This window comes from Micromonospora sp. CA-259024, assembly GCF_050936255.1.
Classification (GTDB): domain Bacteria; phylum Actinomycetota; class Actinomycetes; order Mycobacteriales; family Micromonosporaceae; genus Micromonospora.
On record NZ_JBNJND010000001.1, the window covers coordinates 1,263,039 to 1,320,709 of the forward strand.

Here is a 57,671-nt window from a genome sequence, read left to right on the forward strand (position 1 = left end):
TGAAGCCGTCGATGGTGCGCAGCGTCGGCACGGCGACCCGGCTGTTGAGGTACATGCCGAGCGTGCCGCGCAGGAACCGCGCCTCGCTCGACTCGCTCTGCTCCTCGGCGTCCGGGGGTACGACGTGGTGCTTCACCTGCAGGTCGAGGAACCAGTCGACGGCCTCGCGGCTGGCCGGGTCGCCGGTGAGGGTCAGGGTGGTCGGCTTGTCCGGGTGGTCGACCAGTTCGCCCCGGTTGGACCAGACGAACGGGGCGAGCCGCGGGATGGACGGCTCCACGCCCACGCCGTACCGCCCGTCGCGGGTCAGGGCCTGCGCGGCGGCCAGGAAGTCGTCCCAGGTCCAGCCGGCCTTCGGTAGCGGCACACCGGCGGCGGCGAAGAGGTCGGCGTTGTAGTAGACGACCAGGGAGGACATGTTCTGCGGCAAGCAGGTCAACGTCTCGCCGTCGAAGCGGAAGGCGTCCAGCGCGCGGGGGGAGAAGTCGCTCTCGTCGAGCGCGGCGCTGCGGTCGAGGTACGACTGGGCCGGCTCGATCGCCTGCTGCGCGGCGAACTGGCCGTAGCGGCGGTAGTTGAGCAGGAACACGTCCGGCGGCTGCCCACCGGCGAACGAGGTGGTCAGCCGGGCCATCAGGTCGTCCTGGGTGGCGACGGGGGAGAGGTTGACGGGCACGTCGGGGTGGGCCTGCTCGAAGGCGGCGACCAGGCTGCGGTAACCGGCGATCTCCTCGGCGTCGCCGAAGAGCACGACCGTGATCCCTGGCCGGTCGGCCGCGCGGTCGCCGGCGCCGCAGCCGGCCGCGTAGCCGAGCAGCAGCACGGCGGTGATCAGGGCAACCCATCGTCGAGCGCGGAACGTGCTCACCTACGACCTCCAGATCTCAGTGCCGCCAGCGGATCGTCGTTGAGCAGGATTCGCTGAGCGAGCAGGAACACCACCACGCACGGCGCTGTCGCGACAACGCAGGCGGCCATCAGCAGCGGCCAGTCCGTCGGGTTCAGCAGCCGCAGGAACTGCAGGCCGAGCGGGTATGTGTAGCGGTCACCGCTCTGCAGGTAGAGCAGCGGGTCGATCAGGTTGGACCAGTGCAGCGTGAAGGCGAGCACGCCGACGGCCAGCGTCGCCGGGCGCACCTGCGGCAGCGCCACCCGGCGCCAGATCGTCAACCAACCGGCGCCCTCCAGCCGGGCCGCCCCGAGCTGGGTGTCCGGCACGCCGCCGAAGCTCCACGCGTAGAGCAGCACCAGGAAGGGGCTGCCGGCGAGCATCGCCGGGGCCAACAGCGGGACGTACGTGTCGACCACGCCGGCCAGCCGGAACAGCTCGAACCGGGTGGCCCACACCGCGGTGACCGGCACCAGGAGCACCGCCAGCAGGCCCAGGACCGCGCGGCGGCGGGCCACCGGCGTCAACAGCCGCAACCCGAAGCCGGTCAGTGAGGCGACGGTGACGGTCAGCGGCACGGCGACCGCGACGACCAGCGCCGAGTTGGCCAGGTACCGGAACAGCGGGATCAGCTCAGGCAGCCGGGCGTACGCGGCCACGGTCGGTTCGGGTGGGAGCACCTCGAAGGTGCGGGGCGGGGGCAGGCCGGGGGGTCGCAGTGAGCCGACCACCATGAACCACAGCGGTGCGGCGAAGAGTGCCGCGAACGCCGCCGGCACCAGGAACCGCCCAACGAACCGCGGGATCACGGCTGGGCCTGAGAACCGCACATCCCGCCCTTCCCGTCGCCCGGTAACCGGTTGGCGTGCTCGTCTCCGATGCCGCCGAGGGCTCCGCCGGTGACCCTGGGTGACGGTTGGATCGGCCGGCGGAGGTGGTGCGGCGAACCTATGGCCGGGCGGCCGGCGCGTCATCGGGCACCTGTTGGAATCACCCGCCGTCCGGTCCTACGCCTGTCGAGATGCGACAGACGTAGCACCGGTCGACGATCACCTCCCGCACCTGTCCGATGACTATCCGCGAATCGGTTTCTAGGGTGCGAGGCAACTGCCGCACCGCCGGCCCACCGTCCTCGCCCGGGACGACCTGGTCCACGGCCGGTGCCGGAGATGGGGAGGAGCACGATGCGAACCACAAGGAGCTGGTGGCGAGCGTCGGTGGTGGTCGTTGCGGCCATCGCCGTCGGCCTACCGGCGGCAACCGCGACGGCGAACCCGACGGCGGGCCACGTCAGGCCGGTCATTCAGCAGGGGGTCACTCAGCCGGTGTTCGGGTATGCCGACGCGATCCGCGAGCGGGTGTTCGTCACCTCCGACGTCGACACCGATGGCGACGGCGTCCGCGACGTCGTGGCGATGGATATCATCCGGCCCAAGGCCAGCCAGGCGGGCCTGCGGGTGCCGGTGATCATGGATGCCAGCCCCTACTACTCCACCGTGTGTCGGGGCAACGAGAGTGAGTGCAAGGCTGACGTCGACGGCGACGGTCTCAACGACAAGTGGCCACTCTTCTACGACAACTACTTCGTCCCGCGCGGCTACGCGGTGGTCCTGCTCGACATGATCGGCACCAACAACTCGACCGGCTGTCCGGTCACCGGTGGTCGCGCCGACAACATCAGCGCACCGACCGCGATCGACTGGCTCAACGGTCGTCGGGCCGGCACCGACGCGGCCGGCGAGCGGGTCGTCGCCGACTGGCACAACGGCAAGACCGGCATGATCGGCAAGTCGTACGACGGGACGCTGGCCAACGCGGCCGCCGCCAGCGGCGTGCGGGGACTCACCACCATCGTGCCGATCTCGGCGATCTCCAGCTGGTACGACTACTCGCGCAGCAACGGCCTGGTCACCCGGGCGAACAACTACTCCGGCAGCCTCTCCAACACGGTCACCAACCCGGAGCGGCGGGAGCACTGTGCGGCGGTGCGGACCCAGCTCGGTGTCGACGGCGACGACGTCACCGGCGACTACAACGCCTTCTGGGCCGAGCGAGACTACGTCCCGCACGCGGACCGGGTGCGGGCGAGTGTGTTCGTGGTCCACGGCATCAACGACAACAACGTCCGAGCGGACCACTTCAGCAAGTGGTGGGACGCGCTGGCCGAGGAGAACGTGCCGCGCAAGCTCTGGCTGACCGGCACGGGTCACATCGACCCGTTCGACTTCCGGCGGGGCGAGTGGGTGGACACCCTGCACCGGTGGTTCGACTTCTGGCTGCACGGGGTGAAGAACGGCATCATGGCCGAGCCGATGGCCGACATCGAGCGGGCTCCGGACGTCTGGGAGACCTACCGCAGCTGGCCGGTCCCGGCCGTCCGGAGCACCCAGGTGTTCCTGCGCCCCGGCGACGAGGGGGCGGCCGGCGGGCTGTCGGTCCGCCCGCAGCCGGGTAAGGCGTCCCAGACGTTCCAGGACACCCCGTCGATGAGCCAGACCGTCGCGATCCGGCACCCGTCGGACCCGGCGGCGAACACGGAGAACCGGTTGGTCTTCCTCTCCCAGCCGCTGCGCCAGCCGCTGCACATCTCGGGCACCCCGATCGTCAAGATCAACGCATCGGTGAACGGCGAGGACACCAGCTTCGCCGGCCTGCTGGTGGACTACGGCACCCGGCCGCGGTTCAGCACCTCCGGCGACGGCATCCGGACGCTGACCACCGAGGACTGCTGGGGCGACTCGGCCACCTGGGGCGGACACGTCGAGGACGCCTGCTACCGACAGACCGAGAAGACCGTCCTCACCGATCCACAGGAGCTGGTGACCAAGGGCATCCTGGACGGCCTCAACCTGAAGTCGCCGTCCGTGACGACGCCGCTGGTGCCGGGCGAGAAGAACCCCGTCGACGTGCCGCTGCTCCCCGAGGACTACGTCTTCGCGGCCGGCAACCAGGTCGGCGTGGTGCTCCTCGGCTCGTACTCCGGCTACAGCAGCCGGGCGAAGCAGAACCAGGCCGACATCACCGTCCACTTCGACCGCAGCCGGATCGAGCTACCGATCGTCGGTGGCCGGTCGGCGGCCGTGGCCGCCGGCTTGTAACCGGGGACCCGGTGGGCGGGGCTACCGCCCCGCCTACCGGCGTCACTCCTGCGGCCGGTAGGCGCCGGTCAACCGGCCCAGCTTCAGCGCCAGGTGCAGACAGAGCCGCTCGTCCCCGTTCTTCAGGTCGGTGTCGGCCAGCTCCTCGATCCGCTGTAACCGGTAATAGAGCGTGGTGCGGTGCAGGCGTAGCTGCTCGGCCGTGGCGTGCGCGTTGCCGGCCAGATCCAGATAGCGCTCCAGCGTCTGCAACAGCACAGGGTTCGGCTGCCCCCGCAGCAACCGCTCCAGCCCGGGATGCACGTCGGCGATGTCCAGATGCCGACCCTCCAGCCGCGACAGCACCCGGTAGATGCCCAGCCCCGCCCACGACACCACCGGGCCGAGCGCCGGCAACCGCGCGCCCACCCGGGCCGACTGCAGCGCCTCCCCGTACGACCCGACCGCCTCGGTCAGCCGCGGCCGCGGCTGGCCGATCCCGACCACGACGCGCTCCACCGAGCCGAGCCCACGGGTCGCCTGCCGCAGGTTGTCCTCGAGCACCTTCGCGACGACGTCGGGGGCGGGGCGCCCGGCAGCCCGCCCACCGCGGAGCAGCAACACCCCGTGGTCGTCGCGGACCAGGTGCAGCGCCTCCCGGGTGCCGATCCACCGCCGGGTGGTGACCAGCGCCTGCTCCAGCGCCAGCCGGGCCACCTCGTCGGGCAGTTCGCCGTGCGGCGGCACCATCTGCGCGACAAGCGCGGTGGCCGGCCCCTCCCCGGCGATCAGGCCGGTCTCGCGCAGGGTCCGCACCGACTGGTCGCGGCTGGCCTCACTGTCGGAGAGCAGTGCCCGCGCCGCCTCGGTCTCCCGTTGGGAGGCCAGCTCACCGAGGAGGTTCTCCCGGTACAGCGCCAGCGACAGCTCGCTCATCAGGCCGGTGGCGGTGATGTCCGCGTCGGCCATCGTGCCGTCCGGGTCGATGAACCAGACGAACCCCAGCAGAAGGTCCTGGTGACGGATCGGCACGCAGACCCGCGGCAGCAGGTCGAGCTCTCGCGACGCCTGCGTACGCACGGCGGTACGAGCGTCCATGATGCCGACGTCCCGGAACCACGCCATCACCTCAGGGGTGGTCTGCCGGCGCAGGATGGACGCCTTGCGCACGTCATCCATCAACCCGGTGTGCTCGCTGTAGACCACGACCCGCTGACGGCGGTCCTCGATCAGCGCCGGGCGGCCCGCGTACGCGGCGAGAGCGTCGACAAGGCGTTGCAGCTCCCCTTGCATGAGATCCTCCCGTCGCCTCCTCACTGGGTCGTCACGACAGCAGTACCCCGAAGGGACTGCCCGAGTCTCCCGGCGACCCGGTGCCCACCGCGCCACAGAACGATCATGCTGGGCGACGCGGACGTTCACAACCGTCTACCGGGCCGTAGCCGGCGTTTTCGGCCGTGGACACCACCCGGCCAACCGCCCGCCACCCGCCGGGGTCGGCCGTTTCCCGGACACACCGACGCGGTATCCACCACAGTGGGCCGTGGCCGAGGAGGCGGCGCGACCGGACGACAGGCGGACCTGCACGAGCTGCGGATGGCGGCCGGCTACCTGCGGCGCGGCATGACCGAATGCGGCGACGGCCGGCGAGATCACCGGTACGCTACCAACCGGTGGCGCTGTGTGCATGCCCCGATTGGTGGCCCGGTTTCCTAGCGTCTGGTCGCGTTGTGCCCGAATTCGAACCGGGTGGCGATCCGTTCCAGGAGGATTGTGCTCGTGACGAGTGACAATCCGCACCGGGGGTGGTCCACCCGGACCGCCTGGGAGGGCCGGTTCAACGCTCCGCTGCGGGCGTTTCTGCGTACCGAAACCGGCGGCGCACGGGTGGTGCTGGTCGCCGCGGTGGTGGCGCTGGTGTGGGCCAACCTGCACGTTTCGTCGTACGAGTCGATCTGGAGTACCTCCCTCTCGGTCCGGCTCGGCGACTGGCCCGTGTCACACGATCTGCGGACCTGGGTCAACAGCGGGCTGATGACGTTCTTCTTCCTGGTGGCCGGGCTGGAGCTGCGTCGCGAATTCGACATCGGCGAGCTGCGGGAGCGGCGGCGGCTGACGCTGCCGATGCTGGCCGGGTTCGGCGGCATGATCGTGCCGATCGGGGTCTATCTGGCGATCAACGCCGGGCAGCCCACCGCTGCGGGCTGGGGCGCGGTGATGGCCACGGACACGGCGCTCGCGCTCGGCGCGCTGGCCGTCTTCGGGCCGCGCTTCTCGGATCGGCTGCGGGGTTTCCTGCTGACGGTCGCGGTCGTCGACGACCTGGTGGCGATCGCGGTGCTGGCGATCGCCTACCCGGCACATTTCGCACCGACGGCGCTGCTCGTCGCTGCGGGAATCTTCGGCGTCGTCCTGCTCGTCCGGGCGTGGGGGGTGCGGGCCGGGCCGATCTACGCGTTGCTGGGTGTGGCGGCCTGGGTCGCGGTGTCGGAGTCCGGCGTCGACCCGGTCGTGGTGGGCCTGGTGATGGGGCTGCTGGCCTACGCCTACGACCCCGGCCGCAACGAGCTGCAGTGGGCGAGCGACCAGTTCCGCCTCTTCCGGGAACAGCCCACCCCGCAGCTCGCCCGTATGGCCCAGGCCGGGCTCACCTCGGCGTTGTCGCCGAACGAACGGCTGCAGTCCCTCTACCACCCGTGGGCGAGCTATGTGATCGTGCCGCTCTTCGCGCTGGCGAACGTCGGAGTCGTGATCGACGGTGAGCTTCTGGCCAGGGCCATGACCTCCCCGGTCACGCTCGGCGTCGTGGCGGCGTACGTTGTCGGCAAGCCGGCCGGGATCATGGCCACCTCGTGGCTGGTGGCCCGGCTGAGCGGCAACCGGTTCCGGCCACCGGTCGGCTGGGTCGCCGTCGCGGGCGTCGGCACGGTCTCCGGCATCGGGTTCACCGTCGCCCTCCTGATCGCCACCCATGCGCTGCACGGCCCGGCGCTGGATGAGGCGAAGTTCGGCATCCTCGTCGCGACGGTCGGTGCGTCCGTCATCACCTGGCTGGTGTTCCGCTCTGCCGCCCGACTCTCGCCGACGCGGCGGGCGCGCGCGTTGCTCGGCGTCGCCGAGGGGATCGTCGACCTGAGGCTTCCGGTCGACCCGGAGCGCGACCACATGCGCGGGTCGCTCGACGCGCCGGTGACGGTCGTGGAGTACGGCGACTTCGAGTGTCCCTACTGCGGGCAGGCCGAGCCGGTCGTCCGGGAACTGCTGGCCGACTTCGCCAACGTCCGGTACGTCTGGCGGCACCTGCCGCTCACCGACGTCCACCCGCATGCCCAGCTCGCCGCCGAGGCCGCGGAGGCGGCGGGGGAGCAGGGCGCGTTCTGGGAGATGCACGACCTGCTCCTCGCGAACCAGGACGCACTCAACCCCGCCGACGTGCTGGGCTATGCCGAACGGCTCGGCCTGGAACTCGACCCGTTCCGGGAGCACATGGTCAAGCGAATGGGCGTCGACCGGATCGCCGAGGACGTCGAGTCCGCCGACCTCAGCGGCGTCACCGGGACGCCCACCTTCTTCATCAACGGCAGGCGCCACCACGGGGCGTACGACATCACCGCACTCTCGGCCGCGGTGAAGGCGGCGTTCGCGAGTGTGAAGCTTCAACCCGAGTACCACCGTCGGGATCCCGGCCCCCGCCTCGAGGGCGGACCGGAAAGCTGAACGGCGAGCACCAGGCCATTGCCGTGCGGCATGGGCGCGGGGGTCGGGCGAGCGCTGGACGAGACAACTAGATCTTGGCGCAGGGTTCACCTGGGGTGCCGGCCGACGTTTCACCGAGGCCCGACCTTGGCCATACGGTCGGGTGCGGATGATCCGAACACCCGATGGAGCGTGACCTTCGTGTCTAAAGTGTTCGCCGGCGTCGCCGCCGGCCTCGCCATGGTGCTCGCCGTGGGTTCCCCGACCCTCGCCTCAGGGCCCAGCGGCCCCACAGTAGAGCTGGTCAAGGACCCCGCGAGCTACGTCGACCCGTTCATCGGCACCGCCCGGGACGGCAACACCTGGCCCGGGGCGGTCCGGCCGTTCGGCATGATCTCCTGGAGCCCGACGAGCACCCGTGGCGACCAGACCAGCACCGGCGCCGCCAACGGGTACCAGTACGACACGACCAGGGTGCGTGGCTTCAGCCTCACCCATGTCAACGGCGCGGGCTGTAATCCCGGCGCGGCCGGCGACGTGCCGATCATGCCGTACGTCGGCGCGGTGGACTCCTCCCCGACGGCCGACACCACGGACGCCAAGTACGCCAGCAACTTCTCGCACACCAGCGAGTCGGCGAAGCCGGGCCGGTACACGGTGACCCTGGACTCGGGTGTGAAGAGCGACCTGGCGGTCAGCACCCGGGCCGGCGTCGGCGAGTTCACCTTCCCCGCCGGGCAGCCGGCCAACCTGCTCTTCCGCACCTCGAACTCGCTCAACGGCAGCGAGGACGCGGAGATCACCATCGACGCCGCGCACCGGAAGGTGACCGGCTCGGTCCTGACCGGCGCGTTCTGTGGCCGCCGGGCCAACGGTGGCGTGAACAACCGGAAGACCTACTACCGGCTCTACTTCAGCGCCACCTTCGACCGGGCCTTCTCCGGCACGGGCGTGTGGACCGACGGAACGCTCACCCCGGGTGGCACGCACGCCACCGGCGGGGAGGGGTACGCCACCGGCGCCGACCGGGCCGGCCGGGGCTCCGGCGGGTACGTCAGCTTCGACACCAGCGCCGACGCCGACGTGCGGATGCGGGTCGGCATCTCGTACGTCAGCCTGGCTGGCGCCGAGCGCAACCGCGACGAGGAGCTTCGCCCGCGGGCCACCGTGCCGGACGTCGCCGAGCAGGCCTACCGGGAGTGGAACCAGGAGCTGCGCAACGTCCGCATCGGCGGCGGATCGGAGGCTCAGCGCACCACGTTCTACACGGCGCTCTACCACGCCATGCTCCAGCCGAACATCTTCAACGACGTGGACGGGCAGTACCTCGGCACGGACATGAAGATCCACCGGCTGGCGAAGGGTCAGCGGGCGCAGTACGGCACCTTCTCCGGCTGGGATCAGTACCGCGCGCACATCCAGCTCCTCGCGCTGCTCAAGCCGCAGGTCGCCGGTGACTTCGCGCAGTCGCTCTACCAGTTCGCGCAGCAGAACAACGGCATCTGGGACCGGTGGATCCACAACAACGGCGCCACCCACGTGATGACCGGCGACCCGGCGGCACCCACCCTGGCCACGTTCGCCGCCATGGGGGTACGCAACTTCGACACGGCCGGGGCGTACGCGTCGCTGCTGCGTCAGGCCACCGTGCAGAACCCGGCGGCGGAGGACGACGGCGGCTGCCCCGGGCAGTGCACCGGCCAGCGGCCGGCGCTCGACACGTACCTGGCGACCCGGTACGCGCCGCAGGACAAGTGCCACTGCTGGGGTGGTGCCGCCGAGACCCTGGAGAACTCGCTCGCCGACTTCTCCCTGGCGATGTGGGCCGAGCGGCTCGGCAAGAAGAGCGACCAGGCGGTGCTCGCCGACCGGGCCAACTGGTGGCGCAACACCTACAACTCGGCGGCCACCGCGACCGATGGCTACCAGCAGGCCCGCTTCGCCGACGGCAGCTGGGCGGGTGGCTTCAACCCGGGCACCGACGTCGGCTTCGCGCAGGGGTCCAGCGCCACCTACACCTGGATGGTGCCGCAGAACGTCTCCGGCCTCGCCGACGCGATGGGGGGTCAGGCGAACGCGGTACGCCGGTTGGACGGGTTCTTCCACGACGAGGCCGGCAACTGGGCCGTGCGGGGCGGCAGCGCCCTGCGCTACGACCCCACCAACGAGCCGGGTCTGCACACGCCGTGGCTATACAACGGGCTGGGTCAGCCGTGGAAGACCCAGGCGACGGTACGCGAGATCGTCGACACCGCGTACGGCACCGGGCCCAGCGGCCTTCCCGGCAACGACGACCTCGGCACCATGTCCGCCTGGTACGTGTTCGCCGCGATGGGTGTCTTTCCGCAGACGCCGGGTCGGGCGGAGCTGCTGCTGGGCAGCCCGCTGTTCCCGAAGGTGCAGCTGAAGCGGGAGAACGGCGTCGAGCTGACCATCGAGGCACCCGACACCTCGGACGCCAACCAGTACGTGCAGGGGGTACGCCTCGATGGCCGGACGTACGGACGGTCCTGGCTGCCGGAGTCGTACCTGCGCGACGGCGGCCGGGTGACGGTTGCCCTCGGCGACACGCCGAACCAGCAGTGGGGGACGGGCACGGACGCTCTTCCCCGCGACCGGGTGCCGGTTCCGGGTGCCTGCCGCCCGGGTGAGCTCGTCCCGGCGACGCCCGGCACGCCGGGGCTCGCGGGCGTCGGCCACTGGTCGCTGGACGAGAACGAGGGCACGATCGCCCGGGACACCGTGGACGGCCACGACGGCACGCTGGTCAACGGCCCGACGTGGACCGCCGGACACAGTGGCGCGGCCGTGCAGCTCAACGGCGCCAACCAGTACGTCGACACCGGCGCGACGATCCTGGACACCACGGGCAACTACAGCACCGCCGCCTGGGTGCGGCTGGACGCGGCCAGCGGTTTCCAGACCGCGGTCAGCCAGGACGGTGCGAGCACGAGCGCGTTCTTCCTGCAGTACTCGGGGGAGAACCGCAGCTTCGCGATGAGCTTCGCCGGCTTGCGCGCCGTCGCCCCGATGACCCCGGTGCCGGGTCAGTGGTATCACCTGGTCGGCGTCCGTGACGCGTCCGCCGGGCAGTTGCGGCTCTACGTTGACGGGCAGCTCGCCCGGCAGGTCGACGCCTGCTCCGGCACCGAGTCCACCGGCCCGTTGGTGATCGGCCGTGGCCGCTTCGGCGGCAACCCGGTGGACTACTGGCGCGGTGCCCTCGACGAGGTGCACGTCTATGACCGCGCGCTGGGTGCGGCCGAGGTCGACGCGCTGTACACCTCGGGTCGGTAGCGGCCGGGCCTGACGGACGGGGCTGTCGCGGTGCACACGCACCACGACAGCCCCGTCCCGTCGGGCCTGGTGGACCGCCGCCACTCACGCGCCCTACGATCCGGGCATGCGGACCGATCCCTTCGTCGTGGCCTCCGACCTCGACGTGGAAACGCTCCCACTCACGCCGGACGCCGCGGACGTCTACCGCGATCTCCTGCGAGTGGCGCCCGTGGCGCAGCCGGAGTTCCTGGCCACCGCGTCACCGCAGGCCGCGCGGGCGCTCGCGGGGCTGCTGAGCAGCGGGGCGGTGCACCGCGACACCGCCGGCGTGCTGCACGTCCGCCCGCCGCGTACCGCCCTGGAGAACTGGGCCGCGCAGCGGGAGATGGAGGCCGCCCGTGCGCGTGCCGCGGCGGAGACGCTGTCCGGGCTCTACAGCGCGGTGCACGGCACCGGGGCCGCATTCGTCGAGGTCATCGAGGGCAAGCGGGCCGTCCGCGAGCTGTTTCGCCAGCTGCAGGCCGGTGCCCGCACCGAGGTGCGGGGCCTGGAACGCGGGCCGTACCTGCGCGACACCACCCGGGTCCCGGAGGAGGTGCAGTACGACGCGCTGCGACGCGGCCTGCGCTACCGCTGCGTCTACGAGGGCGAGCTGTTGCACGACGAGGCCATGCTGGCGGCGGTGCGCGCCGCGGTCGCCGCGGGTGAGCAGGCGCGGGTCTTCCCGGAACTCCCCCTGAAGATGATGCTGACCGACGCCGACCATGGCCTCGTCATCCTGCCGCGTGCCAGCGGCGACGACGCCGACGCGATGCTGGTGCACCGCTCCCGCCTGCTGGACGGGTTGTCCGAGCTGTTCGAGGTGTTCTGGCGGCTCGGTGCGCCGATCCACGCCACCGCCGACACCGCCCAACCGGACGCCGAGCCGACGGCCGCCACGCAGCGACTGCTCGCGCTGCTCACCGCGGGCCTGACCGACGAGGCGATCGCCCGTGACCTCGGCATCAGCAACCGTACGGTGCACCGCCGGGTCAGCCGCCTCCAAGAGCTGCTCGGCGCGCGCAGCCGGTTCCAGCTCGGCGTGCAGGCCACCCGCCGTGGCTGGCTGTGACTGGCCGGATCCTGCCATGGCCGGTCTTCGTCATCTCGGGACCGTGGCGGCGAAACACTCCTGAGCCAGGGTGAAGGCCATTCGATCATCGCTCCATGAGAGGACGGGACGATGCCCCATCCCACGACCGGGTCACGCCGCGTGCGTCGGCCGGCCGCCCTGCTCGCCGTGACCCTGGTCGCGGCGGCCCTGACCAGCGGTGCGGCCGTGACCCCGGCCGCCGCGGCCAAGGCCGCCGAGCCGGACACCGCCGCCCTGGCCGCGTCACTCGCCACCCAGCGGCCCTCCTGGGAGCCGTGCGGGCTGGCCGACGTCAGCCCCGAGGACGAGGCGCGGCTGCGGCTGACCTGCGCGACGGTCACCGTGCCGCGCGACTGGCACAACCCGGGCGACGGCAAGACGATCCAGGTCCGGATCAGCCGCACCGCCGCCTCCGGCAGCGACCGCAAGGGCATCCTGCTGGTCAACCCGGGCGGCCCCGGTGGCAGTGGCCTGTCGCTGGCGCCGTACGTGGCGCGGTCCGCGCCCGCCCTCGCCGAGCACTACGACGTGATCGGCTTCGACCCGCGTGGTGTCGGGCAGAGCACTCCGCTGCTCTGCACGGTCACCTACCGCGACACCGACAACACCAACGACCTGATCACCCAGGCGAATGTGGCCGGCTGCCGCAGCACCGAGCTGACGAAGTTCATCACCACCGAGCAGACCACCTACGACATGGACTTCATCCGGGTGCTGCTGGGGGAGCAGAAGCTCAACTACCTCGGCTACTCGTACGGCACCTGGCTGGGCACCTGGTACGCCGCGACGTTCCCGAGCCGGACCAACCGGATGGTGCTCGACTCGGTGGCCGCGGTCGGCTCACCCACCCTGCAGGAGACCTGGGACCTGCAACCGTTCACCCGCGACCGGGCGTTCCAGGAGCAGTTGCTGCCGTACATGGCCCGCCACGACGACCTGTACGGCCGGGGCACCGACCCGATGAAGATCCGCGAGATGTTCGAGCGGGCCGGCGGCACCCGCATCGGCATGGGGCCGTTCATGTTCGGCTGGTTCATCCTCGGCGCTCTCTACGACACCCAGAACTACCCGACCGCCGCGGCGGCGGTGAACACGGTGATCCAGTACTACGAGGAGTGGAACGGCTGGACGCCCGAGCAGATCCTCAGCGCCGCGACGGCGAAGATGCTCGCCGCACCGGGAGTCACCGCCGACGACCGGGCGTACATCGAACAGTCGCGGGTCAGCGCCGAGGCGGCGCTGAAGACCCAGCGTGACCGGGCCCTGCTGCCCCAGGGCACGGACGAGTACACGTACGACATCGACTACGTCTTCGAGGTGATCCGCTGCCAGGACGGGCAGTGGAACGACAGCATCGCGCACTGGAACGCGTTCAGCCGGCGCCTGACCCGCGACGCCCCGTTGGTCGCCCCGTACCTGCAGAACCCGCCGGCCTGCGCCTACTGGCCGACGAGCAACCGGATGCCGACGTTCGACCGGAAGACGTTCCCCAAGGTGCTGATGCTGCAGGACGAACTCGACGTGGCGACGGCGTACGAGGGTGCGCTGACGGCGTCGAAGAAGCTTCCCGGCGCGTCGATGATCAGCGTCGACAACGAGGGTAGCCACGGTGTCTTCCCGTACTACACGTCGTGCGTGGACGACCCGGTGTACGCCTACCTGCTGGACGGCCGTCTTCCCTCCGAGACGTACACCGGATGCCAGGCGGTGCCGCTGCCGGGCGAGACCGCGGTGTTCGAGGTGGGTGGCAAGCTGACCGGCAAGGGGACGGTGCGGACCCACCTGATCAGCGACGACATGCGGGCGGCGAACCGCATGCTCAAGCGGATGCTGCGTACCGAGCCGGGGCCGTCGTACCCGGAGTGATGGCCGTCGGGTGCGGGCGGCGACCTGCCGCCCGCACCCTTGTTAGTTGATGGGCTGCGTGCCCGTCCGGACTGATCCGCGTCGGCGTCGCGTCGGTGGGGATGTGCTGGTCGATGCCTGTGGAGCTGAACCGTTTACGACATCACCGACCGGGCCGACCGGGCCGTGCGCCGCAGGCGCCGGCGTGGGAGGCGCCAGCCAGCCGGTCTGATTCGTTGACGGCATCAGCTCCAAAGGCAGCGAGCCAACCCCTGCCGCCCGGCCGCAGATTCGCACCTGCGCAGACACGTTTGCTCAGAAAGTGATCGCGATGGCTCGCCGGCCGCCGCGATGGCACTGTCCCTTCAGTTGGCCGGGAGACCGGCGAGCCGGTTGGCGCGGCGGCCTGCGACGGCTACGACGACGGCCAGGGCAAGCGCGATCAGGAAGAAGACGTCGGCGCCGGTGAAGGCGGCGTGGAAACCGGCGGTCGGGTCGGTCGCGGAGCTGGCGCGGGTGTACGCGATGGTCAGGATCGCGATGCCGAGTGAACCGCCGAGTTGGTGGGCGACGTTGACGAGGCCCGACGCGGCGCCTGCGTCCTGCGGCTCGACCCCGGCGACGCCGCCCTGGGTCATCAGGATGATCGCGATGCCCTGGCCGATTCCGATCACCAGCAGCGGCAGCAGAACATCCGGGAAGTAGCTGGAGCCGGTCGAGATCCGGGACAACCACGCCATGCCGACCAGCGCGGTGGCGAGGGACGCCACCAGCAGTACGGGGGACGGCCGAGCCGGTTCTGCAGGGGCCGGATGGCGTACACCATGGCGAAGAACATGCCGGTGATGGGAACGTACGCGAAGCCGGTCTGCAGGGCGCTGAGGTGCAGCACCTCCTGGAGGTACTGGCTGAGGAAGTAGAAGGTGGAGAAGGTCGCGCCGACGATGAGGATCCGGCCGGCGTACGCCGCGGAGCGTTCCGCGCTGCCGAAGAGGCGCAGTGGGGTGATCGGCTGGGGTGCCCGGTGTTCGATCAGCACGAAGGCCACCAGCAGGACGGCGCCGAGGCCCAGCGAGACCACGGTGGCCGGTGCGCTCCAGCCGGCTGCGGCGGCCTGGATGAAGCCGTACACCAGGGCGGTCATGCCGGTGATGGAGGTCAGCGCGCCGCCGAGGTCGAAGGCGCCGGAGCGGCGTTCGGTCTCGACCAGGAACCGGGGTGCGAGCAGCGCGATGGCGATGCCGATCGGGACGTTGACGAGCATTCCCCAGCGCCAAGACAGCAGGTCGGTGAAGACGCCGCCCACCACGATCCCGACGCTGCCGCCAGCGCCGATGACCGCGCTGTAGAGGGCGATCACCCTGGCCCGGGCGCCCGGCTGGGGGTGGTCGGCCACCAGCAGCGCGAGCGTGGACGGCACCGCGAGCGCGGCGGCGAGCCCCTGCACGACGCGGGCGCTGATCAGCCAACCGCCGCTCTGCGCGAGGCCGGCGGCGAGCGACGCCGCGGTGAACAGGGTGATCCCGGCGAGGAACACCCGGCGGCGGCCGAGGAGGTCGCCGGCGCGGGCGCCGAGCAGGAGCAGGCCGCCGAAGGCCAGGACATAGGCGTTCTGTACCCAGGAGAGCCCGGACTGGGAGAAACCGAACTGCCGCTGCACGTGCGGCAGCGCGGTCGTGATGATCGAGGTGTCCAGGGTCATCATCAGCTGCGAGCCGAGGATGAGCGCCAGGGCGATCCCGCGGCGGGAAGCGGGAGTCGGGGACATGGTCCGCCTTCTTTCGGGCTAGACTGATAGGGAACCTCCAGATAAATGGAGGGCTTCTATCACTATAGTGATAGTCGGCCTCCACTTGCCAACGCTGGGAGATGTCGGCACCGTGACGGCCCTCACCCACCTGCGCGTGGCCCGTCCGCACCGGGCGGACGCGGCCCGCAACTACGACGCGATCCTGGCTGCGGCCCGCGTCGCCTTCGCCGAGCAGGGCGCGGAAGCTCCGCTCGAGGAGATCGCCCGACGCGCCGGCGTGGGCATCGCGACGCTCTACCGCAACTTTCCGACCAGGGAGGTGCTGATCGAGAACGTCTACATCACCGAGGTCGAGGCGGTGTGCGAGGCGGCCGAGAGCGTCGAGGGTCTCGCCCCACGCGACGGCCTGTACGCGTGGCTGCGGCGCTTCGTCGAGTACATCGGGGCGAAGCAGCCCCTGGCCGCAGGCCTGAACCGGGAATCCACCGCCTACCTGGAGTGTCGGCGGGCGCTCTACGCGGCCGGCGGGCCGCTGTTGGAGCGGGCCCAGCGGGCGCAAGAGGTGCGTCCCGACGTGACGATCGACGACGTCATGCGGCTCGCCAGTGCCATCGCGTCCGGGCACTTCCCCCGTACTGAGCAGCGCGATCACGTGCTGACGGTCGCCCTGGACGGGTTCCGCACCCAGCCCGAGTCGCCTCAGTCGCCCGCCTGAGAGTCGATGTCCGAAGTAGACCAATTGCGGACCGTAACCGTGGGATCACGATGGACTCGGGCCCTTGACTCTCGTGAAACATAAGGCCACCATCTGACAACGTTGTCATCGACCACCATCTGACAACGTTGTCATGTCTGGAGGCACAATGTCCGAGCCATCGCCCATTTCGCGGCGTACCTTCCTCTCCGCCGGAGCCACACTGCTGGCGTCGGTCGGGGTGACCGCTGCCCTACCGGACGCCGTCGCGGCCGCCGCTCCGGCGACAACGGCTACCCCGCCGCCGGCCACCGACCTCGCCCGGTACCGCCCGGTGGCGGCCTCCTCGACCGACTACGCGCCGACGCCCGCCACCTTCGCCGTGGACGGTCTGCCGCAGGTCGGCGTCCGGGGGAGTGGTTGGCGGGCCGCCAACGGCGATCCACAGTGGATCTCGGTGGACCTGCAGGCCCCGTGCCGCGTCGAGGCCGTCACCCTGGTCTTCGAGGCCACCCTCACCGATGGGCCCTTCGACGGCAACTACACCGACACCGACGGCGACGAGATCCTCTCCAGCGCCGCGACGGCGTACCGGATCGAGGTCTCCACCGACGGCCGCGACTGGCGGTCGGTGTACGAGACCGCCGAGGGCCAGGGCGGCGTGCAGGTCATCAAGCTTCCGCAGCCGGTCACCGCCCGGTGGATCCGCATGACGGCCACGAAGCGCTCGAACAGCAACCCGGTGGGCCTCAACGGCTTCCAGGTCTACGGCGTCCCCCTGACCGACCGGCCGAAGGCCGAGGGCTGGACCAGCTGGGAGGGCGGCAACACCGGCCCGGCGCCCGAGCTCACGGTGGCCGCCGACGGTACGGTCCCACTGGAGTCGGGCTGGTCGCTGACGATCGACGACTTCGCCGGCACCGCCGACGGCGCCGAACTCTCCCGTGCCGGCGTCGACGTCCGCTCCTGGTTGCCGGCGACGGTGCCCGGCACCGTGCTGGGCACCCTGGTCGAGCAGGGCCACCTGCCCGACCCCGTGGCCGGCTTCAACAACATGCGCATCCCGGAGGCGCTGTCCCGGCACACCTGGTGGTACCGGCGTGCGCTGCGGCTGCCGCGCGACCTCGACACCTCGGCCGGTCGCCGGATCTGGCTCGAGTTCGACGGCATTAACCACGAGGCCACCGCCTGGGTCAACGGCGTGCAGGTCGGCAGCGTCAAGCACCCGTTCGCACGGGCGGCCTTCGACATCACCGACGCCCTGGCCGGTCACCGCGGCGAGCACGTCCTCGCCGTCCGGGTCACCCCGATGCCGCACCCGGGCACGCCCGGCGACAAGGGCCCCGACGGTCGCACCTTCCTCCAGTCGGCCCACCACTACCTCGACGCGCCGACCTACCTGGCGGTGTCCGGGTGGGACTGGATGCCCGCCGTCCGCGACCGGGTCACCGGCCTCTGGGACCACGTCCGCCTGCGCAGCACCGGTTCCGTGGTCATCGGCGATCCGCACGTCCAGACCACCCTGCCCGACCTGCCCTCCACCGACACCGCCGAGGTCACCATCCGGGTGCCGGTGCGCAACGCGGCGGCCAGCGCCACCACGGTCACCGTCCGCGCGGAGTTCGACAAGGTACGCGTCGAGTCCACCGTGACCGTCCCCGCCGGCGGGAGCACCACCGTCACCTTCACGCCGGAGCGCTTCCGCGCGCTGCGCCTGCGCAACCCCCGGCTCTGGTGGCCCAACGGCTACGGCGACCCCCACCTGTACGACCTCACGCTCACCGCCACCGTCAAGCGCTCCGTCAGCGACCGGCGTGCGCTCCGCTTCGGTGTCCGGGAGTTCGCCTACGACTGGCACCAGCCGATCGTGATCACGCCGCCCGGCAAGCCCGCGCTGGAGTTCGTCGACGGCGCCGCGACCCAGACCGTCGCGTTCGACCGGCAGCACGCCCGGCACGTGCGCATCCAGGCCGGTCAGCGCGCCACCGGGTGGGGCATCTCGATGTTCTCGCTGTCGGTGGCCGATGGCACCGGCCCGGATCTCGCCCTGCACAAGGACGCGTCCGCGTCGTCGTCGGAGAACGACAGCAACGTGGCCGGCAAGGCCGTCGACGGCGACTCCGCGACCCGCTGGGCCTCGAAGGCCGAGGACAACCAGTGGATCCAGGTCGACCTGGGTGCCCCGGTCGACTTCGATCGGGTCACCATCGTCTGGGAGCAGGCGTACGCCCTCGACTACCGCGTCCAGGTCTCCGCTGACGGGGATGCCTGGACCGACGTGAAGGCGGTCAGCAACGACACCCCGCTCGGTAGCCGCGCCACCCAGGTCGAGACGTTCGCGAGCCAGACCGCCCAGCACCTGCGCATCCAGACCGGCGCGCGGGTGACCTCGTGGGGTGTGTCCATGTGGGCGCTCTCCGTGCAGCGGCAGGCCGAGCCGGACGTCGACCTGGCCCTGGGCCGCACCGCCACGGCGTCGTCGTTCGACAGCGACTCCAACAGCCCGGACCGGGCCGTCGACGGCAACCCGCGTACCCGGTGGTCCTCGAAGTTCGAGGACAACCAGTGGATCCAGGTCGACCTCGGTGCTCCGGTCAGCTTCGACCAGGTCACGATCGTCTGGGAGCAGGCGTACGCCCGCGACTTCGTCATACAGGTCTCCGACGACGGGCAGCGGTGGACGGACGTCAAGTCGGTCAGCAACGCCGTCACCCAGCTCAAGATCAGCGTCAATGGTGTGCCGGTGTTCGCCCGAGGCGGCAACTGGGGCTGGGACGAACTGCTGCGCCGGGTGCTGCCCGACCGGTTGGCCGACACGGTCGAGATGCACCGCGACATGAACTTCACGATGATCCGCAACTGGCTCGGCAGCAGCAACCGCGAGGAGCTGTACCAGGCCTGCGACGAGCAGGGCATCCTCGTCTGGAACGACTTCTGGCAGGCCGGCCAGTTCCTGCCCAACCCGCCCGGCTACGTGGACATCGCCGCGGACACCATCCGGCGGTTCCGCCACCACCCGAGCATCGTGGTGTGGTGCGGCGCCAACGAGGGTGACCCACCGCCGATCGTGGACGCCGGGCTCAAGCAGGCCGCGGCCACCGAGCACCCGGAGATCCTCTACATCCCCAACTCGGCCGGCGGCATCGTCAGCGGCCACGGCCCGTACCACTGGGTGGAGCCGGCGACGTACAACAACAGGAACACGTACGACACGGGTGCGTTCGGCTTCCACACCGAGATCGGCATGCCGGTGATCCCGGTCGTCGAGAGCATGCGCAACCTCGTCGGCGACGCACCGGAGTGGCCGGCGAGCGAGGTGTGGAACTACCACGACTGGTCGACCATCGGTAACCAGCGCGTCGGCACCTACCAGGCCGCGATCGACGCGCGGCTCGGCGAGTCCGACTCCCTCGACGAGTTCGCCACCCGGGCGCAGTTCGTCAACTACGAGAGCCACCGCGCCATGTTCGAGGCGTGGAACGCCAACCTGTGGCAGGACGCCACCGGTCTGCTGCTGTGGATGTCGCACCCGGCGTGGCACAGCACGGTCTGGCAGACCTACGACTACGACCTCGACGTGAACGGCGCCTACTACGGCGCCCGCAAGGGTTGCGAGCCGCTGCACGTCCAGGCCGACCCGGGCACCTGGCAGGTGCGGGTGGTCAACCACACCGCCGAGGCGCTGGGCGGGCTCACGGTCACCGCCCGCCGCTACGACCTGAGCGGCCGGTCGCTGGGTGCGCCCCAGCGTCAGCGGGTGGACGTCGCCCGTTCGGCCACGACGCCGGTCTTCCCGCTCGCCGCGCCGGACGGTGGCGGGTTGCACCTGGTCCGGCTGGAGCTGCGCGACAGTCGCGACCGGCTGCTCACGGAGAACACCTACTGGCGGTACGACAAGGCCGAGCAGATGCGGGCGCTCAACGACCTGCCGAGCACCCGACTGTCGACGTCGTCGAGCACCGTACGCGTCGTGGACGGCCGCAACACCGTCACCACGACGGTCCGCAACCAGGGTCGTACGGTCGCCGCACTGGTGCGACTCGCCGTGCGCGACCAGCGTGGTGACCGGGTTCTTCCCGCTCGCTACGACGACAACTACTTCTGGCTGCTGCCGGGAGAGACCCGTCAGGTGCAGATCTCCTGGCCCGCGCGGTCCGGCGTCGCCCGCCAGGTCACGGTGACGGCGCAGGCGTACAACTCGGCCAGCAGCTAGGAGTGCGTGGTGGGAAGCGGCGCCCCGATTGCCGCTTCCCACCACGACCCGGCCGGCTCTACCGTCGTCAGTGGATTGCCCGGGGCCTGTTCATGGGGTGTTCCGGCGGTCGTCACGTCGGGCAGTTGGGATCAAGGAAGCAAAGGCCACACCATCTGCTTCCCGGAAGGTATCCCATCCATGTCGCAGTCCCCTCTGATGCTGCCGCGTCGTCACTTCCTCGCCCTGGGAGGTGTCGCCGCCGGCGCGGCGCTGGTCGGCGCCGCACCCGCCTCGGCGAACTCCGACGTCTCGGACGACCGGATGACCCTGCCGGGCTACGCGTTCACGCTCGGTGTCGCTTCCGGCGACCCGTTACCGGACGGGGTCGTTCTCTGGACCCGCCTGGCACCGGACCCGCTCGCACTCGATGGGCTCGGCGGCATGCCCGACCGCGCCGTCAACGTGCGGTGGGAGGTGGCGGAGGACGAGACGTTCCGCCGGGTGGTGCGTCGTGGCGTGGAGCGTGCCACGGCGGCGTGGGCGCACTCGGTGCACGTGGAGGTGCACGGGCTGCGGCCGGACCGCGTGTACTGGTACCGGTTCCGCGTCGCGGGCCAGGTCAGCCCGGTGGGCCGCACCCGTACGGCACCGCGGCCGGGGGCGGCCCTCCGGTCGCTGACCTTCGCGTTCGCGAGCTGCCAGGCCTACACCGACGGTTACTTCACCGCGTACGAGCACATGGCCCGTGAGGACCTGGACCTCGTGGTCCACCTCGGCGACTACATCTACGAGGGCGGCGGCGCCGGATCGATCGGCCGCCCACACCTCCCGGCAGTGGAGACGTTCTCCCTGACCGACTACCGGATCCGGTACTCCCAGTACAAGCTCGACCCGGCGCTGCAGGCCGCGCACCGGACCGCGCCGTGGGTGGTCGCCCCGGACGACCACGACGTGGAGAACAACTGGGCCGGTGACCACTCCCAGCCGGACACCGAGCCGGACCAGGACCCGGCCGTGTTCCGGCTGCGGCGTGCCGCCGCCTACCAGGCGTACTACGAGAACCTGCCGCTGCGCAGGTCGTCGATGCCCCGGGGCCCGGAGATGCAGGTCTACCGGCGCCTGACGTTCGGCGACCTGCTTCAGCTCGACGTTCTCGACACCCGGCGGTTCCGCGACCAGCAGCTCACCGACCAGTCGCTGCGCTGGGACCCCAACCGGCAGATGCTCGGCGCCGAGCAGGAGGCCTGGCTGTTGGCAGGCCTCGGTGCGTCCACCGCCCGGTGGAACGTGCTCGGCAACCAGGTCTTCGCGATGGAGGCCGATCACACCGGCGGCGCTGCGGAGACGTTCGGCATGGACACCTGGGACGGGTACGCGGCGGCGCGTCAGCGGCTCTTCGACGGTCTGGCGCACCGTAACGTCGACAACTTCCTCGTCATCACCGGTGACGCGCACCGGAGTGTCGCCGCGGATCTCAAGCTGGACTTCTCCGACCCGGCATCGCGCACGGTCGGCACCGAGTTCCTCGGGACCGCGATCAGCTCGGGCGGCAACGGGCAGGACATGGACGCGCTCGGGGTGACCTGGCTGGCCGAGAATCCGCACATGAAGTTCCACAACTCCCAGCGTGGTTATCAGGTCTGTCACCTCGGCCACGGCGAGATGCGGACCGACTACCGGGTGGTGCCGTTCGTGAACGCGCCGGGCGCCCCGGTCACGACCCGGGCCAGCGTCTACGTGCAGAGCGGACGGCCCGGGGTGGCCCACGTGTCGGCGTAGCTGAACGTGGGCGTGGCGGTTGGTCACCGAATCGGGATTCTCCGGTGTCGGTGACCAACCACCCGGCCAGGGACACGGCGTGCGCTGTCCGCGGGCCCGCTTTGTCCATCGTGCTCACGCACGCGTCGGCTGCGGGAGAGCCATTCATGGAGGTCTTGCGGCGGTTTGGTATACAACATACGCTCCCCGAATCGCCCAATCGAGGAGCTCTCCATGACGAACCTCTCCGTCAGCGAAACGCACCTACCCCGCCGCCGTGTGCTCCGGGCCGCGGTGGCGGCGGCCGCCGTCGTCTGCACGGTCGTTGCCTGTTCACCGGTGTCGAACAGCGACGGCGACCAGTCCGGAGGCGACCAGGCAGGCCAGGAGTCCTTCGGTACGCCGGCAGACCCCGCCGCTGTGAAGCAGGGCGGCAAGTTGGTCATCGCCCTCTCCGCGGAGCCGGACGCGTTGGACCCGACGCTGTCGAGAAGCCTCTACTCCCGCTACGTCTTCCAGGCGATGTGCCAGAAGCTCTACGACGTCAACGAGCAGGCGCAGGTCGTACCGCAGCTCGCGACGGCCCTGCCCACCACGAGCGGTGACGGCCGGACGGTGACCATTCCGCTGCGTCCGGGCGTGCGCTTCGCGGACGGGACGGCGTTCGACTCCGCCGCGGTGAAGGCCACCCTGCAGCGCCACCTCACCAACACCCGGTCGGCGCGCAAGAGCGAACTCGGCCCCATCGACGGCGTCGACACCCCGGACGCGCAGACCGTCGTCCTCCGGTTGAGGCAGCCGTTCGCGCCCCTGCTCGGTGCCCTCGCCGACCGGGCCGGCATGATCATGAGCGGCCAGGCGTTGCAGAGCCTCGGCGACGACTTCGCCTCGGCGCCGGTCTGCGTCGGCCCCTTCAAGTTCGCCAAACGGGTGCCGCAGAACTCCATCGACGTGGTGAAGGACCCGAACTACTACGACGCGAGCAAGGTCCACCTCGACGCCATCTCGTGGCGGATCCTCAGCGACGCGAGTATCCGCGCCGCCAACCTGCGCTCCGGCGACGCACAGGTCGCCGACAGCGTCTCCACCCAGGACGTCGCCTCCCTGCGACAGGACACCACGGTCTCCGTCCTGCAGTCGCAGTCTCTCGGGTACCAGGGCCTCACGATCAACATCGGCAACGTCGACGGCGTCGGAACCCCGCCGAAACTCATCAACCGCCCCCTCGCCCAGAACGCCAAGGTGCGGCAGGCCTTCGAGCACGCCATCGACCGCAAGGCCCTGGTCGAGGCGGTCTTCAACGGCCTGCACACCGCCGCCTGCTCACCGATCTCGCCCGCGAGCCCGTTCTCGTCCCCGGAGGCGCAGACCTGCCCGGCGCACGACCCCGCCAAGGCCAAGCAGTTGCTCGCCGAGGCGGGTGTGCGGACGCCGTACGCGGTGACGATGCTCGCCTCGAACACACCCGACGCGCTGCGCCTCGCGCAGGCGTTGCAGTCGATGGTCAAGGACGGCGGATTCGACCTCAAGATCAACCCGGTGGAATACTCGTCGCTCCTCGACGAGCAGGACCGCGGCAACTTCGAGCTGTTGCAACTGGGCTGGAGCGGACGGATCGACCCCGACGCCAACATCACGAACTTCGTCGGCACCGGCGCCAGCCAGAACGTCGCCGGCTACAGCAATCCGCAGCTCGACACCTTGCTGACCCAGGCCCGCCAGTCCGGCGACGTCGAGGAGCGCAAGAAGCTGTACGGGCAGGCGGTCACCCTGCTCCAGCAGGACGACGCCCTGATCTACCTCTACCGGCAGCGGAACCTGACCGCCGTCAGCAAGCAGATCCAGGGCCTGCAGGTCTTCCCGGACGGCGTGCTCCGGGCAGCCTTCGCCGGCTTCACCAAGTAGGTCGCCGTGGCCCGGTATCTGCTCACCCGCGCCTGGCAGTCGGCGTTGACCCTGCTGCTGTCGGCGATCGTGGTCTTCGTCGGCGTGCGGGCGCTGCCCGGTGACCCGGCCCTCGCACTGGCCGGAGAGGACCGGTCGCCGGAGGCCCTGGAGGCCATCCGTCGGCACTACGGGCTGGACCAACCGCTGCCGGTCCAGTTCGCGCAGTACGTCGAGCGCATGGCGCAGGGCGACTTCGGAGTGTCGATCCGCACCGGTACGCCGGTCTCGTCGATGCTCACGACCGCCCTGCCGGTGACCGCCGAGCTGTCCGTCCTGGCGATCCTCATCGCCGCGGCGCTCGGGGTCGGCGCCGGGGTGCTCGCGGCGGTCCGCCGCGGGCGCCCGGCGGAGTGGCTCGCCAACGGCCTGGCCCTGGTCGGGCTGTCGGTGCCGCACTTCTGGCTCGGCCTGCTCGCGATCCTCTACCTCTCCGTGGCGACCGGGCTGTTCCCCGCATCCGGCTTCGTGCCGTTCCTGGAGGATCCGGTGGACAACCTGCACCACATCGTCCTGCCCGCAGTGATCCTCGGGACCGGCCTCGCCGCCATCATCATGCGGCAGACCCGGTCGGCGATGCTGGACTCGCTCTCGTCCGACTACGTGCGGACGGCGAAGGCGAAGGGCCTGCGACCGCGCGCCGTCATCACCCGGCACGCCCTGCGCAACAGCCTCATCGTGGTGGTGACCGTGGTGGGTCTCCAACTCGGCGGCCTGATCTCGGGCGCGGTCGTCACCGAGCAGATCTTCGGGCTGCCGGGCTTCGGCAAGATGACCATCGACGCGGTGTTCCAACGGGACTACCCGGTGATCCAGGCCGTCGTCCTGCTCACCGCGACGGCCTACATCGTGATCAACTTCCTCGTGGACCTGCTCTACTCGGTCATCGACCCACGGATCCGGGTGACGGGAGATCCCGCATGACCGTCCTCACCGTACCGATGGCGGAGACCGGCGCCGCCGGCATCACCCGGCGCACACGCGTGCTGCGGCGGTTGCGCCGCAACCCCCTCGCTGTCGTGAGCTTCGTCGTGCTCGCGCTCGCCGCCGTCATCGCGCTGCTCTCACCGTGGATCGCGCCCTACTCGGTCGACCAGACCGACTTCGCCCGTACGTTCGCACCTCCCGGCACCCCCGGGCACGTGCTCGGCACCGACGACCTCGGTCGCGACGTCCTCTCCCGCATCATGCTCGGGGCGCGGGCGTCGCTGCAGGTGGGCCTCCTGGCGGTGGCCACCTCCCTGGTCATCGGAGTGCCACTCGGGCTCGCCGCCGGCTACTTCCGGGCCTGGGACGCCGTCATCTCGCGCCTCACCGACCTGCTGCTCGCGTTCCCGTTCCTGATCATGGCGGTGGGGCTGGCGGCCATCCGGGGGGCCAGCCTCGGCAACGCGGCCGTCGCCATCGGCATCGCCCAGATCCCCGGGGTGATCCGGGTCGTCCGCTCGGACACGCTGCGCCTCAAGTCGCTGGACTTCGTCGCGGCAGCCGTCGTCGACGGGGCGAGCGACCTGTGGGTGCTGGCCCGGCACATCCTGCCGAACGCGACGTCAGTGATCCTGGTGCAGGCCACGGTCGCGATCCCGGCCGCGATCCTCGGCGAGGCCGTGCTGTCGTTCCTCGGCCTCGGCATCCAGCCCCCGGCCCCCAGCCTGGGCACCATGCTCGCCACCGCCCAGCAGTTCGCCGCCCAGGCACCGTGGGCCGCCGTCCTCCCCGGCGTCGTGATCATGGGGTTGGCGCTGGCGTTCAACGTCTTCGGCGACGCCCTGCGCGACGCCCTCGACCCGAAGGGAGACCGGCGATGACCACGGCCTCCCCGCCCGTCCTGGAGATACGCGACCTCTCGGTGTCGTTTCCGACCGAGACCGGCACCGTCTCGGCGGTCGACGGTGTCAGTCTGGATCTCGCCCCCGGGGAGATCGTCGGAATGGTGGGCGAGTCGGGGTGCGGAAAGAGCGTCACCGCGATGAGCATCGCCGGCCTGCTGCCCGGCAGCGCCCGGATCACCGGGTCCGTACGCCTCAACGGCACCGAACTGGTCGGCGCCCGCGAGTCGGCGCTCCGTCGGGTACGCGGCCAGGAGATCGCCTACATCTTCCAGGAGCCGATGACATCCCTGAACCCGGTGCTCACCGTCGGGCGTCAGATCGGGGAGGTGCTTCAGGTCCACGAGCGGATGTCCCGACGGGCGGCGCGGGCCCGCGCCGTCGAACTGCTGACGCTGGTCGGGATCCCGTCCGCCGCCGTTCGGGTCGACACCTACCCGCACCAGCTCTCCGGCGGTATGCGCCAGCGCGTGATGATCGCGATGGCGGTGGCCTGCGGCCCGAAGGTGCTGGTGGCCGACGAGCCGACCACGGCGCTGGACGTCACGGTCCAGGCCGGCATCCTCCAGGTGCTGCGGGACCTGCGGGACCGGCTCGGCACCAGCATCCTCATCATCACGCACGACCTCGGCGTGATCGCCGACATCGCGGACCGCGTCGTCGTCATGTACGCGGGACGGGTGGTGGAGCGGGCGCCGGTCATCGACCTGTTCGCCCACCCACGGCACCGGTACACCGCCGGGCTCCTGTCGGCGTCCCCGCAACCGGGCCGGCACGCCGGCACCGACCGGTTGACGGAGATCCCCGGGCTGGTGCCCGTCCTGTCGACGCAGCCCGACGCGTGCACGTTCGCGGACCGCTGCCCGGCCGCCGACGCACGGTGCCGCGACGCCGCCCCACCCCTGGAGGGGGTCGGTGGCACCGGCCACCTCGCGGCCTGTTGGCACCCCTGCTCCGTGGCAGCCCAGGAGGCGACCCGATGACGCCACAGCCGAACGCCCTGGAGATCGAGGACCTGGTGATGCACTTCGGCCCGGTACGCGCCGTGGACGGGGTGTCTCTCACGATCCCGCGAGGCCGGGTCACGGCCCTGGTCGGGGAGAGCGGTTCCGGGAAGTCGACAGTGGGTCGATGCGTGGTGCGGCTCGTCGAGCCGACCGCGGGGACGGTCCGGATCGCCGGAACCGACGTCACCCACCTGTCCCGGCGGCGGCTGCGTCCACACCGCGGCGCGGTGTCGATCGTCTTCCAGGACCCGGCCGCGTCACTGGACCCGCGCATGCTCGTGGGCGAGATCGTGGCCGAGCCGCTGCGGCTGGCCGGCAAGCGGATCTCACGTCGCGACCGGGACGCCCGCGTCGCTCCGCAACTCGAGCGGGTGGGCCTGCGCGCCGAGGTGGCGCGTCGCTACCCCCACGAGCTGTCCGGTGGGCAACGCCAACGGGTCAGCATCGCCCGGGCGCTGATCTCCGAGCCGATGCTGCTCATCGCGGACGAACCCACCAGCGCACTCGACGTGTCCGTCCAGGCGTCGGTGCTCAACCTCCTCGCCGACCTGCAACGCGACATCGGGTTCGCGTGCCTCTTCATCACCCACGACCTGTCCGCCGTCGAGTACCTGGCCGACGACATCGCCGTCATGTACCTGGGTCAACTCGTCGAGAAGGGCACCCGCGAGCGGATCTTCGCCCGGCCCGCCCACCCGTACACGCAGGCCCTGCTGTCCGCCGCGCCGGTGGCCGACCCGGTGCGCCAACGACAGCGTCAGCCGGTGCTGCTCGGCGACGACCTGCCGTCCGCGCTCGACCCGCCGTCCGGGTGCCGGTTCCGTACCCGGTGCCCGCTCGCGTTCGACAGGTGCGCGACGGAGGTGCCGGCGCAGACGGCGATCGGCGACGGCATGGCGGCGTGCCACCTGGTCCAGCCGGACGGCACCGGTCCCGACGTTCGCACCGCAGATCCGAGTGAGGTGTTGTCATGACGTTCACCACCAGACCCACACTGCAGGGCACCTTCGGCATGGTGTCCTCGACGCACTGGCTGGCCAGCCAGGCGGCGATGGGCATCCTCGAACGTGGCGGCAACGCCTTCGACGCCGCGGTCACCGCCGGGTTCGTCCTGCACGTGGTCGAACCGCACCTGAACGGGCCGGGCGGCGAGGTGCCGGCCATCGTGGCCACCGCCGAGGACCCCAGGCCGAAGGTGCTGTGCGGGCAGGGGCCGGCGCCGGCCGGTGCCACCATCGCGCACTTCCGGTCCCTCGGGATGGACCTCGTCCCGGGGGCCGGGCCGCTCGCGGCGGCCGTACCCGGCGCGGTGGACGCCTGGCTTCTGCTGCTGCGCGAGCACGGCACGCGCACCCTCGCCGAGGTGCTGGAGCCGGCGATCGGCTACGCCGGTGCCGGCCACCCGCTGGTGGGCCGGGTCGGTGACACCGTGGCGGCGGTGCGGTCGTTGTTCGAGGAACACTGGCCCACCTCCGCCGCGCTCTGGCTGCGCGGCGGCCGGCCACCCGTCCCGGGGGAGATGTTCGCCAACCCGGCGTACGCGGGCACCCTGCGCAGGCTGGTCGAGGCGGGGGAGGCGGCCGGCGCCGACCGGGAGGCGCAGATCGAGGCCGCGCGCCGGGCCTGGAGTACGGGTTTCGTCGCCGAGGCGATCGAGGCGTTCAGCCGGCAGCCGTTCCAGGACTCCAGTGGGCGCCCGCACGCCGGGCTCGTCACCGGCGACGACCTGGCCGCGTACTCGGCGACCTGGGAGGAGCCCGCCACCCTCGACTGGCACGGCTACACGGTGGCGAAGACCGGGTTCTGGGGTCAGGGTCCGGTGCTGCTGGAGGCACTGGCCACCCTCGACGCACTCGACGACCCCGGCGCGTACGACGCGGGCACGGCGGCGGGCGTCCACGCTCAGGCCGAGGCGCTCAAGCTCGCCTTCGCCGACCGGGAGGCCTGGTACGGCGACGGCGACGTGCCCGCCAAGGCGCTGCTCTCCCGGGAGTACGCGCGGGAGCGGGCGGCCCTGATCGGCGATCGCGCGTCGACCGAGTTGCGGCCGGGGCGCCCCGACGGTGCACAGCCACGCCTGCCGGCCCACGTCCGACCCGGTGCCGGGCGTCGCACCGACCCGACGGACCCCACGACCGGGGAGCCGACGGTGCAGTCGGACGGGGTGACCCGTGGCGACACCTGCCACGTGGACGTGGTCGACCGCTGGGGCAACATGATCTCCGCTACGCCCAGTGGTGGCTGGTTGCAGAGTTCGCCGACCATCCCGGAACTCGGCTTCCCGCTGGGCAGCAGGTTGCAGATGTTCTGGCTGGAGGAGGGTCTCGCCTCGTCGTTGGCTCCGGGCCGCCGACCGCGTACGACGCTGAGCCCGACGATGGTGCACCGCGACGGGGAGCCGGTGCTGGCGTGCGGCACCCCCGGCGGTGACCAGCAGGACCAGTGGCAGCTGCCGTTCCTGCTGCGGCATCTCGTCGGTGGACAACCCCTGCAGGAGGCCATCGATGCGCCGACGTGGCACACGGTCAGCCTTCCGGGGTCGTTCTATCCCCGTGACATGGAGCCCGGCGTCCTGGTGGTGGAGGACCGGTTCGACGAGGGTGCGCTGGCGGCCCTGCGGGCGTACGGGCACGAGGTGCGGGTCGCCGACGGGTGGAGCCTGGGTCGGCTCTGTGCCGTGACCCGCGACCCGGCGACGGGCGTGCTCGCCGCGGGTGCGAACCCCCGGGGGATGCAGGGTTACGCGTGCGGGCGTTGACGGGTGGCGTGCCGGTGTCGGTGGGGCCAACGCGGGATGGCGGAGACCCGCCATGTCCGTGCCCCGCCAGCGCTCACGCGGTTCAACCGGTGGCCCGGCGCCTGAGAATCGGCGACGGCGGTGCCGTCCTTCCCCGGGCGACCGCCCGAGGGAGGGACGTTCTTCATGCTCAGACCCAGACAGCGGACACGTCGAGCCATGGGCGCCGTCGGTGCGGCGCTGGCCATCGTGCTCGCACTGCCGACCGGCGCCGCCGTGGCCGCGCCCGCGCTCAGCAACGGCGCTGCCGACCCACTGCGCAAGGTGGACCCGCGCGTGCTCGGTTCGGCCCGTGCCGGCACCAACGCCAGCTTCTTCGTCGAGCTGACCGACGAGGCTACGCTCGACAAGCGCGACCTGGACCGGGTCGAGCGGGCCGCCGGTGGCCGAGCCGGGCGGGTGGCCCGCACCACGCGGGTCTACGAGACCAAACTGGCGCACGCCGAGAACACCCAGCGTGGGCTCCGCTCCCTGCTGCGCAACCGGCACGCCGACTTCACCCCGTACTGGATCGCGAACGTCATCGAGGTCACCGGTGACCTGAAGCTGGTGACCGAGCTGGCCGGCCGCGCCGACGTCGCGCGGATCACCGCGATCGGTGGGACCAGGCTCGCGGAGCCCGTCCGCACCGCCGGCGCTTCCGCCGATGACCCCCAGCTGCCGTGGAACCTCACGTCCGTCGGCGCCGACAAGGTCTGGCGCGAGTACGGCACCCGCGGCGAGGGCATCGTCGTCGGCAGCATCGACTCCGGTGTGCAGTACGACCACCCGGCGCTGGTCCGCCAGTACCGCGGCAACACCGGCAACGGCACCTTCACCCACGACTACAACTGGTACGACCCGACCGGGATCTGCCTGCCCTCGACGCCCTGCGACAACTACGGGCACGGCACCCACACGGTCGGCTCGATGCTCGGTGACGACGGCGACGGGCGGATCACCGGCGTGGCTCCCGGTGCCACCTGGATCGCGGCCAAGGGGTGCGAGGCCAACTACTGCAGCAACAGCGCGCTGCTCGCCGCCGGCCAGTGGATGCTCGCGCCGACCGACCACAACGGCGAGAACCCGCGTCCGGACCTCGCGCCGGACATCATCAACAACTCCTGGGGCGGCCACGACGGCGACCCCACCTTCTACGACACCATCATCGACTCCTGGGTCGCCGCCGGCATCTTCCCCGTCTTCGCGGTCGGCAACGAGGCGGACCAGATGCCCGAGCCGTGCGGCACGGCGGGCCACCCGGCCATCAACCCGCTGGCGTACGCCGTCGGCGCGACCGACGCCAACGGTGTGATCGCCAGCTTCTCCAGCCGTGGGCCGGGCCCGGACGGCACGCTGCGGCCGGACATCACCGCGCCCGGGGTGGGCATCCTCTCCTCCGTGCCGGGCAGCGACTGGGGCATGAGCGACGGCAGTTCGATGGCCGCACCGCACGTCGCCGGGGCGGTCGCCCTGGCCTGGTCGGCGGTGCCGAACCTGCGCCGCGACCTGGCGACCACCCGGGAGCTGCTGGACCGTACCGCGCGCGATGTCAACGACCTGCAGTGTGGTGGCACCCCGGCTGACAACAACGTCTACGGCGAGGGTCGGCTCGACGCGTACGACCTGGTCACCCAGGCCTCCACGGAGCAGCTCGGCGGCGTCGTGGTGCACGCGAACCTGAACGGGCTCGCGCTGTCCGGTGCGAAGATCACCCTGACCTCCGCCCTGGTCACCCGCACCTCCCGCACCGACGCGCGCGGCACGGTCCAACTGGGCCGGGTCCCGGCCGGGGAGTACACGCTGACCGCGTCGTTCTTCGCGCGGCGGACCGTACGGCAGACGATCACCGTGCCGACCAGCGGCACGACCAACCTGACGCTGGACCTGTCCGAGCCCGCGCCGTGGCAGGCGATCCAGGGCCGGGTCACCGACCCGGCGGGCAAACCGGTCGTGGGCGCCCGGTTGGCGCTCGCCGGGGAGACGTTCCCGGCTTTCGTCACCGATCCCGACGGCCACTACACCGGGATGCTGCCCGAGGCCGACTACGACCTGCTGGTCGACTACGGCCGCTGGCTGGCACCGAAGACGGTGGCGCTGACCGTGGACGGGCCGGAGACGGTGGACGTGGCGCTCGCCGCGAAGGCCGACCGGCACGGCTACCAGGCCGGGACGGCCACCGCCGCGTGGGTCGACGGCGGCAGCGTGCTGCCGCTCACCGGCGACACCGCGAGCCGGGGCGTCGACCTGCCGTTCCCGGTGACGTTCTACGGCAGCACCTATCGCCGGCTCACCGTGCACACCGATGGTTACCTGACGTTCGGCGCTGACGCGACCACCTCGGTCGGCGACAACGGGCCGCTGCCCACCCCGGCGATCTCCGCACCGGCCGTCTACGCGTTCTGGGACGACCTGGTCCTGGACCACGGCTCGACGGTGCGCACCAGGGTGTCCGGCACCGGCACGGCCCGACAGTTCGTGGCCACCTGGAACCGGGCCGCGCTGAAGAGCGCGCCGAAGACCCGGGTCGACGTCCAGGTGCGCCTCGGCGAGAACGGCACCGTCACCATCCAGTACCGCAAGCTCGCCGCCACGGCGGCGGGGACCGGCGGTTCGGCGACCGTCGGCATCGAGGACGCCACCGGCCGCGACGCGCTGACGTACTCGCGGGACGAGCGGGTGCTCGACGCGGCCGACGCGGTCACCTTCCGGGTGGCCGGTCGTGGTCTGCTGCGGGGCACGGTGAGCGACGCGAACGACCGCCAGCCACTGGCCGGCGCGACGGTACGGGTCGAGTCGCCGGACGCCCCGCAGCCGATCACCGCGACCACCGACGCCGACGGCTTCTACCAGCTGGAGGCGCCGGCCGGGCCGGTCACGGTGACCGCTCTGCAACCGGGCTACGACCTGCCGGGGAGCACCGTCGACCTGGTCGAGTCGACGGTCGTCAGGCACGACCTGGCGCCGCGTACGCCGCTGCTGCTCGCCAACCGGAACGCGGTCTCGCTGACCGCGCGGGCCGGGGCGACCCGGACCGCGACGGTGACCCTGACCAACCGGGGTGACCTGCCGGCCACCTGGCTGGCCCGGGAGATCAACTCGCCCACACCGCCGAGCGGCATCCCCGGCCGGCAGCTCAGCTCGTTCCCGGTCAAGGAGCTCTACAACGCCTACGGCGTCGGCTACCGCAACGGCGAGTTGATCGTCTCCAACTCGTACCTGTTCGGGCAGTTGCAGCGCTTCAGCACGGACGGCCGGTCACTGGGCAAGGGTGTGCTGCCCATCGGCGGCTGGCCCTCGGACATGGCGTACGTGCCGAACCGGGACCTGATGTGCGCGCCGAAGATGTCGTTCGTCGGGGACCTGCCGATCGTGTGCTTCGACCCGGACACCCTGGAGGTGAAGGAGACCATCACCGGGCCGTGGGCCGACAAGCTCTACTACGGGCTCGCCTACCGCGCCTCGGACGACACCTTCTACCTCAGCGGTGACGGGCGTATCCGGCACCTCGCCGGACTGTCCCACCCGCAGCCCGGTTCGGTGCTGGCGGAGTGCACCCCGCCCATCCCGTGGATGACCGGCCTGGCCCTCAACGAGGAACACAACGTGTTGTGGGGCATCAACCAGGACTCCAAGGAGTCGATCTGGGCGCTCGACCCGGCCACCTGCCAGCCGCTCGCCTCGGTGCCCGACCCCGACCCGAACCCGCTCAGCGGCGCCGGGCTGGATTTGGACGAGCAGGGCAACCTGTGGGTGCTCGGTAACGCGACCGGCCGGCCGTACGGCAGCAAGGTCTACCACGTCGACGGGTCGCTGCCGGCGTACAGCGACGTGCCGTGGCTGTCCGCCGAGACCTCCGGCGAGGTGCCGCCGGGGGCGAAGGACGCCCTGACCATCACCGCGGACACCACCGGTCTGGCGCCCGGCACGTACGTCGCCACGCTGCTGGTCACCAACAACGGTGCGAAGGGCGCGTCCACCCCGATCACCGTGTCGGTGACGGTCACGAGGTGAGGACCGGGGCCTGCCGACCCCGCCGGGTCGGCAGGCCCCCACTCCCGGTTCAGAGCCAGTCGTTGCGGGCGATGAACCAGCCGAGCTGCATCCGGGTGGCGCTGCCGGTCGTGTCCATCAACTGCCGCAACCGCCGCTGCACAGTCCGCAGCGAGATGCCCAGCTGGGAGGCGACCGCCTTGTCCGGCAACCCGGTCATCAGCAGCGACAGGATCTGCCGGTCGACGGGGGTGGGCGTGCTCTGCCGCTCGACGTCGTCGATCACGGCGGTGGCCGGGGCGAGTCGCAGCGGCGTGGCCCGGTCCCACACCTCGCCGAACAGCGCCACGAGCACCTCCACCCAGGTGGTGCCACGGACCACGAGCGCCCAGGGTTCGATGCTCTCGGAGCGGGCGGGGAAGGAGATCAGGGCCACCCGGCGGTCGGCGACGGCCAGCTTACCGGGCACGTTCGCGGCTACCCGTGCCTGTTCCCCGGCGGCGACGAACCGGCCGATGTGGGCCGCCGCACCCGGCCGTTCCAGCCCTCGCCGGTCATACACGACGCGGAAGGCGACGCCCCGGCCGAGCATCTCGACCTCGGTCGGGTTGTCCTGCAGCACGGCCGCGTACGGCGGGCGGTCGAAGCCGAGCACCTCCTCCTGCGCCCCGCGCAGGAACTGGTCGAACGCCTGCATGATCGCGGGCACGCCGACGACCAACTGGACGTCCTGGTCCATCGGGTCCGCCGGGCGTTGCTGCCGCAGCCAGTCCCACAGGCCGACCCGCGCCTCCTGAAGCTCGCGCATCCGCTGGTTGAGCAGCGACTCGATGGCGAGGTCGGGCGGGGCGGCACCGGCGCGGCCGGCGATCAGGCGAACCAGCCCGACCCGGGCGAGGGCGTCGAGCGCGTGCTCAGCCTCGTCCACACTGGTGGCGACCCGCTCGGACAGCTCGCTCGCGCTGCCCGGCCGGCCGCGCACCAGCTCCAGGTAGATCGTCTCCTCAAGCTCGGTCAGACCGAATGCGCCCAGCAACTGTCCACCACACCCGACTAGGGCGGCCCGCCGTGCGCGCGGCTCCGCTCCAGCTGATCTTGAAGCGCTCCCACCGGGACGTCAAGAGGCAGGACGCCGCACCGGTCAGCCGGGGCCAGCTGCGGCCCGGCTTGCCGGGGGTGGCGCGGTGGTCCCGTCGAGGGTGTGCGTACAGGGCAGCAGGATCTGCCGTTCGTGCTCACCGGCGGGGTCGGTCAGCTGGGCGGTCAGCAGTCGGACCGCCCGGCGGCCCATCGCGTTGCGGGGGGTGTGCAGCGACGCCCAGGACCGGCCGCCGACGTCACCGCCGGGATCGTCGACCAGCAGGACGACCGAGAGGTCGTGCGGGACGGTCAGACCCCGCAGCGCGATCATCGCGGCGAGGACCCGCAGCAGGCTGACCGACTCGACCAGCACGGCGGTGGTGCCGGCGGCGAGCGCCTCGTCGAGCCACTGAGCGGTCAACTCCTCCGGCCGGTCGAAGGCGGGAGGGGGAACCGGCAGCCCGAACCGTTCCAGCGCGGCGGCGAAGCCCTCCCAGCGGTCCACCTGCGGTTCGTACCGGACGACCTCGCCCAGGTACCCGAAACGACGATGACCCATGGCGACGAGGTCGTCGACCATTCGGCCGGTCGCGGCGCGGTAGTCGCCACCCACGTAACAGATCTCCGCACCGGGCACCTCGCGGTGACCGATGTAGACGAACGGATGCCCGTCGGTGGCGAGCCGGGCCAGGTCGTCGCGGTGCGCGTGGTGACCGAGGAGCAGGCTGCCGGCGGCCTGGCGCAGCCCGTTCACGCCACCCCGGTAGATCCGGCGTACACCGGCCTCGTCCTGGGCGGCGGTGAACAGCACCAGGTTGCATCCGTCGACCGCCGCCTGCTCCTCAATACCCTGGAGGAACTCGAAGTAGTAGTCGCGGGCGCTGGTCGGGAAGATCGGCTCGAAGGTGTGCACCCCGAGCAGCAGTGGGGTCTGTCTGCTGCCCGGGGCGGGCCGCGGCGGGCCGCTGGGGGTGTAACGCAGGCGGCGGGCCGCGCTGAGCACCCGGCGCTGGGTTTCAGCGGAGATCCTGCCGAGGTCGCCGGCACCGTTGAGCACCATCGAGACCGTGGACTGGGACACCCCGGCCTCGCGGGCGATGTCCGCCTGGCGTGAGCCGCGGCTGCGTTGCTTCGTCACGCGTCATCCTCCTTAGACGGACGGTGGCCAGGTCAGGATCGCACCTGCGCGGAGCAGATCCTTGCGGAGCGACTCGTACTCGACCTCCTGCACCCCGACCTTGTCCGCCGTCGCCTGGGCGGCGGCCGCGCCGACCGCCTCGCCCACCATCATCAGGACCGGTTCCATGCGGACCGAGGCGAACGCGACGTGCGAGGCCGAGATGGCCGAGGCGACCAGGAGGTTCGCGCACTCCGCCGCGCGGGGGACCACCGACCGGTACGGGATGCCCAACGGCACGGTGAGCGGATGCTGCACGTTTCCCTCGTTGCGGACGACCCCGTCGAGCAGCACCCGCTTGGTGTTGTGCGAGTCCATCACGTACGACGCCAGGGCGATCGGGTCGTCCGCCCTCGCCCGCCCGCTGCCGTCGTGCTGGGTGATGACGTAGTCGGAGACCATCCGGCGGGCCTCGCGGATGTAGAGCTGGTGCGGCCAGTGCGCGGTGTCGGTGAACTCGGCCGGGGCGAGACCGTACTCGCGGGTGGCGTCCCGCACGGCGGCCGGCAGCCGGGGATCGTTGGCCAGGAAGTGCAGCAGCCCGGCCTGGTAGCGCACGTGGTCCTGGAAGATCTCCTCACGGCGCGCGTGGTCCGCCTCCGGCCACTCGTAGTTGGCACCGATGTGGTCCGAGGAGAAGGCGCCGTGGTTGTTCATGTCGAACACGTCGCCGCGCACCCGGGTGGTACGCCCGTACAGCTCGAAGACGCCGGCCTCGATGTAGCGGCGCAGCAGCTCGTAGCGGCTGGGGTCGTAGCCGTCGGGGCGGGGGAACGGTATCCGGCGGGGCGACGTCGTCACGTGCAGCCGGAAGTTGTACGCCTGCACCCGCCGGTCACCGTCACCGACGGCGCCGTACGGGTCCGGTGCGATGCCGGGTAGCAGGCCACTGTCCGGTTGACCGGGAACGACGTACGGGTCGACGGGCCGCTCGAACTGATGGTTCACGCTGTGCTGCACTCCCGCCAACGGCTCGCCGTAGTGGCTGGCGGCCTCACGCCCGACGGTGTAGCTGACACCCGCCGCGGCCATCAGGTCACCCTCGTAGGACGCGTCGACGTAGACGGCCGCCCGGTAGCGGTTTCCGTCGTCGGTGCCCAGCTCGACGATCCGGCCGGATTCGCACCGTACGGAAGTCAGCCGCTGTCGCCGGTGTACGCGGACCCCGGCGGCGGCCAGCCAGCTGTCGAAGATCTCCTCGGCCACCCGTGCCTCGACGTCCCAGTGTAGGGCCGGCGCGTGGTAGACGGCGGCGACCCGGTCGTAGAAGCGTCGGGCCAGGCCGCCCACGGTCGCCGCCCGGCCCACGTCGGTGGTGCCGAGCCCGGACGCGCTCATACCACCGATGTGGTCGCCGTGGGCGAGCAGCACCACGGTCACTCCGGCGCGGGCGGCCCGCACCGCTGCTGTCACACCGCCGGAGGTCGCGCCGTAGACGACGACGTCGGCCTCCCGGACCTGCGGTGTGGCCTCCGCGGGCGGGGTGGGCAGGCAGTGGTGCAGGCCGGGGAGCGCGGGTGTTGAGGTCATGACTTCTGGTTCTAGCATCGGCGCCTGCCGCTGTACAGGTGCTGATAATTGCTAATTCAATCCACTCTGGACATGGCGCTAAAGATTGCCGTAAAAGACGTCTTGACATCACTCTGACGAACGGATGTAACGTAGCCGCAATCCAGAAACAAGCAACATCCGCAAATACATTAGCAATCCATGGAGTGATGGGTGGCGATGAACGTGCAGAGGATTTCGCCCTGCTGGGCCGACGGCCGGACGGGCCGCCCGGCGGTCGGAGTCGAGCGGGGGGCGCGACGATGACCGGGGGAGCGGAGCGGGCGACCGACCTGCTGGTGGTCGGCGGTGGACTCGGCGGTGTCGCCGCCGCGCTGACCGCCGCACGGCTCGGCCGGCAGGTCATCCTCACCGAGGAGACGAACTGGCTGGGCGGGCAGCTCACCGCCCAGGCCGTGCCCTCCGACGAACACCCCTGGATCGAGACCGGGCACATCTCGCCCGGCTACCGCGAGCTTCGCGGCCGAATCCGCGACTACTACCGGCGCAACTACCCACTGCGGGACACCGCGGCCGCCGACCTCACCCTCAACCCCGGGCTGGGCAACGTGAGCAGGCTCTGCCACGAACCCCGCGTCGGCGTCGCGGTCATCGACGAGATGCTGATGCGCTACGTCTCCGCCGGCCGGATCACGGTGCTGTACCACCACGTCCCGGTGGCGGCGGCCACCGACGGCGACCGGATCACCGCGGTGACCCTGGAGAACCGGCGCACCGGGGGCCGGCTCACCGTCACGGCCGCGCTGGTCGCCGACGCCACGGAACTGGGTGACCTGCTGGAACTGGCCGGCGTCGAACACGTCGTCGGTGCCGAGTCCCAGGACGAGACCGGCGAGCGGTACGCCGCCCCGGTCGCCGACCCGACCGACCAGCAGGCCGTCACCTGGTGCTTCCCGCTGGAGTACCGGCCCGGTGAGGAACACGTGGTGGATCGGCCCGCGTCGTACGACCACTGGAAGAACCACGTGGACCCGTTCTGGCCCGGCCCCCAACTCTCCTGGGAAAAGATCGACATCCACACGATGGCGGGCAAGGTGAACCGCATCTTCGAGGGCGACATGGATGCGGTGCGGCTGCCCGACCTCTGGCACTTCCGGCGCATCCGCGCCCGCACCCAGTTCCAACCCGACCTGGTGGACACCGACATCACCCTGGTCAACTGGCCCAACATCGACTACTGGGAGGCCCCACTCGTCGGCCCCGGCATCGACGAGACGGCGCGGCAACGCGCGTTGCGGCGCTGCCGGGAGCTCTCACTGTCGTACCTGCACTGGATGCAGACCGAGGCCCCGCGCCCCGACGGCGGCCACGGCTACCCCGGCCTGCGGCTGCGCCCCGACCTGACCGACACCGACGACGGCCTCGCCAAGAGCGTCTACGTCCGCGAGTCACGGCGCATCCGGGCCCGGTTCACCGTGCTGGAGCACCACGTGGCGGTCACCGACCGCCCGGAGGGCGCCGGGTCGCAGGTGTTCACCGACGCGGTCGGCGTCGGGCACTACAACATCGACCTGCACCCGAGCACCGCCGGGATCAACTACGTCAACCTCGAGTGCTACCCGTTCCAGATCCCGCTCGGCGCGCTGATCCCGATCCGCGTACGCAATCTGCTGCCGGCCAACAAGAACATCGGCACCACCCACATCACCAACGGCTGCTACCGGCTGCACCCGGTCGAGTGGAGCATCGGTGAGGCGGTCGGCGCGCTGGCCGCGTACTGCCTCAGTGGTGGGCACGAACCCGCGGCCGTGGCCGACTCCGCCGCCCTGACCACCGACTTCCAGGGGTTGCTCGGCGGGACGCTCGGCATCCCCCTGGCCTGGCCCGACGAGATCCGGCGCACCCGACCGTCCCAGGCCGCCAAGGGTGCCACGCCGCTGCTCGCGCCGCCGCTGCCGCGCACCCCCCGCCCGCAGATCGCCCGCCCGGCCTGACCGCAGGAGGAACGACCGATGGACGCACAGCACGCCGGTGCGGAGACGACTCCGGCCGACCTCGACGACCGGTACGACGTGGTCATCTACGGCGCCACCCTCGCCGGCATCATGGCCGCGGTGCGCCTGCGGCTGAGGGGACTGCGCAGCCTCATCCTGGAGCCGACCGGTCACGTCGGTGGCATCGTGGCCGGCGGCCTGGTCAAGTCCGACGGCCCCAACGTCGACGAGGCCCACGCCGGGCTGACCCGAAGCCGGTTCTTCGGCGGCATCGCCGCGGAGTACGGCCCCGACAGCGCCCCGTTCCAGCTCGACGGCGCGCAGTACCTGTTCGAGCCCAGGGTCGCCGAGCGGGTCGCCAGCCGGCTGCTCGCCGAGGCGCAGGCCACCGTCCTGCTGCGGCACCGCATCCACGGGCCCGCCGACGTCGAGGTCACCGGCCGGCGGATCACCGCGATCCGCACCGCCGACGGCTGGCACCGCGCCCGGTTCTTCATCGACGCCTCCTACGAGGGCGACCTGATGGCCGCCGCCGGCGTGCCCTACACGGTGGGCCGGGAACCGGCGAGCCAGTACGACGAGCCGTACGCCGGCTTTCAGCCGGTGCAGGCGTACCGGCGGGGGCCGTTTCGGCCCAACACCCTCTACCCGGTCGGCTCGGCACCCCGCATGGTGGCCGGTGAGGGCGACGACAAGGTCCAGGCGTACAACTTCCGTGGCGTGCTCACCCGCGAGGCCGAGCGGCTGCCCTTCCCCAGGCCGGATGACTACGACCCGAAGCGTTACCTCTACCTGCGCCAACTCATCGAGCAGCGGGGGGTCGCGGGGCTCTCGTCGATCGTCACGCACACCGCACTGCTGCCCAACGGCAAATACCAGACCAACCAGGCCCTCTTCATCGGCTTCGACCTGCCCGGTGCCTCCTGGGCCTACCCGGACGGAAGCTGGAGCCGCCGCGAGGAGGTCATCGCCGAGCAGGTCCGCTGGCACCAGGGCATGCTCTACTGGCTCGCCAACGACCCCTCGCTGCCGCCGAGTTTCCGCGCCGACGCCCAGACCTTCGGCCTGCCCACCGACGAGTTCGTGGACAGCCCGTACGGGCCCGGGTTCCCGCACGCCCTCTACATCCGGGAGGGCCGCCGCATGGTCGGCGCGAAGGTGCTCACCCAACACGACCTGCTCAAGCCCAACAACACCACCGCCACACCGGTCTGCTGTTGGAAATACGGCATGGACTGCCACATCGTGCAGTACTACGCCGAGGGCGACGACACGATCGTCGGCGAGGGCACGCTCAGCGGCACCGAGAGCAACCCGCCCGTCGACCTCTACCAGATCCCCGCCGAGTGTCTCTTCCCCGCCGCGGGCGGGATCGAGAACATCGCGGTACCGCTGTGCTTCTCGGCCAGTCACATCGGCTACTCCTCGCCCCGGATGGAGCCGAACTACGGGATGCTCGGCGAGGCGTGCGGCGAACTCGCCGCCCAGTCCGTCCGGACCGGCCAGCCCGTGCAGGACTACCGTTACCCGGACCTGGCCGCGGCGCTGACCGAGCACGGCAGCGTGCTCGACCTGCCCGGGCTGCGGTAGGTGAGCGCTGTGGCCGCGCCCACCACGGAACTGACCGCGACGCTCGCCGTCCCCGGCGTGGACCTGCCGGCGTTCCAGCCCGGGCCGCTCAACGCGGGCACCGGCTGGCAACCCCACCGCGTCGAGGTGCCGCTGCACGTCCCGCCGGGTGCCGTGCCGGCTGCCGGTTGGGTGCTCAGGCTGGAATTCGCCGCCGGTCACGGCCCCTGCCCCGACCTCGAGATCGAGGTCGACGGGGCACACCGAGGGCTGTTCCACCCCCGGGTCCGGCGCGCCGACCGCTCCGAGACCTACCGGCACGGGCCGATCGCCGGCGACGTGACCCTCGACGTACGCCTGCCGGCGGCCTGGCTCGGGCCGGGCGAGCACACCATCGCCATCACCACCACGATGGACGTCGCCGCGGCGACCGGGCCGGTGGAGCCGGCCGACGAGCCCCGCCGCCACCGCGAGCAGTTCGGCAACCACTTCGGTAGCGGAATCACCTGGCACCGCCTCACCCTGCGCCCGGCGAGCGGGCCCGAACCGGCCGATCCCACGGTGGAACTCGTCGCCACCCCGCTCTTCCTGCGCGCCGAACAGGGGCTGCGGGAACTGTTGGAGCTGACCGTCTCGGTGCCGGCGCAGGCGGGTTGGCCCCGGCAGGCCGAGGTGCGCGTCGGGGCCGAGCGTCACCTCCTGGACCTGCACCGCCCCGGCCGGCACTTCGGCGACGTCCGGGTGCGGTTCCCGGTCCCGGAGCCGGCCGCCGGCACCATCGCCGAGGTCAGCCTCGACGGTGGTACGCCCAGCAGGGTCGACCTGCGCCCGCCGCGCAAGTGGACGCTGCACCTGATCCCGCACGTGCACCTCGACGTCGGCTACACCGACGTGCAGGGCAAAGTGCTGGAGCTGCACAGCCGCAACCTGGACCGGGCGCTGGACCAGCTCGACCGCGATCCCGGCTTCGCCTTCTCGGTCGACGGCTCGTTGGTGGTCGCCGAATACCTGGCCACCCGCTCCGCGCAGCGGGCCGAGCGGTTGCTCGCGGCGCTGCGCTCCGGACGGTTGGCGGTGAACGCCTTCCACAGCCTCTTCCTCTCCGGCGTGGCCAGCCTGGAGGAGACGTACCGCGCCGCCTACCTGGCCGCACGGCTCCGCGAGGAGCACGGTGTACCGGTCAGCTACGCGAATCTCACCGACGTCCCGTCGTACAGCTCCGCCCTGCCGTCGATGCTGAGCGCACTCGGCGTGAACGCGTTCGTCGGCATCGAGAACCACCACCGTGGCGGCAACGCCGACAGCGACGAGCAGCACTTGGCCAGCCCGGTGATGTGGGAAGGTGTCGGCGGCGAGCGAATCCTCACCCACTTCTCCGACACCTACTCACAGTTGCGGTTCATGGCCGGTGACCCGCAGACCCTCGCCGGCGGAGCGCACGCCTTCCCCCGGCTGCTCGCCCGCTACGAGCGGGCCGACTACCTGCCCAGCGATCTCGCGGTGATCGGCACACACGCCGACAACGAGGATCTGGCCGACGGCGACGCCGGCTTCGCCGACCGGTGGAACGCCGTCTACGCGTACCCCCGGATCCGGGTCTCCACGATGGCCGACTACCTGGACGCGGTCCGTCCGTTGGCCGACCGGCTGCCGGTCTGGCGCGGCGACGGCGGCAGCTACTGGGAGGACGGGGTAGGCACCGGCGCCACGGTCACCGCGGAGCACCGGCGGGTGCAGAGCGCCCTGCCCGCCGCCGAGGGGATCGCCGCGATGGTCACTCTCGCCGACCCCCGTTACCGCGTACGCCGCGACGCCCTCGACGCCGCCTGGGACGGCGCGCTGTTCGGCTGCGAGCACACCTGGACGTGGGCACACGGCACCGCCCACCCGCACGGCGGGCAGGTCCACGACCAGCTTGACTGGAAGCGGCACCAGGTGCACACCGCGCTGCGGACCGCGCTGGACGAGACCCGTCGGGCGCTCAGCCAGCTCGGCGAGCTGGTGCACACCCAGGGGCCCACCCTGCTCGTGCACAACCCGCTCGCCTGGCAGCGCGACGTCGAGGTCGAGGTGGAGGCGCTGCCCGGCGCCCCGTTCCTGCTCGACGGCGAGCCGTTGCCCGCCGAGGTGCTCGCCGACTGCAACGGGCTACGGACGCTGCGCCTCACCGTGCCCGACGTTCCCGCGTTCGGCTACCGGGCGCTGCCCATCGGCGCCGCCCGTACCCTCGCCCCCGGCGCGGAGGACGGCACCACCGCCATCGGTGCCGACGCCGCTGACGGTGCGTGGGGCCCGGTGCCCGCAAACCTGGAAACCGCGCGCTGGCTGGTCACCCTCGACCCGGCCACCGGGGCGGTGACCGGTCTGCGGCACCGGCCCACCGATCGGGAGTTGCTCGACCCGTCCGCGCCCTGGCGGCTCGGCGAGGTCCTCTACGTCCGCAACGGCCCCGATTCGCTGACCCGGGGAAATCACCTCGAACACACCTCCGTACCGCACGTGCACCCGCCCGCCCCGCGCAGCACCCTGTTGGGGCGGCGGCTCGGCCCGGGGGCCGGCGGGCAGGTCGAGGTGGACCCGCCCGAGTTGACCGTCACCCGGGCCCGGCTGCGCCCTGTCGGCGTACGCCGCACGTACGACGGGTGGCGGTTGCGCACGGTTGGTGCCGGTCCCAGCCTGCCGCAGGTCGAGGTCGACATCCTGCTGCGCGACGGCACCGACCGGGTGGACGTGCTCGTACGCCTGGAGAAGCAGCGGGTGCTGGCCAAGGAGTCGGTCTACGTGGCGTTCCCGTTCGACGGCGAGCAGCCGTCGGTGCGCTACGACCGGCAACAGGGCTGGATCGACCCGGCCACCGACCACGCACCCGGCGCCTGCCACGACTGGTTCACCACCCAGTACGGCGTGGTGGTGGAGAGCACCCCGGGCGGCCCGGCGGTGGCCTGGACGTCCGTCGACGCTCCGCTGTTCACGGTGGGCGATGTCGTGCGAGGGGCCTGGGCGCAGCACTTCGAGCCGGGAAGCGCCCTCTTCTCCTGGGTGCTCAACAACTACTGGCCCACCAACACCCCACCGGAGCAGGACGGGACGCTGACCCTCCGGTACGCCTTCACCCCGCTTCCCGGCATCGACCCGGTCGCTGCCGGTCGCTTCGGACGGGAGGTCCGCGCCGCGGCAGCCGTGTCCGAGGTGACCCGGCTGGACAAGTTCGACACCGACGTCCGTCCGTTGAGCGCGACGGCGGGTTCCCTGCTCGACCTCGACCTGCCGGACTGGGTGAACGCCACCGTCGGCACCGCCCGCGGCGGCGGGCTGCTGCTGCGGTTGCAGGACCTGGCCGGCCGGCCCGGCCGACTGCGGCTGCGTCACCCGGCGGGCACCACCGGCCGTGCTGTGCTCTGCCACGCCGACGAGCGGGAGATCAGTCGACTGGCGCCCGACCAGGACGGTCGGCTGACCGTGGAGCTGACCCCGTGGCAGGTCGTCTCGCTCGTCCTGCACGTCCCCCACCCCACCGCGACACCCTGATTGGAGAGTCGGCCATGCGTGATCCGAATCTGAGCAGACGCCGTTTCCTGACGCTGACCGGAGGCGCCGCCCTCGTCGCCGGCTCCGGCGGCCTGTTGGCGGGATGCGGCTCCGGCGAGTCGGCCGCCCCGAAGGGCCCGGCCACCGCCAAGCTGCCCGACTACCTGCCGTCCCAACTGGTCAAGCCCGATCTGGCGGCCTCGGCCGACGGGTTGATGGCCGGCTACTACAACTATCCGCGCACCCTGGTCGACGCGTACCGGGACAAGCCCGGTGCGGGCGCCGGGGACGTGTCGGTGCTGACCAACATGTTCAACCCGGCGCCGCCGGCGCTGGGCAGCAACCAGTTCTGGCAGCAGCTCAACAACCGGCTCGGCGCGAACCTGAACGTCACCATGACGCCGTCGGCCGACTACCTGAACAAGCTCTCCACCGTGATCGCCGGCGGTGACCTGCCGGACATGGTGACGATCTCGGCCCGGTTGACCCGCCGGGCCGACGTGCTGACCCGGCTCTGCGCGGACCTCAGCGACCTGGTGTCGGGCAGCGCGATCAAGGACTTCCCGTTCCTGGCGAACATCCCGACCGACTCGTGGCTGCCCACCGCGTTCGGCTCCGGCATCTACGCCATCCCGGTGCCCCGGGCGGTCGTCGGGACCATCACGTTCTCGCGCGTGGACCTGATCCGGCAGCGTGGCCTGAACCCCGATCCGGCCAACTACCAGGAGTTCCTCCAGCTAGCCCGTGGGCTGACCGACGCTCGGGGCAACCGGTGGGCGTTCGGTAACCCCAAGCGGGTCATCGAGTTCGTCGGCAACATGCTCGGCGTGCCGAACCTCTGGAAGGAGGAGGGCGGCAGGTTCGTCTCCGAGTACGAGACCGAGCAGCGCAAGCAGGCGCTCGCCCGGGCCACCGAGATGTACAAGGAGGGCCTGTTCCACCCGGACTCGGTCGGCGGCAAGCTGAACCTGCGGGACCTGTTCGGCAACGGCACCATCGCGGTGATCTCCGAGGGTTACGCGGCCTGGGACACCCTCGCGACGACGTACTCGGTCGAGGTGGGCGGCATGGCCGCACCCGGCTACGACGGCGGCGCGGGCACCAACCGCGCCGGTACGGCCATCTTCGCGTTGACCGCCTTCAAGAAGGCCGACCCGGACCGGCTACGGCAGCTCCTGCGCATCTGCGACTGGCTCGCCACACCCGTCGGGACCAGCGAGTACATGTTCCGCCGCTTCGGCGTCGAGGGTCAGCACTACACCTGGAAGGACGACGTGCCGGTCCGCACCGGGCTCGGCACCACCGAGGTGAAGCTTCCGTTGGAGTACATCGCCGACGCGCCGCACGTGCTCGGGCCGGGCGACCGGCGCCGGGTGGACGCCCAGCGGGCGTACCAGGAGAAAGTCATTCCGCGAATCGTCCGCAACCCGGCCGAGGGGCTCTACTCGGACGTCGCGATCGACAAGGCCGGCGAGCTCAGCAAGATCATCGACAATGCCGAGCTCGACATCGTCTCCGGTCGCAAGCCGGTCAGCCACTGGGACGAGGCCGTGACGGCGTGGCGTCGGGCCGGTGGGGACCAGATGCGCGCCGACTATGAGTCGGCCCGGGCCAAGCAGGGCTGATCCGTCGTACGCCGAGGTCGGCACTGAGGTCGTCACCGAGAAGAGCGAGAAGAGGAGGAACGAGGATGGCTTCCAGCGTGGTGCCCAGGGGACCGGGGACGGACCCGCACGCCCCGGCGGGCGTGACCGCGGCCGGCCCGGCGAAGGCCCCCGGCACCACCGGAGCGCCTCCACCGTCGACGGGTCGCCCGCCGGCCCGGGCCGGCCGCGGACTGTCGGGTTGGCAGCGGTTCAAACGGGACCGCTTCCTGCTCCTGCTCGGGCTGCCCGGGGTGTTCGTGGTCCTGCTCTTCCAGTACGTTCCGCTGCTCGGCAACGTGATCGCGTTCAAGGACTACCAGCCGTACCTGACCATTGCGGAATCGCCCTGGGTCGGCTTCGACAACTTCAGGATCATCTTCAACGGCGACCCGGCGTTCCTCAACGCCCTCACCAACACGCTGATCATCTCGTTCCTGCAGATCGCCCTGGTCTTCCCGGTGCCGATCGGCCTCGCCCTGCTGCTGAACAGCCTGCTCAGTGAACGGATCAAACGGGTCGCGCAGTCGATCCTCTACCTGCCGCACTTCATGTCCTGGGTGATCGTGGTGGCGTTGTTCCAGCACATGCTCGGCAACGCCGGCCTCTACAACACCTGGGCGCGCATGCACGAGCTGCCGCTCATCGAGGTCATCGGCAACCCCGACCTGTTCCTCGCGCTGATCACCTCGCAGGTGATCTGGAAGGACGCCGGCTGGGGCACCATCATCTTCCTCGCCGCGATCTCCCGGGTCGATCTGGAGCTGTTCGAGGCGGTCGCCGTCGACGGCGGCGGCCGGCTGCGCCAGCTCTGGCACGTCACCCTGCCCGCCATCCGACCGGTCATCATCCTGCTGTTCATCCTGAAGCTCGGCGACGTGCTCTCGGTCGGCTTCGAGCAGATCTTCCTCCAGCAGGGACCGGTCGGGTTGGAGGCGTCCGAGGTGCTCGACACCTACGTCTACAACTACGGGATCGTCGGCGGTAACTGGGGCACCTCGGCGGCGGTCGGCCTGGTCAAGGGCCTGGTCGGGGCGATCCTGGTGCTCGGTGCGAACAAGGTGGCACACCTGTTCGGGGAGAGGGGCCTGTACGCGAAATGGTGACGTCAACGAAGCGCCGGCCCGGACCGGCGAAGCTGCTACCCGGCTCCTCCCGAGCACACCAGCTCCGGACGATCAACGGTGCCGCCGCACCGAACCTGGCGGTACGCGGTCTCAAGGGCGTCGTCCTGCTGATCAGCTGCGCGCTGGTGATCGCACCGTTCCTGGCGGTCATCTCGACGTCCCTGGCCGACCAGGCACAGATCGCCGAAGCGGGCGGCTACGTCCTGTGGCCGCAGAACCCGTCCCTCGACGCCTACCGGGCGATCTTCAGCGGCGGAGTGGTCACCCGGGCCACCCTGGTCTCGATCGGGGTCACGCTGGTCGGCTCGGGCCTGTCGGTCGTGGTCGTCGCGTTCCTGGCGTACTCGCTGTCGCGTCCAGGCAGTTGGGGGCACCGACCGATCCTGCTGCTGGTCCTCTTCACCATGCTCTTCAACGCGGGCATGATCCCCAACTACCTGCTCATCAAGCAGTTGGGCCTGATCGACTCCTACTGGTCGTTGATCCTGCCGACCCTGGTGTCGGCGTTCCAGGTCGTCATCGTGCGCGCCTTCTTCCTGGAGGTGCCGCAGGAGATCATCGACGCCGCCCGGATCGACGGTGCCAGCGAGTTGCAGATCCTCGTCCGCATCATGATGCCGCTGTCCCGTGCGGTGCTCGCGGTCGTGGCGCTCTTCAACGCGGTCAGCTACTGGAGTGCGTTCTTCAACGCCGTGCTCTACATCAACTCCACCGAGAAGTGGCCGCTGCAGCTCGTGCTGCGCACGTACGTCATCGACAACACCGCCGTCGGGGCCGACCTGCCAGGCGAGGTCGTGCCACCCCAGCAGTCGCTGCAGATGGCGATCCTCGTCGTCTCGCTCGTCCCGATCTGCCTGGTCTACCCGTTCCTACAGAAGCACTTCGCCAAGGGCGTCGTCGTCGGAGCGGTCAAGGGCTGACATCCCACCACCCAGGAGGAAGCCGTGCAGAAAGACAACAGGCCCCACCAGCACCCCCACCACGACGAGCCCGATCGTCCGGGCACCCGGATCAGTCGGCGTGCACTGTCCACGCTGGGTGTGGCCGGCGCGGTCCTGGCCGGCGGGCAACTGCTCACCCCGACGGCCGCCCGTGCCGAGCCGGCGGACACCGACCGGGGCCAACCGAAGGCGGCCGACGCCACCATCACCAGCGTCGAGCAGTTGCGGACGACGCCCGGCACGGCAAACGGCCAGCAGGTCGCCCTGATCGGCTACCACGCGGGCAGGCCCGGCCTCGGCGGTGGTGAGTTCTACTGGGACGCGAGCAGCACCGAGGCCGACAACGGCGGCACGGTCTTCGCGGTCTCCGGTGTGGCGACCGGGCGGTGGAAGCGTCCGGCGAGCAACCGGCTGAGCCTGGCCTGGTTCGGTTGCACGGGCGAGGGCGTGGCGGACGACTCGGCCCGCGTCCAGGCGGCCGTCGACGCCCTTCCCATCGGCGGGGTGATCGAGGCGGGGCCCGGGAAGGTCCGCCTCGAACGGACGGTGCGGGTGCAGAACGTGCCGATCGTCTTCCAGGGCGCCGGGGTCACCGACAACGTCGACTACTCCACCCAGTACGTGATCGCGACGGGCGCCGCCGACGGGTTCCAGTTCGTGGCTGTCCGCGGTGGTGGCCTGCGTGACCTGCAGGTACGGGGGGAGGGACTGACCGGCGGATACCTGGTCGCCACGGAACGCACCGAACTTCAGAACAACTACATGATGACCTTCACCAACGTCCGCTTCCGCGACGGCTTCAACGGCATGGCTCTGCGCGGCTGCAACTCGATCCGGTTCCTCAACTGCGTGTGGAACGGGTTCCGCGGCGAGCAGGTGATCCTGCTCAACGGCGTCGGTGACTTCTCGCGGGCGGATCCGGTCGAGTTCGTGCAGTGCGGCATCGCCGCCGGCACCGGCAACGACAACACCGACAACCTCGTCATCGACGGTCTCGGCGGGTCCATCAAGTTCTTCGCGACCGCGGTTCTCTTCGGTCGGCACGGCATCTGGCTGCGTAACCGCACCGGACAGGCCGGTCCGAAGTTCCTCTACTTCGAGGGCGGCGGCTTCGAGAACGGCCACGGCGTCCCGGTGCTGCTGGAGGCCGGGGCGCAGGCGCAGTTCACCAACACCTACATCTCCGCGGACAACGAGCACGACGCGGTCCGTGTCGGTGCCGGCTTCACCGGCAGCGCCACCATCACCAACAGCGTCATCCGTGGCTGCGGTCGCAACGGCATCGACATCGGCTCGACCCGGGTCACCGTCACCGGCTGCCTGATCGGCAACAACGGGCGCACCGCCCACCCGTCGTTCTCCCGACCCGTCGCCACCGTCGCCGCGAACGGCTCGGGCGGGGTCCGGGTCACCACGAGCGCACCGCACGGGTGGGAGACCGGTGACCGGATCACTGTCACCGACGTCACCGGAAGCACCGAGGCGAACGGCAAGTGGCGGATCAGCGTCGTCAGCGAGACCGCGTTCGACCTGGTCGGCGTCACGTTCAGCAGGGCGTACGCGGGCGGCGGCACGGCCTACCGGCACGGCACCGGCATCAACATCCGGTCCACCGCGTCCCGGGTGGTGGTCACCGGCAACGCGATCGGTTCGCTGGCCGACGGCATCTCCCGTCAGGACTACGGGGTCGTCTGCGACGCCGCCGACGTGCTGGTCACCGGCAACGACCTGGCCGGCAACACCGTCGGGGCGTACCAGATCACCGGCAACGAGACGGCGCAGACCCGGTTCTTCGGCAACAAGGGCGTCGCGCAGTACGACGGTTGGCTCAACGCCCGCGTGGACGGGCCGGTCACCGACGGCCTGGTCGACTTCGGCAATTTCCTCTACCTGGACGGCCAGCGGATCCGGATCGTCAAGGTCACCCGCAGGCTCACCGCCGGCACCTGCAGCGTGCGGCTCGACGCCGACGGGACCGCCGCCGGTGGCGGCGCGCTCGGCACCGACACCACCCTGCAGGCCACCACGCTCGCCTCCCCGTTCGCCCTGGACGGGATCAGCGGGCCGAAGCGGTTGCGGCTGCGGGTGTCGAACGCCGCCGGTGCGACGGGCCTGGAGGTGCAGTTCGCGTACCAGTTGGTGAGCTGACCGGCCCCGCGCTCAGGCACCACGCGCGAACAGGGCGAGGCGGACCCGGTTGGGGCTGTCGGTCTTCGTCATCAGGCTGGTGATGTGGGTCTTGACCGTGGTGACACCGATGTGGAGCCGGTCGGCGATCTCGCTGTTGGACAGCCCCTCGGCGACCAGGTTCAGCACGTCCCGTTCGCGGGCGGTCAGGCCCTGCACCGCCCGTGGCGTCTCGGGCCGGGCGTGCACCGCGCGCTGCACGAGGCGTCGCAACACGTCCGGGCTGAACGGGCTGTCACCGACGGCGGCCCGACGAATGCCGTCCAGCAGCTCGGTCGGGGGCGCGTCCTTGAGCAGGAACCCGCAGGCTCCGGCGGTCAGGGCGGGGTAGAGGTGGTCGTCGTCGCCGAACGTGGTCAGCACCAGGACGCGGGTGGCGGGGCGTTCGGCGAGGACTCGGCTGGTCGCGGTGATCCCGTCGACACCGGGCATGCGCAGGTCCATGACGACGACGTCGGGGAGGAGCCGCGCGGCGAGGGTGATCGCCTCACGGCCGTTGTCGGCCTCCCCGACGACCTCGATGTCGGGCTGCGCCTCGCAGAGCATGCGCAACCCGGCCCGGATGAGGTGCTGGTCGTCGACCAGCAGCACCCGGATCACGCCGGATCCGGCGCGGGTGACCCGGCCGGGGCCTGGCGTTCACGGGGTACCGACCTGACCGGCGGCCCGGCGGACGCGGCGACCACGGCCGGGAGAGCGGTGCGCACCCGCCACCCGGTGCCGGTCGGACCCGCCTCCAGCCGGCCGCCGAGGACCTCGACGCGTTCGCGCATCCCGGTGATGCCGTGACCGCCACCGGCCGGCACTCCCGCCGGCACGCCGCCGCGCCCCTCGTCGACGACCTCCCAGTGCACGACACCGTCGCGGACGGCGACCACGAGGTGCGCCAGCGCGGACGTTCCCGCGTGTTTGGCCACGTTGGTCAGCGCCTCCTGGGTCAGGCGCAGCACCGCCATGCCGCGCACCGCGTCGAGTGAACCGATCGCCGGGTCGAGGTCCGCCTCGACGGTGACGCCGGCCTGACGGGCGCGGTCGATCGCCGCACCGATCGCCGCCGGCAGCGCCGAGGGCTCGATCGCGGTCAGCGCCGCGTCACCGCGTACCCCGTCGGGGTCGCGCAGCACCGCGACCAGCCGGCGCAGCTCCGCCAGGGCCGCGGTGCCCGTGCCGTGCACGTCGTCGAACACCTCGCCGACCCGGGGGTCCAGGTCGGTGAGCACGTGCCGGGCCACGCCGACCCGCAGCACCATCGACGCGACGTGGTGCGCGACGACGTCGTGCAGCTCACGGGCGATCGCGCTGCGCTCGTCGGCGCGTGCCGCGCGACTGTCCGACTCGTGCTGCCGTTGCTCGGCCGCAGCCTGCTCCTGGGCCTGCCGGGCGAGTTTCCAGTTGGCCCGGACGACCAGGCCGAGCAGCAGCGGGACGCCGACCTCCAGGGCCAGACCGACGACGCCGGCAGCGACCTGGTCGGCCGGATCACCGATCGAGTTGGTCAGATCGACCACGGTCAGCAGACCGGCGGCAAGCCCGATGGTGCGGGCGCGGTACCCCCGCATGGTGACCTCGATCAACGCCCAGCTGGCGCCCACCTGATTGATCATGATGTCGTCGACATGGGCGATCGCCGCCCCCAGCAACGCGGCCTGTACCACCAGGTTGACCACCGGCCGACGGTGCAACACCAGTGCCACGGCGAACGCGGTCACCGCGAGGATCGACTGTGCCGCCGTCGGCGTGCGCCCAACCTGGGTGCAGAAGACCAGATAGCCCACCCCGCTGAGGACGAGCAGTACCATCCGCACGCGCGTGTCGCGCGCGTTGAACAGCCGTCCCAGCCACCCCACGTTGGTCAGCCTAGGTGCTGCGGTCCGGTGGCGGCGGCCGCCGGCCGCCGCCACCGGACCCGGACCGCGAGGTACGCGGCCAGGCCGAGCGGTCCGAGCAGGATGGTCAGCACCAGCACCGGAGCCATGACCAGCGTCGGCACCCCTCGTTCCCGGCCGTCCAACCACGCCCACCGCCCGACGAACAGATCGAACGCGATCATGTGCGCCCAGCCCGCCGCCGCCCCGTCGGAGGTGCCGAGCAGGTCGCGCACCCCGGCCAGGGTCGGCGACGTCACCGCCGGCAGCACCTCGCCGAACGCCGGGAGCACCAGCAGCGCGTAGATCACCACAACCGGCAGCACGATCAGCGGCGAGGCGATGATCCGGGCGGTCCACGACCAGCGCGGCAGCAGGATCATCAGCGCCCAGAACGGCGCGGCCACCGCGAACGTCAGGGTGAACAGCGTCGCGGTCATGCGGCCAGCGCCAGTTCCGGGCGGCGCCGGCGGGCCAGCACGAGGCCGGTGGCGGTCGCGGTCGCGACCACCAGGGCCGCGACCGCGACCAGCGTGAGGGCGTCCGGGCGCAGCAGCGGCTGCCCGCGCAGCGCCTGCCAGGTCAACAACACCGTGAGTACGCCGTACGCCGCGCCCGCCACGACCACGAGCCGGGCCCGGGTGCGCTCGTCCAGCCGCCTCGCGAACCGGCTCAGCAGGATCGCCAGGATCGGCAGCGCCTGCAGGGCGTGCAGCCCCACGAAGTGCCCGATCCGAAGGTCGCCACCGGTGGTGCTCCAGCCGACCACCGGCAACCCCGGCCCACCGTCGGTCACGCCCACGCTGTGCGCTCCGGAGATCCCCTCGATCCCCGGGTCCTGCATCGGCAGCGCCATCGGTACCGCCGCCAGCATGCCCAGCAGCGACAGGCCGAGACCCCACCCGACCGCGCTGCGGGCCACCCGGTCGGGGATCCGCCGGATCAGCACCACGATCCCGACGACGAGGTGTGCGACGAACAACACCATGATCGCGGCACCCATCGCCGCGAAGAGGGCGGTGTTGACCAGGGTGCTGGAGTTGAAGTGGCTGGTCTGCCCGCGCGCCGCCTGTCCGACGATCACCACCATCTCGATCAGCGACACCGCGACGATGACCGTGACGGCCCACTCGACGACCCGACTGCGTCGCGGCAACAGGGAGAGCATCCAGGCGAGCGTCACGCCGTACAGCACGAAGGACACCGAGAACTTGAACGGCTTGAGCCAGATCGGCGCCCCGGTGAGGACGCGCGAGTCGACGAGGATGCCGACCGCAGCGATGACGGCGAGCACCGTCATCACGGATACCAGGAACATCAGGGGGCGGTTCCAATGTGTCGCCCGGCGCAGATTGATTGTCATGTCTGTAGATGCTCGCGACCGGGCCGGCCCGTCGCGTCCGACCGCGAGCCCCGGTTGCGGCCGGCGGTCGGAGCGGGCCTCCTCCCTGGGTAGGAGGCAAATCCCGCGGAGCGCCCCTCGAACCCTGGCACAATGGCCGGCCTGTCGAGCGGACCGGGAGTGGGCATGACGACCGACGAGGACCGAGTACAGCCGAACGAGACGACGGTGCCGCTGCTGCACTGCGCGGCGCCGGAGGAGACCGTGGCGTTCTGGCGGGCGCTGGGGTTCGAGGTAGCCTACGAGCAGCTCAAGCCGTACGTGTACCTGGTCTTCACGTGGAGTGGGTTCCAATTGCACTACGGCCCCGCGCCGAAGGACCTGGACCCGGCGAAGGAGACGTCCGGTGGCTGCCTGGTGATGGTCGACGCGGTCGCGGCGTACCACGCGGCGTTCACCGAGGCCATGCGCCGCGCCTACGGCAAGGTGCTGGTCAAGGGTCTGCCCCGGGTGACCCGCTACCGGGCCGGAACGTCGCGGTTCAGCGTCGTCGACCCCTCGGGCAACACCATCGTGTTCATCCAGCGCGACGAGCCGAAGGATGTGGAGTACGGCGGGTCGAAGGAGTTGCAGGGCTTGGCCCGGGTGCTCGACAACGCGCGGATCCTGCGCGAATTCAAGATGGACGACCGGGCGGCCTACCGGGCGCTCGACTCGGGGATGCGCCGCCGCGCCGAGGACGCGCCCGTGGTCGAGCAGGCGATGGCGCTCGCCGGGCTGATCGAGCTGTCGGTCGCGCTCGACAAGGCGGAGCGTGTGCCCGAGTGGGGAGCCCGCCTCCAGGCGCTGACGTTGACCGAGCCGGAGCGTACGCGGGTGGAGCAGTACGTCGCCGACCCGACCATCCTCGAACCGTGGTGGCGGCCCGACGCGACCTGACGTCGCAACGCACAGCGCGAGCGTCTTCAGGCCGTGCGCCGAGCCCGAGTGCGGCGTGTTCCGGTGCTGCGGCGGAACAGCACGGCCACGCCGCTGAGCATGACCAGCAGCAGCCCGGTGAACCAGGTCATCGCGGTGACGGTGCTGACGGCGCGGGTGGCGATCCCGATACCGACGGCCGGCAGACTCAGCCCCAGGTACGAGATGAGGAACAGCCCGGCCAGGGCCTCGCCGCGCTTGGCCGGTGCCGCCATCGCGGCGACGGTGCCGACGGCCGCCTTGAACAGCACGCCGGCACCGATGCCGGCGACCACGCCGCCGACCAGGAACGCGGTCAGGTGGGCGGTGTGCATCCCGACCAGCAGGGTGGGCACACCGACGGCCTGGGCGAGCAGCCCGAGCCGTACCTTCACCGGAGCGGGAAGCCGGTTGGTGAGGGTCTGCGCCACCGCGGCGCCGCCGAACACGGCGAACACGATCGCGCCGGCCAGAGTGCGCGACGGAAGGTGCAGGGCACCGCTGACGAAGCCCGGAGCGACCGAGGTGAACAGGCCGAACACGGCGAACGACGCGAACCCTGCGGCCGCCGCGGCCAGGTAGCCGGCCCGGTCTCCGTGGTCGGCGCTGATCCGCTGCGGCCGATAGACGGGCTTGACCAGGCGCTCCTCGACGGTCTCGGGGGTCAACGCGACCGCCACGATGCTCGCGAGCAGCAGGACGGCGAACACCAGGTACGGGGTACGCAGTGGCGCGTCGACGTACTGGGCGAGGAGACCCGCGATCAGCGGGCCGAAACCGAGGCCACCGATGTTGGCGGCGGTGGAGACCACCTCGAAGCGTTGGCGCGACGCGCCGGGCCGGTGGGCGGTGTGCAGCTCGTGCAGGTACGCGGTGGCGGTCGCGGTGATCATGCCGATGCCCAGGCCGGTGACGAGCCGGGCGACCAGCAGCATCGGCAGGGACGGGTCGCTCAGGAACAGAGCGGCGGCGACCAGTTCCAGCGCCAGCGCCGGGATGAGGATCTTCTTCCGGCCGACCCAGTCGGAGACGTGCCCGGCAAGCAGCAGGCTGATCACCACTCCGACCGCGTAGGCGGCGAACACCACGGTGACCATGAACGTGGAGAACCCGTCCCGTGCCATGTAGAGCGGGTAGAGCGGGGCCGGGACGGTGGAGAACGCCATCGCGGTGAGAAAGGCCAGGGCGATCACCCAGAAGCCCCGGCCGTGCTGGCGGGACGAGCCCTCCGTGGTGATGGGCGCGGCGGTGCCCCGGATCGGTGACAGGGTCGACGACATTCGGTGCTCTCCTCGGGCAGTGGTGCGACGAGCCCACTGTCACTCCGTCCGGCCATCACGTCCAACGAAAGTTGATGCTTGCAACGATCGCGATCGGTGATACTTGGTGCTGTGGAACTCCGCCAGCTTGAGTACTTCGTCGCGGTGGCCGAGGAGCAGAACTTCACCCGCGCCGCTGCTCGCCTGCACGTCGTCCAGTCCGCGGTCTCCGCGGCGGTCAAGACCCTCGAACGCGAGCTGGGGGCGCCGCTGCTGGACCGCAACTCCAAACGCGTACTCCTCACCGAAGCTGGCGCCGCGTTGCTGCCCCGCGCGCGGATCGCCCTCGACGCCGCGCGCGATGCCCGCGACGCGGTCGCCGAGGTGCACGGCGGTCTGCGCGGCACGCTGCGCATCGGCACGATGACCTCGATCAGACTCCTGCGCCTGCCAGCCCTGCTCGGCGAGTTCCACCGGCGGCATCCCGGCGTGCTGTTGCAGACCAGCGCCGCCCCGTCGGGCTCGCAGGGGCTCATCGACGCCCTCGCCGAGCGCCGGCTCGACCTCGCCTTCGTCTCGCTGCCCGGCGCGCCCCCAGCCGACGTCCACCTCACCGAGTTGGCCCGCTCGGTGATCGACCTCGCCGTGCCGGACGATCATCCGCTCGCCCCCCGCGAGTCGGTGACGCTCGGCGAACTCGCCGGGCTGGACTTCATCGACTCCCCGGTCGGGTACGGCAATCGTGCGGTGACCGACCGGGCGTTCGCCACCGCCGGTCTGACCCGGCGCGTGACGATCGAGATCTCCGACATCGCCACCGGCGCCGACCACGTCCGTCACGGTCTCGGAATCGCGCTGCTGCCCCGCTTCGTCGTCGCCGACGCCGAGGGCGTGCGCACGCTGACCGTCACCGACGCCGACCTGGACTGGACGCTGTCACTCGCCACTCCGGTCGACCGCCCCGTCGGTGCGGCGGCGCGCGCCCTGATTCTCCTGACCGAAGAGTTCCTGCTCTGACGGGCGGAACGGCCCGCCGTCGTCGTAGGCCAGATCTTCGCCGACGTCTGCTCATTCGACGAAACGGAACAAAATTACCGCTTCGGCGCTACGGACCATCACCTCGACGACATCGGGCGGCCTTCCGCGATGGGCTTGTGGTCGGCATCGACCCCCTCGACGAGGATCACCTCACCGACGAGGTGCCTCGTCCGCAACGGCTTGATCTCCTGATAGCTGCTGGAGTGGTACCAGGAGTGGGCCCTGGCCCGGTCGGGAAACTCGATGATGATCACGTCGCCCGGCCAGTCGCCCTCCAGCACCTCGACGGACCCGCCGTGAACGATGAACCGACCGCCGAAGGGCACAAGGGTGGCCTCGATGCGCTCCAGGTATTCCAGCACGTCGGCGTGGAGGGGTGCTTTTCGCAGGTGCGCGAGCGCGTACGCGGTCATGACTGCCCGTTCGTTGCGGCGGGTCCGGCCGGGACCCGGTCGAGGAAGCCCAGAACCTGGGTCAGCCGGCCGTCGCCGTCGATCACTGCGACGTCGAAGCCGACGATCAGTGCCTCGGCGTCCTGCGGTCCGAGTTCCCAGGTGAAACGGGCCTGGTCGTGATGGCCGTCGACCGGCC

The 57,671-nt window shown here is 71.1% G+C and carries 39 protein-coding genes (2 of these 39 cut by a window edge); 24 read left to right on the top strand and 15 right to left on the bottom strand.

What is annotated here, in order from left to right; translation table 11 throughout:
• Together ACQEUX_RS05155 and ACQEUX_RS05160 are read right to left on the bottom strand one after the other, a co-directional pair.
• On the bottom strand, positions 1 to 868 hold the 5' portion of the coding sequence (locus ACQEUX_RS05155) for an ABC transporter substrate-binding protein (RefSeq protein WP_433041901.1). Its footprint begins 434 nt before the window's first position; the window shows 868 of its 1,302 coding nt (coding positions 1–868); it begins with the start codon at positions 866 to 868; the stop codon falls past the left edge of the window.
• Entirely contained in the window at positions 865 to 1,698 is an 834-nt protein-coding gene (locus tag ACQEUX_RS05160; protein WP_433041904.1) for a carbohydrate ABC transporter permease, read from the bottom strand. Before ACQEUX_RS05160 ends, ACQEUX_RS05155 begins: the two co-directional genes overlap by 4 nt.
• Before the next feature lie 375 nt (positions 1,699 to 2,073).
• Between ACQEUX_RS05160 and ACQEUX_RS05165 the strand changes: the two genes are divergently transcribed.
• Positions 2,074 to 3,987: a Xaa-Pro dipeptidyl-peptidase gene (locus tag ACQEUX_RS05165; protein WP_433041907.1), complete on the top strand. Its 1,914-nt coding sequence runs from the start codon at positions 2,074 to 2,076 to the stop codon at positions 3,985 to 3,987.
• Between the two features lie 42 nt (positions 3,988 to 4,029).
• Here the strand turns inward: ACQEUX_RS05165 and ACQEUX_RS05170 are convergent, their stop codons facing one another.
• The gene (locus tag ACQEUX_RS05170; protein ID WP_433041910.1) at positions 4,030 to 5,259 is read right to left on the bottom strand and encodes a PucR family transcriptional regulator; all 1,230 of its coding nucleotides are present in this window, start codon (positions 5,257 to 5,259) and stop codon (positions 4,030 to 4,032) included.
• 486 nt (positions 5,260 to 5,745) lie between these two features.
• Between ACQEUX_RS05170 and nhaA the strand changes: the two genes are divergently transcribed.
• The 4 genes from nhaA (at position 5,746) to ACQEUX_RS05190 (ending at position 13,939) form a co-directional block, all read left to right on the top strand.
• Complete coding sequence (gene nhaA, locus ACQEUX_RS05175; protein ID WP_433041913.1) at positions 5,746 to 7,683, top strand: Na+/H+ antiporter NhaA; 1,938 nt, start codon at positions 5,746 to 5,748, stop codon at positions 7,681 to 7,683.
• 180 nt (positions 7,684 to 7,863) lie between these two features.
• Positions 7,864 to 10,959 (top strand): GH92 family glycosyl hydrolase, encoded by a 3,096-nt coding sequence (locus ACQEUX_RS05180; RefSeq protein ID WP_433041916.1) that lies wholly within the window; start codon positions 7,864 to 7,866, stop codon positions 10,957 to 10,959.
• 106 nt (positions 10,960 to 11,065) lie between these two features.
• The gene (locus ACQEUX_RS05185; RefSeq protein ID WP_433041919.1) at positions 11,066 to 12,052 is read left to right on the top strand and encodes a LuxR C-terminal-related transcriptional regulator; all 987 of its coding nucleotides are present in this window, start codon (positions 11,066 to 11,068) and stop codon (positions 12,050 to 12,052) included.
• A 111-nt stretch (positions 12,053 to 12,163) separates the two neighbouring features.
• Positions 12,164 to 13,939 (top strand): alpha/beta hydrolase, encoded by a 1,776-nt coding sequence (locus tag ACQEUX_RS05190; protein WP_433041922.1) that lies wholly within the window; start codon positions 12,164 to 12,166, stop codon positions 13,937 to 13,939.
• Between the two features lie 344 nt (positions 13,940 to 14,283).
• On the opposite strand, the gene ACQEUX_RS05195 is transcribed toward ACQEUX_RS05190, so the two are convergent.
• Positions 14,284 to 14,658, bottom strand: coding sequence for a hypothetical protein (locus tag ACQEUX_RS05195; protein WP_433041925.1), 375 nt, complete (start codon positions 14,656 to 14,658; stop codon positions 14,284 to 14,286).
• The gene (locus tag ACQEUX_RS05200; RefSeq protein ID WP_433041928.1) at positions 14,589 to 15,686 is read right to left on the bottom strand and encodes an MFS transporter; all 1,098 of its coding nucleotides are present in this window, start codon (positions 15,684 to 15,686) and stop codon (positions 14,589 to 14,591) included. The genes ACQEUX_RS05195 and ACQEUX_RS05200 overlap by 70 nt, the downstream gene beginning before the upstream one ends.
• Before the next feature lie 112 nt (positions 15,687 to 15,798).
• Between ACQEUX_RS05200 and ACQEUX_RS05205 the strand changes: the two genes are divergently transcribed.
• The 10 genes from ACQEUX_RS05205 to ACQEUX_RS05250 all read left to right on the top strand — a co-directional run bounded on the left by ACQEUX_RS05205 (position 15,799) and on the right by ACQEUX_RS05250 (position 33,885).
• Positions 15,799 to 16,383: a TetR/AcrR family transcriptional regulator gene (locus ACQEUX_RS05205; protein ID WP_433041931.1), complete on the top strand. Its 585-nt coding sequence runs from the start codon at positions 15,799 to 15,801 to the stop codon at positions 16,381 to 16,383.
• A gap of 148 nt (positions 16,384 to 16,531) precedes the next feature.
• Complete coding sequence (locus ACQEUX_RS05210) at positions 16,532 to 20,575, top strand: discoidin domain-containing protein (RefSeq protein WP_433041934.1); 4,044 nt, start codon at positions 16,532 to 16,534, stop codon at positions 20,573 to 20,575.
• A gap of 180 nt (positions 20,576 to 20,755) precedes the next feature.
• Positions 20,756 to 22,336 (top strand): alkaline phosphatase D family protein, encoded by a 1,581-nt coding sequence (locus tag ACQEUX_RS05215; RefSeq protein ID WP_433041937.1) that lies wholly within the window; start codon positions 20,756 to 20,758, stop codon positions 22,334 to 22,336.
• Positions 22,337 to 22,549: 213 nt separating this feature from the next.
• Positions 22,550 to 24,220: an ABC transporter substrate-binding protein gene (locus ACQEUX_RS05220; RefSeq protein ID WP_433041940.1), complete on the top strand. Its 1,671-nt coding sequence runs from the start codon at positions 22,550 to 22,552 to the stop codon at positions 24,218 to 24,220.
• 6 nt (positions 24,221 to 24,226) lie between these two features.
• Complete coding sequence (locus ACQEUX_RS05225) at positions 24,227 to 25,183, top strand: ABC transporter permease (RefSeq protein WP_433041943.1); 957 nt, start codon at positions 24,227 to 24,229, stop codon at positions 25,181 to 25,183.
• Positions 25,180 to 26,067 (top strand): ABC transporter permease, encoded by an 888-nt coding sequence (locus ACQEUX_RS05230; RefSeq protein ID WP_433041946.1) that lies wholly within the window; start codon positions 25,180 to 25,182, stop codon positions 26,065 to 26,067. Before ACQEUX_RS05225 ends, ACQEUX_RS05230 begins: the two co-directional genes overlap by 4 nt.
• A complete protein-coding gene (locus tag ACQEUX_RS05235; protein ID WP_433041949.1) occupies positions 26,064 to 27,071 on the top strand; it encodes an ABC transporter ATP-binding protein in 1,008 nt (335 codons plus the stop codon). The genes ACQEUX_RS05230 and ACQEUX_RS05235 overlap by 4 nt, the downstream gene beginning before the upstream one ends.
• Positions 27,068 to 28,069: an ABC transporter ATP-binding protein gene (locus tag ACQEUX_RS05240; protein ID WP_433041952.1), complete on the top strand. Its 1,002-nt coding sequence runs from the start codon at positions 27,068 to 27,070 to the stop codon at positions 28,067 to 28,069. The genes ACQEUX_RS05235 and ACQEUX_RS05240 overlap by 4 nt, the downstream gene beginning before the upstream one ends.
• The gene (locus ACQEUX_RS05245; RefSeq protein WP_433041955.1) at positions 28,066 to 29,853 is read left to right on the top strand and encodes a gamma-glutamyltransferase family protein; all 1,788 of its coding nucleotides are present in this window, start codon (positions 28,066 to 28,068) and stop codon (positions 29,851 to 29,853) included. The genes ACQEUX_RS05240 and ACQEUX_RS05245 overlap by 4 nt, the downstream gene beginning before the upstream one ends.
• A 165-nt stretch (positions 29,854 to 30,018) precedes the next feature.
• Positions 30,019 to 33,885: a S8 family serine peptidase gene (locus tag ACQEUX_RS05250; protein WP_433041958.1), complete on the top strand. Its 3,867-nt coding sequence runs from the start codon at positions 30,019 to 30,021 to the stop codon at positions 33,883 to 33,885.
• 49 nt (positions 33,886 to 33,934) lie between these two features.
• Here the strand turns inward: ACQEUX_RS05250 and ACQEUX_RS05255 are convergent, their stop codons facing one another.
• From ACQEUX_RS05255 to ACQEUX_RS05265, 3 genes are all read right to left on the bottom strand, one after another.
• The gene (locus ACQEUX_RS05255; protein WP_433041961.1) at positions 33,935 to 34,900 is read right to left on the bottom strand and encodes a helix-turn-helix domain-containing protein; all 966 of its coding nucleotides are present in this window, start codon (positions 34,898 to 34,900) and stop codon (positions 33,935 to 33,937) included.
• A 105-nt stretch (positions 34,901 to 35,005) separates the two neighbouring features.
• Entirely contained in the window at positions 35,006 to 36,082 is a 1,077-nt protein-coding gene (locus ACQEUX_RS05260; RefSeq protein WP_433041964.1) for a LacI family DNA-binding transcriptional regulator, read from the bottom strand.
• Positions 36,083 to 36,094: 12 nt separating this feature from the next.
• Positions 36,095 to 37,651, bottom strand: coding sequence for an FAD-dependent oxidoreductase (locus ACQEUX_RS05265; protein WP_433041967.1), 1,557 nt, complete (start codon positions 37,649 to 37,651; stop codon positions 36,095 to 36,097).
• Positions 37,652 to 37,932: 281 nt separating this feature from the next.
• On the opposite strand from ACQEUX_RS05265, the gene ACQEUX_RS05270 reads away from it, so the two are divergent.
• The 7 genes from ACQEUX_RS05270 to ACQEUX_RS05300 all read left to right on the top strand — a co-directional run bounded on the left by ACQEUX_RS05270 (position 37,933) and on the right by ACQEUX_RS05300 (position 50,580).
• Complete coding sequence (locus tag ACQEUX_RS05270) at positions 37,933 to 39,624, top strand: FAD-dependent oxidoreductase (protein ID WP_433041970.1); 1,692 nt, start codon at positions 37,933 to 37,935, stop codon at positions 39,622 to 39,624.
• An 18-nt stretch (positions 39,625 to 39,642) separates the two neighbouring features.
• Complete coding sequence (locus tag ACQEUX_RS05275) at positions 39,643 to 41,214, top strand: FAD-dependent oxidoreductase (protein ID WP_433041973.1); 1,572 nt, start codon at positions 39,643 to 39,645, stop codon at positions 41,212 to 41,214.
• 9 nt (positions 41,215 to 41,223) lie between these two features.
• A complete protein-coding gene (locus ACQEUX_RS05280) occupies positions 41,224 to 44,721 on the top strand; it encodes a hypothetical protein (protein WP_433041976.1) in 3,498 nt (1,165 codons plus the stop codon).
• Positions 44,722 to 44,735: 14 nt separating this feature from the next.
• On the top strand, positions 44,736 to 46,346 hold the full coding sequence (locus tag ACQEUX_RS05285) for an extracellular solute-binding protein (RefSeq protein ID WP_433041979.1): 1,611 nt from the start codon (positions 44,736 to 44,738) through the stop codon (positions 46,344 to 46,346).
• Positions 46,347 to 46,411: 65 nt separating this feature from the next.
• Complete coding sequence (locus ACQEUX_RS05290; protein ID WP_433041982.1) at positions 46,412 to 47,470, top strand: ABC transporter permease; 1,059 nt, start codon at positions 46,412 to 46,414, stop codon at positions 47,468 to 47,470.
• Positions 47,464 to 48,411 carry a carbohydrate ABC transporter permease gene (locus ACQEUX_RS05295; protein WP_433041985.1) on the top strand — a complete coding sequence of 316 codons (948 nt, stop codon included), beginning with the start codon at positions 47,464 to 47,466 and terminating at the stop codon, positions 48,409 to 48,411. The genes ACQEUX_RS05290 and ACQEUX_RS05295 overlap by 7 nt, the downstream gene beginning before the upstream one ends.
• A 24-nt stretch (positions 48,412 to 48,435) precedes the next feature.
• The gene (locus ACQEUX_RS05300) at positions 48,436 to 50,580 is read left to right on the top strand and encodes a hypothetical protein (protein ID WP_433041988.1); all 2,145 of its coding nucleotides are present in this window, start codon (positions 48,436 to 48,438) and stop codon (positions 50,578 to 50,580) included.
• A 12-nt stretch (positions 50,581 to 50,592) separates the two neighbouring features.
• Here ACQEUX_RS05300 and ACQEUX_RS05305 read toward each other — a convergent pair whose 3' ends face one another.
• From ACQEUX_RS05305 to ACQEUX_RS05320, 4 genes are read right to left on the bottom strand one after another with little or no spacing between them, the layout of a single operon-like run.
• A complete protein-coding gene (locus tag ACQEUX_RS05305) occupies positions 50,593 to 51,219 on the bottom strand; it encodes a response regulator (protein WP_433041991.1) in 627 nt (208 codons plus the stop codon).
• On the bottom strand, positions 51,216 to 52,466 hold the full coding sequence (locus ACQEUX_RS05310; protein ID WP_433041994.1) for a sensor histidine kinase: 1,251 nt from the start codon (positions 52,464 to 52,466) through the stop codon (positions 51,216 to 51,218). The genes ACQEUX_RS05305 and ACQEUX_RS05310 overlap by 4 nt, the downstream gene beginning before the upstream one ends.
• A gap of 5 nt (positions 52,467 to 52,471) precedes the next feature.
• Positions 52,472 to 52,924, bottom strand: coding sequence for an ABA4-like family protein (locus tag ACQEUX_RS05315; RefSeq protein WP_433041997.1), 453 nt, complete (start codon positions 52,922 to 52,924; stop codon positions 52,472 to 52,474).
• The gene (locus ACQEUX_RS05320) at positions 52,921 to 53,847 is read right to left on the bottom strand and encodes a hypothetical protein (RefSeq protein WP_433042000.1); all 927 of its coding nucleotides are present in this window, start codon (positions 53,845 to 53,847) and stop codon (positions 52,921 to 52,923) included. The genes ACQEUX_RS05315 and ACQEUX_RS05320 overlap by 4 nt, the downstream gene beginning before the upstream one ends.
• 165 nt (positions 53,848 to 54,012) lie before the next feature.
• Between ACQEUX_RS05320 and ACQEUX_RS05325 the strand changes: the two genes are divergently transcribed.
• Positions 54,013 to 54,765, top strand: a complete 753-nt coding sequence (locus ACQEUX_RS05325) for a glyoxalase (RefSeq protein WP_433042003.1) — start codon at positions 54,013 to 54,015, stop codon at positions 54,763 to 54,765.
• 26 nt (positions 54,766 to 54,791) lie between these two features.
• On the opposite strand, the gene ACQEUX_RS05330 is transcribed toward ACQEUX_RS05325, so the two are convergent.
• On the bottom strand, positions 54,792 to 56,063 hold the full coding sequence (locus tag ACQEUX_RS05330; protein WP_433042006.1) for an MFS transporter: 1,272 nt from the start codon (positions 56,061 to 56,063) through the stop codon (positions 54,792 to 54,794).
• Between the two features lie 111 nt (positions 56,064 to 56,174).
• On the opposite strand from ACQEUX_RS05330, the gene ACQEUX_RS05335 reads away from it, so the two are divergent.
• A complete protein-coding gene (locus ACQEUX_RS05335; protein ID WP_433042009.1) occupies positions 56,175 to 57,059 on the top strand; it encodes a LysR family transcriptional regulator in 885 nt (294 codons plus the stop codon).
• A 98-nt stretch (positions 57,060 to 57,157) separates the two neighbouring features.
• On the opposite strand, the gene ACQEUX_RS05340 is transcribed toward ACQEUX_RS05335, so the two are convergent.
• Together ACQEUX_RS05340 and ACQEUX_RS05345 are read right to left on the bottom strand one after the other, a co-directional pair.
• On the bottom strand, positions 57,158 to 57,493 hold the full coding sequence (locus ACQEUX_RS05340; protein ID WP_433042012.1) for a DUF1330 domain-containing protein: 336 nt from the start codon (positions 57,491 to 57,493) through the stop codon (positions 57,158 to 57,160).
• Positions 57,490 to 57,671, bottom strand: partial view of a nuclear transport factor 2 family protein gene (locus ACQEUX_RS05345; RefSeq protein WP_433042015.1) — the 3' end only. The gene runs 211 nt beyond the window's last position; only the last 182 of its 393 coding nucleotides appear in the window; its start codon lies off the right edge, out of view — the gene reads right to left on this strand; its stop codon occupies positions 57,490 to 57,492. The genes ACQEUX_RS05340 and ACQEUX_RS05345 overlap by 4 nt, the downstream gene beginning before the upstream one ends.

Excerpts from the sequence above, each read along its gene's own strand:
- ACQEUX_RS05235 (WP_433041949.1), top strand. The coding sequence starts at position 26,064 with ATGACCACGGCCTCCCCGCCCGTCCTGGAGATACGCGACCTCTCGGTG.
- ACQEUX_RS05285 (WP_433041979.1), top strand. The coding sequence starts at position 44,736 with ATGCGTGATCCGAATCTGAGCAGACGCCGTTTCCTGACGCTGACCGGA.
- ACQEUX_RS05195 (WP_433041925.1), bottom strand. The coding sequence starts at position 14,658 with ATGGCGTGGTTGTCCCGGATCTCGACCGGCTCCAGCTACTTCCCGGAT.
- ACQEUX_RS05320 (WP_433042000.1), bottom strand. The coding sequence starts at position 53,847 with ATGACAATCAATCTGCGCCGGGCGACACATTGGAACCGCCCCCTGATG.
- ACQEUX_RS05265 (WP_433041967.1), bottom strand. The coding sequence starts at position 37,651 with ATGACCTCAACACCCGCGCTCCCCGGCCTGCACCACTGCCTGCCCACC.
- ACQEUX_RS05245 (WP_433041955.1), top strand. The coding sequence starts at position 28,066 with ATGACGTTCACCACCAGACCCACACTGCAGGGCACCTTCGGCATGGTG.
- ACQEUX_RS05250 (WP_433041958.1), top strand. The coding sequence starts at position 30,019 with ATGCTCAGACCCAGACAGCGGACACGTCGAGCCATGGGCGCCGTCGGT.
- ACQEUX_RS05270 (WP_433041970.1), top strand. The coding sequence starts at position 37,933 with ATGACCGGGGGAGCGGAGCGGGCGACCGACCTGCTGGTGGTCGGCGGT.
- ACQEUX_RS05185 (WP_433041919.1), top strand. The coding sequence starts at position 11,066 with ATGCGGACCGATCCCTTCGTCGTGGCCTCCGACCTCGACGTGGAAACG.
- ACQEUX_RS05275 (WP_433041973.1), top strand. The coding sequence starts at position 39,643 with ATGGACGCACAGCACGCCGGTGCGGAGACGACTCCGGCCGACCTCGAC.
- ACQEUX_RS05190 (WP_433041922.1), top strand. The coding sequence starts at position 12,164 with ATGCCCCATCCCACGACCGGGTCACGCCGCGTGCGTCGGCCGGCCGCC.
- ACQEUX_RS05340 (WP_433042012.1), bottom strand. The coding sequence starts at position 57,493 with ATGACCGCGTACGCGCTCGCGCACCTGCGAAAAGCACCCCTCCACGCC.
- ACQEUX_RS05210 (WP_433041934.1), top strand. The coding sequence starts at position 16,532 with ATGTCCGAGCCATCGCCCATTTCGCGGCGTACCTTCCTCTCCGCCGGA.
- ACQEUX_RS05230 (WP_433041946.1), top strand. The coding sequence starts at position 25,180 with ATGACCGTCCTCACCGTACCGATGGCGGAGACCGGCGCCGCCGGCATC.
- ACQEUX_RS05220 (WP_433041940.1), top strand. The coding sequence starts at position 22,550 with ATGACGAACCTCTCCGTCAGCGAAACGCACCTACCCCGCCGCCGTGTG.
- ACQEUX_RS05240 (WP_433041952.1), top strand. The coding sequence starts at position 27,068 with ATGACGCCACAGCCGAACGCCCTGGAGATCGAGGACCTGGTGATGCAC.
- ACQEUX_RS05330 (WP_433042006.1), bottom strand. The coding sequence starts at position 56,063 with ATGTCGTCGACCCTGTCACCGATCCGGGGCACCGCCGCGCCCATCACC.
- ACQEUX_RS05170 (WP_433041910.1), bottom strand. The coding sequence starts at position 5,259 with ATGCAAGGGGAGCTGCAACGCCTTGTCGACGCTCTCGCCGCGTACGCG.
- ACQEUX_RS05315 (WP_433041997.1), bottom strand. The coding sequence starts at position 52,924 with ATGACCGCGACGCTGTTCACCCTGACGTTCGCGGTGGCCGCGCCGTTC.
- ACQEUX_RS05215 (WP_433041937.1), top strand. The coding sequence starts at position 20,756 with ATGTCGCAGTCCCCTCTGATGCTGCCGCGTCGTCACTTCCTCGCCCTG.
- ACQEUX_RS05325 (WP_433042003.1), top strand. The coding sequence starts at position 54,013 with ATGACGACCGACGAGGACCGAGTACAGCCGAACGAGACGACGGTGCCG.
- ACQEUX_RS05290 (WP_433041982.1), top strand. The coding sequence starts at position 46,412 with ATGGCTTCCAGCGTGGTGCCCAGGGGACCGGGGACGGACCCGCACGCC.
- ACQEUX_RS05200 (WP_433041928.1), bottom strand. The coding sequence starts at position 15,686 with ATGTCCCCGACTCCCGCTTCCCGCCGCGGGATCGCCCTGGCGCTCATC.
- ACQEUX_RS05165 (WP_433041907.1), top strand. The coding sequence starts at position 2,074 with ATGCGAACCACAAGGAGCTGGTGGCGAGCGTCGGTGGTGGTCGTTGCG.
- ACQEUX_RS05295 (WP_433041985.1), top strand. The coding sequence starts at position 47,464 with ATGGTGACGTCAACGAAGCGCCGGCCCGGACCGGCGAAGCTGCTACCC.